Origin of the sequence: Marinomonas pontica (assembly GCF_036322735.1) — a bacterium.
GTDB classification, from domain to species: Bacteria; Pseudomonadota; Gammaproteobacteria; order Pseudomonadales; family Marinomonadaceae; genus Marinomonas; species Marinomonas pontica.
On the sequence record NZ_AP027271.1, the window covers coordinates 702,041 to 759,711 of the forward strand.

Below are 57,671 nucleotides of genomic sequence, written 5' to 3' on the forward strand. Positions count from 1 at the left end.
GTTAGGGTAGTTGATTAAATAGTTGTTGAGTGAAATTCGAGCAAAACGCAACCAAGGTGCGCTTTGATCGCCAACAATGACGTTTTCTAGAGAAGGCGTCAGAGTGAATGGGTCGAGGTGAATGTTTTCGTAGTGCACAAACGGGGCGAGGCCGGACCGTTCCAATTGTTCTTTGATTTTTTGCTCGGCGTAGTCTCCGCCAAACCGTTGCACAAGGTAGATCATTAAAATGGCCAAACAAGATAATAAAATGAAGTAGCTGACGGCTTTACCAAGTAAGGCCTGAAATTTGTTTGTCGTGATCACGGCTTGATTCCAAGACTAATAAAACGGGGAATAAAAAGAAGAAAAGGCCTTTTGCCTCTCTATTTTCAGTGTAAGCTGGGATATTAACGGAAAATGCGTACCATAGACACAATACGGCAGAGGTTACTGCTGATCATCACAAGGAGTGGGTTATTTCATCTTTGATTCCCTCGCAAGAGGATTTATGGTTTTTGCCTCTCGGTGGCACTGGCGAAATTGGCATGAACATGAACTTGTATGGCCACGATGGCCAGTGGTTGATGGTGGATTGCGGCGTTTCTTTTAATGAGCCATTAACGCCTGATGACCTGCGTACGTCCGAGATTGTCTGCGCTGATCCACGTTTTATTAGTGAGCAAAAAGAGCGTTTGGCTGGCATCGTTATTACTCATGCTCATGAAGATCATGTGGGCGCATTGCCATTTTTGTGGCGACGTTTTAAATGCCCTGTCTATACCACGGCGTTTACCGCCGAAGTGCTGCGTCGTAAGTTGGTTCAGGTCGGCTTAACCGATCAAGTGCCTATTATCGAAGTAAAAGAAAACGAAACCAAAAAAATCGGTGTGTTTAATGTCAAATGGTTGGAATTGACGCACTCGGTTCCAGAACCGTATGCGATGACCATCGACACGCCGGCAGGGCGAATTTTTCATACCGGCGATTGGAAAATCGATAAAAAACCCATCTTAGGTGATGGTTTTTCTCCTGCCGCCTTTCAAGCGTTAGCCAAAGAAAACATTCTCGCCATGGTGTGTGATTCCACCAATGCATTAAAAGAGGGTTTTTCGCCGTCTGAAAGCGACTGTTATCAGGGCTTATTAACCACCATTGAAGCCGAAAAAAATCGTGTTGTTGTCGGCTGTTTCAGCAGCAATGTTGCACGCCTAATTGCATTGGGACAGGTGGCAAAAGAAACCGGTCGTTATCTTGCTTTGATCGGACGATCGCTTACCAACATGGTCAGTGCGGCTCGAGTAACTGGGCATTGGCCTGATGATTTGCCGGTTATTGATGCCGCACATCTTGGTTACTTACCAAGAGAAGAAGTGCTGGCGGTGGTGACGGGAAGCCAAGGCGAACCAAGGGCGACCTTGAACCGACTCGCCGCAGACAATTGCTTTGATCTAAGTCTGGAAGCCGATGATTTGGTGATTTTCAGTTCCATGCGAATTCCGGGCAATGAGCAAGCCATCGACAGATTGGTCGAGCAATTTAAAGGTCGAAAAATCCGCACCTTGCAAGCTCATGACACCGATTTAACCATTCATGTGAGTGGTCATCCCTGCCGTGAAGAACTCAAGCAGCTTTATACTTGGGTTCAGCCTCAACTGGCCATTCCCGTTCATGGCGAACCTCAGCATTTAGATGCTCACGCTGAAGTGGCGAAACTCAGTCATGTGCCAGATCAATTAATTGGTCGAAATGGCGACTTATACCAGCTGGCGCCGAACGTGAGCATTCGACGTCAGCAAGTAAAAGTGGGGCGGATTGCACTGCTTAGGTAAAGACAGTGAATAAAGTACATTCTTACTAAAGTTTATTCGTTCTAAAAAGTCGGAGCGAAGACACTTTTCGCAGGCTTGCCAGGGATTTCCTTGGCTAGCCTTGGCACTAAATACCCTGGTAATTCCGCAGCCACTTTTCCCATCAAGCGTTGAGCATCTTCGATAGAAATATCAAAATGCGCCGCGCCGTCTACCGGATCTAAAGTGAACATGTAGTACGGCAAAATGCCGGCATCGAAAACGGCCTCGCTCAAGTTGACTTGGGCTTCTACCGAGTCGTTAACGCCTTTCAATAGTACCCCTTGGTTAAGCAAGGTGACGCCTGCTTTTTTGAGCTTGTAGGCTGCCTGAGCAAGCTCTTCATCCATTTCATTGGCATGATTAATGTGCCACACCATGACGATGTCGAGGCGACTGGCTGTGATCCACGTTAGCATGTCGTCGCAAACACGATCAGGGATAACAACAGGCAAACGTGAATGAATGCGTAGGCGTTTAATTTGCGGCAAGGCCTCCAGTTTATGGAGCTTATCGGCGAGCAAGCTGTCTTTCATCATCAAAGGGTCGCCACCGCTCAAGATCACTTCGTTGACGTCTGGGTGGGCTTTTAGATAGTCGATTACCGATTCCCACTCGGCTTGCGCCAGTTGATTTTCGCCATAAGGAAAATGACGACGGAAGCAATAGCGACAATTTACCGCGCAAGTGCCTGTGGTGATCACCAATAAACGGCGTTTGTATTTATGTACGATGGCTTTTTGCGGATTGTGGTCAGCTTCTTCTAACGGGTCTTTTGTGTAGCCTACGACTTTCTGCATTTCTGAGAGGCTGGGTAAAACTTGCAACAGCAGCGGATCGTTTGGATTGCCATATTCAATGCGAGACAAATAAGGGCGCGGCACCAACAATTTGAAGCTCTGATGCGCTTCTGCGCCTTGTTGAGCGAGACTTTTTGGCAAGCCTAAATGCTCAACCAGTTCGGGTAACGAGGTGATGGCCTGCGACAGGTGTTGCGACCAGCTTACATTGTTCTTAGTTTGAATAGGGATCACGTCAAATATCTGCAAAATTGTGTTCATTTGGGTTATGATTGCGCCAACTTATTTTGGCCTACTTGGCCGATGGCTCTCAGAGATCTTTGCAAACGCTCTTTTCTACTGTGTATCAGGAAGTGAAAAAGAGTTTGCAGAGATCTTGGGACTGACATGATACGCCAGTCAGAGCCTTTTCTCTAAAAATATACTGTGAGGATGTATGGCTAATATTTCTACCAGCGATATGCGCAGCGGCGCGAAAGTAATGGTTGACGGTGATCCATGTTCGATTATCGATAACGAACATGTTAAACCAGGTAAAGGCCAAGCCTTTAACCGCATTAAGCTACGTAACCTACGTTCTGGACGAGTGTGGGAGCGTACTTTTAAATCGGGCGATACGCTTGAATCTGCTGACGTAATGGACACCGACATGGAGTACTTGTACACCGACGGTGAATTCTGGCACTTCATGGCTGTGGATGGTTCTTTTGAACAACACGCAGCGGATGAAACGGCCGTTGGCGACACGATTAAGTGGCTAAAAGAGCAAGAAAAATACGTTGTAACATTATACAACGGCGCGCCATTGGCGGTTGCAGCCCCTAACTTCATTGAACTTGAAGTAAAAGAAACCGATCCAGGTGTAAAAGGCGATACGGCGAACGGCGGCTCTAAGCCTGCTTTCTTGGTAACGGGTGCTATGGTTCGTGTACCACTGTTTATTAATATCGGCGAAGTGCTGCGTGTTGATACTCGTACTGGCGAATACGTTTCTCGCGCAACAGGTAAATAATTCCTGAGGCAACGTACCGAGTAAATTGAAGGGCCCTCGATAGGAGACTATCGAGGGCCTTTTTTGTTGGAGAATTGTCTGTATAAGGCATGATTTATTGCTTATTCTATAATTATTTATAATACGTCATAGCAGGTCTCTTTCATGGTGTTCAAAGGGGTTAATACATTTCGCAGCCGCATTACTTTATTAACCGGTGGCCTGTTGTTGTCTCTTAGTTTGGTACTTGTTACTTATCTCTATCATGTTGCCTCCACTCGACTTTCGGCAGCCAGTGGCGAGTCATTGGTTAGCATCAGTCAATCGGTGTCAAATATGCTGACAGCGAGCCTTATTGAACGTGAACGGGAAATTGTTCTATTGAGCAAACGCCTTTCTCTTTATGAGGGCCAAGATCTCAGCGGGCTGCAAGAAACCATTGATCAAATCAAAAACTCTTACAAACATTATGCTTGGATTGGGTTTGCTGATGAAAATGGCATTGTGTTGGCGTCAGGTGATGGGGTTTTGAAAGGCGCGGATGTTAGTCAGCGCCCTTGGTTTATCCACAGCCATTCTGGTGCTTATATCGGCGATGTTCATAAAGCACTTTTGCTCGAAAAGTTATTGCCGAAACCCAAAGACGGCATGCCTATTCGGTTTGTGGACTTTGCTGCGCCGGTGATTGGGAAAGACGGAGTGCTAAAAGGTGTTGTGGCGACTCATGCTGATTGGGCGTGGGTGAAAGAGGTGCTTGCTTCGTCTTTTAATAATGAGTTTAACGGAGCGTCGGTGGATATTTTTATCATCGATAATAACCAAGAAATCATTTACCCAGACAATTATGTGGGTGAGATGGATGTGCCTAACACTCTGCCTAACAGTGGTCAGTTCGAATCTGTTGTTTGGTCTGACAATGAAAATTACCTTACCAGTCTTGTGACAGTGGTTTCTCCGCAATCTACTCAATTAGGCTGGCGTATTGTGGTGCGACAACCCGCTGATATTGCGATGCAATCTGTGAGGGAAGTGCATCGTCTGTTGTTGATATTAGGGGCAATATCTACGCTGTTTTGTATGTTGCTGGCCTATCGGCTAGCCAGTTCACTAAGTCTTCCTTTAGAGCGATTAGCCAGAACGGCAAAGCGGATTCAGCAAGGAGATCGTCACGTAACTTTCCAAGATGACAGCCACTTAAATGAAGTCACCAGCTTGAGTCGCTCATTACAGGAAATGATGTCATCGTTATTGGACCGCGAGCAAACATTATTGCAATTAAACGTGACTTTAGAGGCCAAGGTTCAGGCACGAACCGCGCAATTAGAAGCCAGTAATCAATCTTTAAAGGCCATCGTCCGCCAAGACCCACTGACACAGGTGTTTAATCGTTTAGCATTAGATGAAGCCTTACAGAAAGAGTATCAATCCGTTCGAGAGTCACATCATGAATTTGCTGTCATCATGGTGGACGCTGATCATTTTAAAAAAATAAATGATCACTACGGACATTCAATAGGCGATAAAGTGCTTAAAAAAATGGCGACAATATTGGTCGACGTTATTGGTGACGCTGGTATGGTTGCTCGTTTTGGTGGCGAAGAGTTTACTGTACTGTTGCCAAATGTTAAGGAAAAAACGGCACACGACATGGCGGAACGGCTTCGTCAGAGAGTGGAATCAACCGACATGCACGAAGCTTTGTTTGTCACGGCGAGCTTTGGTGTAGCTATGTGCAAGGCAAGTGATGAGCATTATGAGCAAGTGCTTAATCGTGCGGATGCGGCCTTATACAAAGCAAAAGAGCAGGGGCGCAATCAGGTAATTTTGAGTACCTAACCAGCTTTGTAAGACCCACAGGTTTGATTTCAACACCTCGCGACATTTGCTGCGAGGTGTTGAAAGAACAGGACAATGCTAGTTCGATTAGTGCTTGCTGGATAGGGCTTTATCAACAGATAGCGCGCCAGCACCGCTGAATACCAACGACATGGCAACGATCAAAAGGGTTAGCGCGTATTCATAGCCATTGTTAGCCATGAATAATCCGTTTGAAATGTGCACAGAGAAAATAGCCATGACCATAGTAAAGGCAATAACTGCAGAGGCCGGGCGCACGAGTAAACCAATCACCAGAGCCAAACCACCGAAAAATTCTGCACTGCCAGCGAGCAGAGCCATCAAGTAACCTGGTTCTAAGCCAAGTGACGCCATAAATTGCCCAGTGCCTTCCAAACCATATCCGCCAAACATGCCGAACAGTTTTTGCGCACCATGCGCCATAAGAATCAAGCCAACCGGAATGCGCAAAATCGTACTTGCCACGCCAGACGTTGTTTTAGTGATTGTTTGAATTAGAGAGTTCATAGTATTTCCTTGCCTAAATAGAGGTTGTTTACGATGAGCGAACTATACCGCTAAAAAAAACAATTAAGTAACGGAGGATTTTGAGGTAAATGATCAAAAAAACTGAACAATAAAAAAGCACAGGCAAGCGTGGTGTTCTGGCGGCGGCCTTTGTTTAAGATCAGTTATGCGCAAAAAAGTAGCAGAATTTTTTCATCATAGAGTGGTAGCGTGTTTCATCTGAAAATTTATCCATCAATAACAATAAGTAGGTAACGCATGTCTAACGCATTAATTGGAAAAGTAGCCGTAGTAACGGGTGGCGCCTCTGGAATTGGGTTGGCCAGCGTGGAAGGCATGTTGGCCGAAGGCGCAACCGTTGTCATTGTTGACCGTGATGAAGCGGCGCTTAATGCATTGCAAAAACAACATGGCGATAACGTCGTGACGCTTGCGGCAGATTTGCTTGATCCTGCGGCTTGCTCCGCTTTGGTTCCGCGTATTTTAGAGAAAACCAAGGTGATCGATATTTTTCACGCGAATGCAGGTTTGTATGTGGGCGGTGATTTAGTCGATGCCGATAACGACGCCATAGATCGCATGTTGAATCTGAATATCAACGTGGTCATTAAAAACGTGCGCGATGTGTTACCGCATATGATTGAACGAGGCGTGGGTGATATTTTAATCACCAGTTCGTTAGCAGGGCATTTTCCAACGCCTTGGGAGCCGGTTTACGCGTCTTCAAAATGGGCGATGAATTGCTTTGTTCAAACTGTCCGCAGACAAGTCAGTCCCCATGGTATTCGCGTTGGCTCTGTGTCCCCAGGCCCAGTAATAACCACCTTGTTATCCGATTGGCCTGCTGAAAAATTGGCAGAAGCGAAGGCAAAAGGCAGCTTGATGGAAGCCAGCGATGTGGCTGACGCTCTCATTTTCATGCTAACGCGTCCTCGCCATGTGACGATTCGAGACGTGGTGATGTTGCCATCGCAGTTCGATTTATAGCGGAGCTGTTTACTTGGCTGTTGATAAGTACTGTGTTTATCAACAGTGTTTTTCGGCTTAGGTTTGTCAAAATGATCTGAAAATCAAGCATGACATTGATTTAGTGTTCACGCCTACGTTTGGCATGGCGGAGATGAAAATAGTGTTCTTCGCAGTAAATTTGTGACCTTGTATTTGTTATGATGCACTTTATTTTTCAGAGTGTTTTTTATGTACGATGCTTCTTTGTGGCAACCCAGTGCAGATCTCTCGATTTTACAAAAGCGTGCGCAGTTACTGAAAGCTATTCGCGCTTTTTTCGATTCGCGTGAGGTGATGGAGGTGGATACTCAGTGTCTGTCTCTGGGCAGTATTACTGATCCACATATTGAAGTATTAACCAGTCAGACGCGTTCCCAAGGTGAAGACCTGACGTATTACCTTCAAACCTCTCCAGAGTTCGCTATGAAGCGTTTGTTATGCGCAGGCTCTGGTTCTATTTATCAGTTGGGAAAAGTGTTCCGAGCCGAGGAAATTGGCCGCCGCCATAGCATCGAATTTACCATGCTGGAGTGGTATCGCGTGGGATTTGATCATTGGCAATTGATGGATGAGATTCAACAGTTGCTGTCGGTGCTGTTAAATGACGAGACGTTGACGTGCGAGCGACTCAGTTATCAAATGGCGTTTTTACGTCATACCGGACTTGATCCTTTCACTGCGACATTGTTCCAGTTACAAGAATGTGCTCATGAACACACAGAATACGGCTTGCAGGAAGATGATCGCGATACCTTGCTTGAGTTACTTTTTTCTAGTGTAGTTGAGCCTGCTATTGGTCAATACACCCCTTGTTTTATTCACAGTTACCCCGCGTCTCAGGCAGCCCTAGCAAAAACAGTTGTCGATGAGCATGGCTTGCTGGTGGCGTCGCGTTTCGAGTTGTATTGGCAAGGCATGGAGCTGGCGAACGGCTATCATGAATTGACGGATGCTAAGGAGCAAGCAAGACGCTTTGCCGAAGATAAGCGAACACGTCAGGAAATGCGTTTGTCGAATCGGCAGTTTGATGAACGACTAATTAGCGCATTACAAAGTGGACTGCCCGATTGCGCTGGGGTGGCATTAGGCGTTGATCGTCTACTCATGCTGTTGTGTCATAAAACACACATTACTGAGGTTCTGCCCTTTGCTCATGCGCGGGCATAAGCAAAGAAAGCGATGTATGTGTTTAATGACGTTCAAGCCACTCGGTTTCACTGAGTGGTTCGGATAAGTGATACCCTTGTAAGTAATCTATTTTCAAGTCTATTAAGTGTTGTTTGACGGCGTCGTTGTGTACAAATTCGGCTTGGGTTTTTATTCCCAGAGAATGGGCAAGGTTGTTGGTATGTTGTACTAACTTTTGCAGTTTTTCGTCTTTATCAATGGTTTTGATAATGCAGCCATCCAGCTTGAGAATGTCTGGGTTCAATGCGATGAGTTTTTCTAAGTTAGAATAGCCTGCCCCAAAATCGTCTATGGCCAATAGCGCACCAGCTTCTCTGAATTCATTAATAATTGGGCTGATCCAATCGTAGTCTTGGATGGATTCGGATTCGGTGATTTCCAGTGTCAAACGCCCATTTACCTTGTTGCGTGCAAAAAACTGGCGCAGGGCTTTTAACGTGGCGTAATGTTTAAAGTCCAATACAGATAAGTTTAAGGCGACGTTTACCTTAGGATAAGTGTTAAGAATACGTTCGCACTTTGCGAGCATGGTTAGAGTAATTTTTGAGTACAATTGCGTTTGTTTTATCAAGTCTAAAAAGAACGCTGGACTGACGATTTGCCCATCGATGCGTGCTCTGAGCAGCGCTTCTGCGCCGATTTCTTCTCCTGTTTTGCTGTCATAGTAAGGTTGGAAGTAGGCGAAAATGTCATCGTTTTCTAGCGCTTTACGAATCTTTAAAATCCAATCCAGATTTTCTTCGGTGGAGGCATTATCAGGCAGGTCGCCATTCCAATAAATGGGTTGATTATTCATTTGCGCATAGCGTCTTGCTTCGCTGGCTTTGATCAGCAAATGCGATTGATCGCAAAGCGCACGACCATTTTGATCAAGCACTGACGCCATACCAACAGACAAGCTTAGTGTGAGCAAATGCTCCACTTTTTTCATGGTGGAGAATTCTTCGTTTTCGATGTCTTCGGCTAAATTGCGAAACAATCGAAGAATTTTATTCGGTGCAATCTGACTGTGAATCGACACGGCGATTTCGTTGGCTGACAGGCGATAACAGGTAAATTCAATGCCCACAGAGTTGGTGCCCAGACGACGTTTTAAATAATGGGCTAATTGGGCAAACAAATCGTCTGCGGCGTTGTAGCCATATTGTTGATTGATTAATCGAAAATTACGAATGCGCATAACCACAAGGTGGGCGATGTCTTGATGATTGGTCAAGCGCCCCAGTAATGAAAAACGATTCAGTAACCCGGTTTGCAGATCGTGTAGCCAATCGTTGTTGGTGTCTGGGTTAGCGCAGGAGTAGCCAAAAGAAGCGTGTTCTTGTTCCAGTTCTTGGAATGCATTACCAATTAGGTTGAACATGGGGGCTAAAGAGTCGCGTTCATCCGGAAGCTGGATCGGCTCCGCTTCTCGTTTTAGGCCGCAGCCAGATTCATGAACTGCCAAATAAGTGAGCGCATGTTGCATGATTCTTGTGCCAAATTGAGTCGAAAAGAACTCTCCAAAACAGTAGGTTCCATGCAATGGCAGCACTTGATTAAGCATGCTGAGTTTATCGGTTGGCTTTTCTTCCAGAAAGTCTTCGCGACTGATGCAATTGAACACAAAAATGCTTTCAGGCAGTTGTTCATTGAGGTGCTGAATCTTAGGAACGATAGAGTAGAGCGACTGAGCGGGGTGAAAATAGAGAAATTTAACGTACGCGCCCTCTGGTATGGCTTCGCTCATTAAGATGCCGCCGTCGCCTTCCCAGCTGAGCGGAACCGCGTTTATTTCTACGTTATTGTGTACGGTTGTCAGTGCGAATCGGTTGGCAAGTGTCAGACTGATTCGTTCGCCATTGGACAAATAGCGTTGATAAATTTGCTGAGCAGGCAAATGGTCGATTTGTTTAATGACTTTGCCTTCGCTGGCGGTGACCAACATTCGACGACCTATGGCGATATTGTCGACGAAGACATCGCGCTGCTGCGTTAAATATTCACCAATGATGCCCACAGCAACAGATTGATTTTGGTATAAGTTTTCTTGGCACAGTACCCAGCTATTGCCTGGTTCGAATAGGCCTGCTCGTCCACCACTAATGGTTAGGTCGTTTTCTTGGGAGACGCGGAAAAAGTCATCTTGAATGGCGTCTTTTGTATCGGCCAACACAATGTAGGCACTGGCTTGGTTTTTTTCATCGCTGGCAAGAAAAGGAGCGAACAATTGCTGGCCTGATCGTTCAATTTTTTGGTCGTCGTAAGGGACCGTGTTATAAGTCAGGTGACTGCGTTTGAAATAGGATAAAATCAGCGTGGCGCCATCATTTTTGACTTGGCCGTTTGAGATGTGTCGCTGGCTTGCCATACCAATACGGCACGCGTCTGGAAAGCACTGTGTTAAATATATTGCCCATGGTTTGGCTTCTTTAATCGAAAAGGTGCCGTATAGTTGGATAAGGTCGGGCGGCTGTATTCCTTCCAGTTTTTGAATGAGATCATCAATCGATTGACAATGTATACTGATGGAATGCATTTTTATCCTATTTAATAAAATTCATAAAACGTGCACAGTTTTGCGTATCCTTCAAAGATGCCTTAAAGCGCACATGAATTCAATCCAAGACACACATTTAGTCTGTCCCTTCTGCAGGATCATTACTTGAGTGAGCGTGGCCGTTTGAACGTCAAATTTTTCGATATAAACCGCATTAAAAAACATGTGTTTTGGCTGTATGTGGTGGTGTTTATCATCACGTCGCTGTCTATTTGGAAGGGCGGAGAAGCGTTACGAAACCAGCAAATTAAAGCGTTACGCATTGATTCCTTTGAGCAGTTAAACCAGCTTGCCAGCGTGTTAGAAAGCGCCATTGCCAAATATCAGCACATGCCGACGTTATTGGCGTCCAACGATCGGGTCAGAAAAGCACTGCGCGATGGCTTTGAATCGGATATTAATCAGTTGAATCGCGAGCTTGAGCAAATCAACCGCATTACTGAAGCCTCAGACAGCTACATTTTAAATATGGAAGGGTTGACCATTGCGGCGTCTAATTACCGTGAAGAGGCCAGTTTTGTCGGCCGTAATTTCGCCTTTCGCCCCTATTTTAAAGACGCCATTCGGGGCAAGCCGGGGCGTTATTATGCGCTGGGCACCACGTCGAATCGGCGCGGGTATTATTTTTCCTATCCTGTTTATGAAGGCGATTCCATTATTGGTGTGGCCGTTGTCAAAGTGGATCTGACACAATTTGAAAAACGCTTTGCGAATCAGCATTACGAATTTTTATTACTTGATCCCGATGGCATTGTGTTCAGCAGTTCTCGCCCGAATTGGCTGTATCGCGTGCTAGGAGAATTGTCTCATTTGGAATTGCAACGCATTGCCGATTCACAACGCTATTTTGGACAATCCATTGAAAAGCTGGCGATCGTCTATCAAAAACCGTTTGATGAAAAATCTCAGGTCATCGACGTGTTAGAAAACACCATGACTAATGGCACCGAAGAGTTACAGCGAATGTCATTTTTGCGCATGAGTCGCCCGATTCGTTTATTGGACTTCAAAATTTCGATATTGGCGCCACTAAAAACCATTAACGAAGAGATTTCCCTATGGCGCGCTATTTTTGCTGGCGGTGTGACCATCACAGCGTTGCTTTTTGGCTTGGCTATGTTACGAAGCCGAATGCTACGAGAGCGTTCTGATGCCAATGAAATGACGCGACACAATCAAGCCTACATTCGCGAAGTGATTCAAAACACACAAGCGGGCTTGGTGACATTGGATGAGCATCACAAAATAGAATCCTTTAATCCGGCGGTTGAAAAGCTAGTGGGACAACCACTGTCACCACTGGTGGGACAGACATTGGATACCTTGTTTCAACCCGATGAACAAAGTTCAGTCATCACAACCTCTCAGGATGATTTTTTGGACGCCGCAAGTGACTTAGGCATTAAGGTTCTCACTCGAGAGGGGCATTTGTGTTATTCAAACCAATCTGTACCGGTAGAAATGACCTTATGTGAGATGCAGCTGCCTAATCGCCGCAGTTATTTGGTGACCTTTCATGACATGACTGAGCGGAAACGTTACGAACAAGACATCACCCAAGCGCGTATTGATCTAGAAGAACGAGTCAAAGAGCGTACATTTGAACTGCAAGGCGCCAACACGCGATTACGCCAAGAGATTGAAGAGCATAAAGGCACGCAGCGCGAGCTCATACAAACCGCCAAATTGGCTGTGTTAGGGCAGCTTAGTGCGGGACTGAATCATGAGTTAAACCAACCTTTAACGGCGATCCGAGCGTTTGCCGGAAATGGATTGAAATTTTTAGACCGTGGGCAATATGAGCAAGCCCATGCGAATCTGCAACACATTAGCCAGCTTGGTCACCACATGGGTGATATTATTGCTCGCTTCAAGGTCTTTGCTCGAAAAGGGGATGTGCAGCAGGGGCCAATTGCAGTGCAGACGGCCATTGTGGGTGCTCTAAAGATTATGAGCCCACGCTATAAAGAGGCCAATATTGAGCTCATAGTCGGGGAGGATTTGGGCTTTATTGTGAATGGTGACATGGTCTTTTTGGAACAGGTGCTGGTGAATTTGTTGGCCAATGCGGCGGATGCGATAGCGGAAGACGCCACGAACGAGCGTCGGGTCTTAATAGAGCAAAAAGCAACGGACGCGCAAATTATTATCAGTGTCCAAGATACGGGTAATGGTTTGAGCGAAGAAGCCACCAAACATTTATTTGAACCTTTTTTTACCTCCAAATCTTCTGGTTTAGGATTGGGATTGGGCTTGTCTATTAGTCAGCGTATCGTTGAAGCGATGGGCGGACAGATCAGTGCGCAAAATCGAGACTCTGGGGGGGCAGAATTTTGTGTTAGGCTACCCCGATTTAGCCCGCAAAGCATTATTGCCAAAGAGGAATCTTAATGCCGGACAGCAAGCAAGTTTTATTGATCGATGATGAACAAGCGGTTCGCATCGCGATTTCTCAGACATTGCAACTTGAAGATTTTGATGTGACTGAGTTTGCAACCGCTCAAGGTGTGATTGAGCAATTGTCACTGGATTGGTCTGGGGTGATTGTGAGCGATATTAACTTACCCGGCAAAAGTGGTTTAGAGCTGTTTGAAGACGTCAAAAAAATTGATGCAGAAATTCCGTTCATTCTGATCACGGGGCACGGTGACATTAGCATGGCGGTGAGTGCGATTCGTGACGGCGCGTATGACTTTATTGAAAAGCCGTTCTCGAATGAAGACTTTATAGAGGTGGTTCGTCGAGCCTCAGAGAAACGCCGCTTAACCCTTGAAAACCGCAATTTACGTCTAGAGTTGGCCGCGCAAAACGCTCCGGGGCCTCGTATCATTGGCAACACACCGGGTATTCATCGTTTACGTCAGGCTTTGTTGCATGTGGCGGACACCGCTGCAGATATTCTGATTCAAGGTGAAACGGGAACCGGTAAAGAGCTGGTGGCCCGTTATATTCACGAACACAGTTCCCGGCGTGGTCATGCTTTTGTGGCGATTAACTGCGGCGCGGTGCCTGATTCGATCATGGAATCTGAGCTGTTTGGTCATGAAAAAGGCGCGTTTACCGATGCTAAAACGCAACGGATCGGTAAGCTTGAACACGCGAACGGTGGCACGCTATTTTTAGATGAAATAGAAAGCATGCCCATGTCGATGCAAATTCGTTTATTGCGAGTGTTAGAAGAGCGACGCTTGGAGCGTTTGGGGTCTAACACGGCTATCGACTTGGATTTACGGATTTTGGCCGCGACCAAAGTTGATCTGAAACAGCTAAGTGAAGGCGGTACTTTCCGCGAAGATTTGTATTATCGGCTTAACGTTGTACGTGTGGACATTCCACCATTGCGAGAGAGAAAAGACGATATCTCATTGCTGTGGCAGCACTTTTGTTTGGTGGCTATTGCTCAGTACAAGCGTGAATCTGAACCATTGTCTGCGGCGCGAATGCACAGTTTATTGAGCTACGACTGGCCGGGCAATGTGCGTGAGCTGCGAAACCTTGCGGAACGTTATGTCCTAATGGGGGAAGCGGGGTCTTTTGAATTTGATCAAATCATTATCAATGAAAATAACCCAGGGGTCATGACATTGCCTGAGCAAATGGAGCGCTTTGAGAAAACGCTGTTAGAGCAGGAGTTGTTGCGTCAAAAAGGGTCTATTAAAGACACCATGGACGCGCTTGGCTTACCGCGTAAGACGCTTTACGACAAAATGCGTAAGTACGATTTGGATAAAGACCTTTATAAGCAGTAATTGCCTAAATAGTCTCTTTTTAACTCCTAATTTTCTGTATCACTGATAAGAATGGGCAGGCTAAGATTTTTACTGCCCATTTTGCTATTCTCCCTTGTTTCCCTCCTTACGAAATCGGTGCCTATGACCTTTTTTTCTGTGCTATTTGAGCAAGTTTCCCCGCACATTGTCGTCTTGTTGGTGGTTGTGTCAGGGCTCACGTCTTTTTTCACCGCGAGCTTTGGTGCTGGCGGTGGTGTGATGCTATTGGGTGTGATGGCGCAAGTGCTACCGCCTCAGTTGATTATTCCGTTGCATGGTGTTGCTCAGTTGGGTTCAAACGCAGGCAGAGCGGCGATGAGCTGGCGACATATCGATTGGAAGCTGATTGCGGCTTTCTTGCCTGGTGCACTGCTGGGAGCCTTTATTGGTAGCTTTGTCTTGGTGGCTTTACCACCGGCGATTATGTATCTCACCATTGCTTTGTTTATTTTGTATTTATGCTGGGGGCCAACATTACCCAAAATGATTTTAGGCACATGGGGAACCGTCATAGCGGGAGCCGTTACGACATTTATCACCTTGTTTGCTGGAGCGACAGGGCCTTTGGTCGCGGCATTTGTAAAACAGATTCATGCGGATCGATTTCGCACCGTTGCCACGTTTGCCACGGCCATGTCATTGCAACATGTTTTAAAAGTAACCGTGTTTGAAGCGGCAGGTTTTCCTTTAGGCGCTTGGCTGCCGTTATTGTTTTGTATGGTGTTGAGTGGTGCGCTAGGAACTTGGGTGGGTCTTAGATTGCTGAAACGTATGCCAGATCGTCATTTTCATCGGATCTTTAACATTGTATTGACCATCATGGCGCTGCGCTTGATTTGGCAAGCGATTGTATTGCTGTAGTTTGAAGGACATCTGCAGAGTCGAGCGCAAAAAAAACGCCCCGAAGGGCGCTAAACTCTATAAATTTTCTGCTTACAGTTTGGGTAAATGAGACCGTTATTGAACGATCTCTGGTCCCATGATGCTGTAAGGCAATGCGGTAGACAATGCAGGGATGTAAGTCACCATCACCAAGAACACCATCAATACGAGTACGAATGGCATGGCGGCTTTTACCACACGCGCCAAGCTCATACCGGTGATGCCGGACGTTACGAACAGGTTCAAACCAATCGGTGGTGTGATCATACCGATTTCCATGTTTACCACCATGATGATACCTAGGTGAATCGGATCAACGCCCAACTCCATTGCGATCGGGAACACCACAGGGGCAACGATAACCAATAGACCAGATGGTTCCATGAACTGACCACCGATCAACAGCAAGATGTTGACAGCGATTAGGAACGTAAACCAGTTAAAGCCGACACCAAGCATCCACTCGGTGATCATTTGTGGAATGCGCTCTGCCGATAATGTATGCGCAAACAACAAAGCGTTGGCGATGATAAACATCAGCATGATGGTGGTTTTTGTGCCTTCCAACATAACTTTGCGAGACTCTTCGCCAAACAAAGATGGGAAGAAACCACGAAGCATCATAGATAAGTTACGACCCCAAATTGGCATGCCCGCCGTCAAACAAGCGCCAATCGATTGTTCTAGTTTGCTAGAACGTTTGTAAACGTAGAAGATCGCCAAGGCAACGGACATGATCGCACCCCAAGTAGCGCGATCGCCGCCTGTCACTGTTTCGCTGTCAGCGAACATGAAGAACGACATGATTTCCCACACTAGGAAGAATGACACGCCATAAACGGTACCGTTAAAGCCAACACGCGCATGAGGTGCGTCGTTGTCGTTTGTCCATGTTTGGCCTTTTAACGGGCCCATGTCACGGTAAACAAACAGTGCGATGAACATAGAGTAAACCGCCGCAACCACCGCCGCTTCTGTTGGCGTGAACACACCACCGTAAATACCACCCATGATGATCACAACTAGGAACAAGCCCCAGCCCGCTTCTTTACCACCACGAATTAGATTGCCAAAGCCTTTCCATTCTTCCGCTGGTAGCTTTTTGATACGCGCTACCACATAGATGGCCAACATCAACATACCGCCAGCCATCAAGCCAGGAATAACCCCAGCCAAGAACATACGACCAACAGACACGTCTACGGACGCCGCATACACTACCATTACGATGGATGGTGGGATCAAAATACCCAATGTACCCGCGTTAGCAATGATGCCTGCGGCGAATTCTTTTGAATAACCTACTTGAGTCATACCCGCAATGGCGATAGTGCCGATGGCAACCACTGTTGCTGGAGACGATCCAGACAAGGCCGCAAACATCATACACGCCAACACAGACGCCATCGCTAAGCCACCACGGAAATGACCAACACTGGCAATCGCGAAATTAATCAAACGTTTCGCTACGCCGCCTGTCGACATATAAGATGAAGCGATAATGAAAAACGGGATAGCCAACAACGTATAGTGCTGACCCGCCCCAAACAGAGAAATAGCAACCGATGACAAAGAGTCATGTGAGAAAAAAGTAATAAACAAGATGGACGATAAGCCCAACGAGATACCCACTGGCAAGCCAATAAATAGCAGGACAATAACCAGTGAAAATAGAATGATTGATTCCATAATTAAGCTCCTACGCCTAGTCTTTCAAGACGTTTTGATTTTCTTTAACAAGATCTTGCGCTTCATGACCACTGATCAACATGTCACGTTTGCCACGTGCGATATCAATAAAGGCTTGCAGAGATCGGTAAGAAAGTAGAGCCAAACTGATTGGCAGAATAACCAACACAATCCAACGATGGACGCGTGGACGTAAACCAAACATTTCTTGAACAAATTCTGGGTAACGCAATTCTTCAGAGCCTATGCCGATTTTGAACATTTTTAACCAATATTCGATTGCGCCACCACTAACGTCGACACCCAACATCGCCAACCAAGTGGAATCGAGCAGGATCAGACCGTATAGCATGGCCGCCGCCGCACCAAATAAAGACAAGGCTTTTGTGATGCGTTTTGGAACGGCGTTAAGCACAATATCGACGCCAAGATGAAGGCCCGTTTTGATACCGTAGCTCATGCCCAAAAGGATCAACCATGAAAAGGCAACGGTATTAAATTCGAGTGCAGCGTCCCAGCCTGTGTTAAAGCCGTAACGTGCGATAACCTGTCCAAACGATACCGCCATGATGGAAGAAATAACGATGATTAACAGGTTTTCTTCCGCTCGTTCCATGACTTTTGGGAAGCGTTTTTCCAGCACCCAAAGAATAATGATGAAAATAAGTAAGTAAAGATGCGGCCAAAGTGCCATGGGGGTCTCCTTAACTAAGTGGACCAGAACAGAGTAAAAAGCAGCTTAGTGGTGTCATCTGTGTCTGAGGTTGGCCAACATCAGGCCGTTATCAAGTGAGCACAGGGGGAAATCACAAGAGCTGACCTGCTAAGGTCAGCTCACTGCTGGGTAGTAGAGTGATTAAGCGCCGGCAGCAGCGTCAATCAAATCTTTACCGATGTAGCTTTCAAATTGCTTCCAAACGGGTTTCATAGTGTCCACCCATTCTTGGCGCTGAGCTGGTGACAGCGTATTGATTTTGCCGCCGGCTTTTAGGATGTTTTCACGGTTAGCCGCTTCTGCTGCTTTTACGTTCAAGTTAGCTGCTTGAGTAACTTCATCCGCAATTTGAGTGAACTGAGCACGGTCTTCTGGAGATAGGCTCTTCAAAAATTCAGACGATGTCATGAACAAGTAAGCCAACAATTGGTGGTTCGTTTCTGTTGTGCTGTCTTGTACTTCGTAGAATTTTTTCGTGTAGATGTTTGACCAAGTATTTTCTTGACCATCTACAACGCCAGTTTGCAAGGCACCGTATACTTCAGAGAATGCCATTGCTTGAGGAGATGCGCCCATCGCTGCGATCATTTGCTTAGCAACGTCGGACGTTTGTACGCGGAATTTCAAACCTTTCGCATCACTAGGAACCAAAAGAGGTTTGTTGGCAGAGAAATATTTCATGCCAGACATCCAGTATCCTAGACCAACAAAACCTGCGTATTCATCCATCTCTGTAAGAAGTTTTTTACCTTCAGGTGTTTTGGTGAAACGGATCGCGTGATCCATGTCTTTAAAGATGAAAGGAAGGTCGAACACGCCGTATTTGTCTGTGTAAGAACCGAATTTAGACAATGACGGAGCAAGCAGCTGAACATCACCTAGTAGTAGGGCTTCAAGTTCTTTTGAATCGCCAAATAGTGTGGAGTTAGGGAAAACTTCAACACACAATTTGCCATTCATTTCTGTGTTTACACGTTCTGCAAAGTTATTTGCCGCAACCACTTTAGGGTGAGTAGTACCGCCTGTTACGTGGCTGAATTTAACAACACGCTCACCTGGGTCACAGTTCGCAATCGCTGTGCCAGCAGAAAGAGTAAGTGCTAGAGATGTAAGAGCTAAGCTGATTTTTTTCATTTTTATAAGACTCCAAAAACTGAATTATTATTGTTTACCTGACTTTTAGTAGGATTTGTTACCAAAACCGACCGAGCAAAACAGGTGGCGCTTGTCATACTGTTTACACAATCTGTGCCAATTCTTTAATTTTTTTTTAACCTATTGATTTTGTTATAAATAGAAAATAAATGGCTGCATTTTTAAAAGACTAAACTGTATGTAATAGGGGGGATTGCACACATGGTGAATTTAAAAATGGGTGGGTATTCACCCATTTTAAATAAGGAGTGTCGATAAGATGGCTTTGAAACTTTGATGCATGGCTTTTTTGCCCGCTAACTTGGCGTCTTGGCGAGAATGTTCGGTGTTTCTGCCTAATGCGGCTTCTAATAACAGTCTATGAGTGGCTTTTTGGGAGTCTAATTGACCTTGTAGGGCAAGCGATAGCGTTGCTTTGAGGAAAACAGCACGGATACTGTCAAAAGGACGGTGATGCTCTACAAACAACGCAATATCCTGTAAGTCTTTTGCTGATAATTGCGCCAGAGTGGGGAGTTTACCTTGCGCTGGCGAGCATTGTCCCAACATAAGCAGAATCAATTCCGTGGGTAAATCAGAATATTGCAGCAGTAGATTGAGGGTAAATTGCTCAATGAAGGTGGCTTGCCATTTGCTGGTTAAGTGGCGTGCTGAGTCTGATATGGGTTTTACCACCATTAGCGAATAGCCGCCGCTGGCGTGATCTTTGGCGGTGCCCATTCTGATGGGAACATAGCCATTTTTTAACCAAAAAGACACCACATCGATGGTCGCCGCAAAACTACTGCACAAGAAGTCGCAATTTTGCTGTGCTGCGCTGTTTATTTGCGCCAGCAATTGAGACGCTAAGCCTTGATTTTGCAGACTTGGGTCGGTGGCAATACGACTGATGCGCCAGTAAGTGAACTGTCCCGCGTTTTCTATTCCTTCATGGGCCAGTAAGGACTGCGGCACCAAGTGCCCCCTTGGTCGGCGTTTTCCCTGCATCACTTCTTGGCTTAGTGTGTTTGGTAAATTGCCTTCTTTTGTCATTATGGCAACACTTTGTACTTGTCCGGCGCGATGCAATACATGTGTTGATACTGAAGGGTCGTCCAAAACCCAACGCAAGTTATCTGGGGAGGTTTGATAATGCGCGCTTACCAGTAATTGGAAGGTATCGGCGAGCAATGGCGAGCGGGTGAGCCATTGCTCGCCTGTCAGTTTTGAATATTCGATGGTCGCTTTATCGACATCCTTGATGGTGTTGGCGTTGTTCTCTGGTGGGGCCAAAAAGAAGCAGTTGTTGATCCAATTCTCAAGTGGGTCATTTCCCCCCCATCGAATCGGTTGGTTCAGTGTGAGTGTTTTTAAGGCGTGTTTATGGGGTGTTTTTTGCGAAGCTAAATGATGGCAAAAACGAATGCCAAAACCCTTCCCGGCGCCTTCGTAGCCGTAGTCCGTGGTGCTAAAAAGAGCATGTTCGGCTTTGTTGTTCAATGTCATGAGCAACGGCAATGGAATCATCGACGCTTCGTCTACAAACAAAAAATCCCAATAAGAGGAATCGCTTATTAATGCGTCAGGCGCAAAAAAAGGCAGGCTTATGTGGTTTTGATTCATCTGCTGATCAAAGCGTGCTTTTAGGCTAACAATCGCTTCTTGATTTGGTGCGCAAACAGCAACGCGCTTTCCTGCTTGAATCAGCTTTGCGATTGAATCGCCAAGCAAGGTGGATTTACCGCGTCCACGTGGAGCGATAAGCACATAGGATTTGGCTTGTTCTGCAAACAAATCGGCTTGGGCGTCAGTTTGCTCTTTGGTCAGTGGCGCATTGGCGTTTACTGGAGACAATGCTGGTAGCGCGGTAACCTGATCGGGTACAGAGCGAAAAGGCGATGCCTCGCTTTGAAGTTGATCTAGCAGATAGCGCTTAAACGCTGAAGTGACTTGTGCAGGTTCGTAAGGCCAAGGCAAATATCTCGCTAAGTCCTGATCGGTCATTGAGAGCCAATCTTCATTGGGCAGTGCAATCGCAAATACTCCATTACCTCGAACGGTACCTGCCAATATGGCAAATGCACTGGCTGAAACACCCTGGGATAAATCCACTAAAATGGCATCGTGGCTGCTGCCAAGCTCCTGTCGAGCGTGTTTAAAAGAACACGTTTTAAGGGGGGGAAGTGAGGAAGGTGAAGCAAGTAACTCATCGTATTGGCCCACATCATGAGCCGAAATCAATACAGAGGAAAAATGTTCGCAGAGCTGACGGAAGTCTGACAGCACCTCATTTGGCGAGCCTTTTAAAAGCAAACAATGGCGGTGTCTGTCAGACTGAGTCATAAAGTTCCTTGCGGTTAGACTATTTTTTCAATGTAAAAATAGCCAAGTCCTTCTGCAGCTTAGAAGCAAGCTCACTGATATGTTGGCTGTGCTCTTGCGATGTATTGGCCTGTGCCAATGTGTCTAATGCCGACTTTTGAAGATCTTCTGAGTTTTGACGAATTTGAGTCGAGGCGACGCTTTGCTCTTCGGTTGCGGCGGCGACATTATTGATGCCAATTTCAACGTTTTGCATGGATTGATAAATCTTTGTCAAAAGGCTGTTGGCATGATTGGCTTGTTGAACGCTGGCGTCAACTTGATTGCGACCTTGCTCCATCTCATTTACGGCAGAACGGCTGTTATTTTGCAGGCGTTCAACGACGTTTCGGATTTCTTCTGTCGATTGCTGTGTACGTTGTGCCAGCACTCGAACTTCGTCGGCTACCACGGCAAAGCCTCGACCTTGCTCGCCTGCGCGTGCGGCCTCAATGGCTGCGTTAAGGGCAAGCAAATTGGTCTGCTCGGCGATGTTACTAATGACGGTAACCACTTCACCAATGTTTTTAGAGCTGCTTTCAACTTCTTGAATGGTGTCTGACGCTTTGCTAAAGGCATGCAACAAGTCACTGACAGTGTGCTCCACTTGTTCAACCGCACTGTTACCTTCTTGGGTTAATTGGCGCACTTCCACCGATTCTTCCGATACCTGATTAGAGCTCTGAGCGACTTCTTGAATCGACATGGCGATTTGTGAAATCGCGGCACCCACTTGTGCGCTTGAATCTTGACTGTTATTAGCGCTGTTACGCAGCGTATTGTTAGCCGAAGAAATGCCGTCTGTAGACTGTAACAACGCTTTGCTTGTGGTCAGAATGTTATTAACCAACGCGATTAAACTGTCACGCATCTGGATGGCATCGTTTTGTAATAAATCCATCTCGTTGTTGCTGTCAGCGTCTTTTTTGGTTTTAAAGCGAAACGCCAAATTGCCTTCACCTAATTGATGAAGTCCAGATGATATCTCTTTCAATGGCGCCAAAGACGACCGAATAAAGAACCATAGAATAGCGCTGAGCAGTAACGCTGCAAGCACGCAGACGATGACAATAGCCCAGACAATATTATTGATCTCTTCTTGGTATTCATCGTTATAGGATTTTAATGTCACTACCCAATCCCAGCCTTTTACATGCTGATAGAGCGCTTTAGAAGAGCGAGCTTCTTTCCCTTTACCAGGGATTTCTACCGCATAGGTCACAATTCCACTGTCTGCTTGGTACATCTGTTGGAAGATGTTTTTTAAATCAGGAAATTCAGAATACAGGCTTTTTCCGGCCAAGCTTGGGTGAATAAGAATCGTGCCCTCGTTTGCCCCTGTGTCGGTGACGTAGGCATAACCTGTTTTACCAAATTGCATGCTGTTAATCGACTGAGCTGACGATTCTAAAATAGCGGAATAGGGAATAAGCAGCTCAATGACCACATTGGGTTGGTTGCTTAGGCTGGCATAATGGCTGATGTACTTTTTATTCCAAAGCGTGGTCTGAGCCGTTTGCGCTGTATGTGCTTGCAATGCCTTGATGGCGCTAGGAACGGTTACTATGCTATCTGTTGCCGTTTGGCCATTTTGATTTTTTAACGTGGTGCTGATTCGCACCAAGCCACTTGCGGTCTTGGTTAAAATGCTGGCTTCTAATTGTGCTGAGCGTGCGAATTCGTTTAATAGGGTGGCATCGCTGTTAAGTGAAACACCTTTCAAGGTGAGTGTCGGACGAGTTTGGCTCGTATCCACCGACAGTGTATTGAGCTGTGTGGCCAGCATATCGCTGAATCGATCGGCCGTTTTGGTTAGTAGCTGGTACTTTGTTTCAAGTTGCTGTGCAATCAGTGCGACTTCTTTTTCTTGGTGACTTGTTACTATATTGTTGATTTCGTAACTAAACAGTCGATCAATGATCAAGACAACCACGGTGAATATAACAAGAATAGCAATGAACGTGCCGAGACCAAGTTGTTTAGGCAACGAGGCTTTCTTAACGAAAGACAACATGAGGTTTATTTCCTTATGGGTAATTAGTTACTGTTACTGGGGGGTGTTTATAAGAATCATTCTTATTTAAGGTGAACATACACCCAAGTATACAGATTGACAATACAATGAATCAATTTGCTTAATAATTAAGAATTGTTTTTAACGACGGGGAATAAAAGGCAGGGCGGTTTAGAGGTAACAATGCCCCCAGTTTTATGGGGGCATTATAGGGTTTTCGATTTGTTTTACCCGATAACAAACAAGTCCATGAAGCGATTCACAGGAGTGGCTTCTAATTCAGTCTGGTCTTTACAAAGTGTAAAAATAGTTTGGCATTGACCATGTGGAAAACGCGTTGCCAAGTTGTTTTTAAACTTCTGCTCTAACAAAGGAATGCCTTCCTCGCGACGACGACGGTGTCCGACAGGGTACTCCACCACGACCTCTTCGGTACTGCTGCCATCTTTAAAGAACACTTGAATTGCGTTGGCGATAGAGCGCTTGTCGGCTTCTAAATATTCCGCGGTGAAGCGTTTGTCTTCGACAATTTCCATTTTGTCACGCAGTTCATCGATGATGGGGTTGGCGGCATGAAAGTCGTCTTCATAATGCTCAGCGATTAAGTTACCAAAGGCCAACGGCACGGCGGCCATGTATTGCAAGCAATGGTCGCGGTCGGCGGCATTTGCCAATGGGCCAGATTTGGAAATAATACGAATCGCGGATTCATGAGTACGAATCACTATCTTGTCGATCTCTGCTAAGCGATCTTTTACTTGAGGGTGCAAGGTAACGGCCGCTTCGGCGGCGGTTTGAGCGTGGAACTCGGCTGGGAAAGAGATCTTGAACAAGACGTTTTCCATCACGTAGGTGCCGTAAGCCTGCGAGAAAGAAAACTCACGTTTGTCATCAGGTTTGATGGCTTGGTCTTTATTTGTTTTTGAGAAAGATACATCATAAAAGCCCCACTGATCGGCTGTTAACACACCGGGAATGCCCATTTCTCCTCGCATTGACATATCGGCCAAACGCACCGCACGAGACGTTGCATCGCCCGCCGCCCAAGATTTACGCGAGCCAGCATTTGGCGCATGGCGATAAGTCCGCAGGGCTGAACCATCGACCCACGCTTGCGAAATCGCCGCCATTATTTGCTCTCTGTCACCGCCCATCATCTTGGTCACCACAGCAACTGAGGCCACACGAACTAATAAAACGTGACACAAACCCACGCGATTGAACGAGTTTTCTAGGGCGATAACGCCTTGAATTTCGTGTGCCATCACCATGGCTTCTAACACTTCACGCATGGTCATTGGGCTTTCGCCATGGGATAGTCGAACTTGTGAAAGGTGATCGGCGACGGCCAGAATACCGCCTAAGTTATCAGATGGATGTCCCCATTCTGCCGCCAACCAGGTGTCGTTGTAATCCAACCAGCGAATGATACAGCCAATGTCCCACGCGGCTTTCACGGGGTCGAGGGACAAAGACGTACCCGGAACGCGAGCACCATTTGGCACCACTGTGCCTTGTACAATGGGGCCAAGGTGTTTAGTACATTCTGGAAAGCGTAGGGCAAGCAAACCACAGCCGAGGGTATCCATTAAACAATTGCGTGCTGTGTCGAGCGCTTCTTGGCTTTCGACTTTAAAATTCAGTACATAATCCGCGATATCTTGGATGACTTGGTCGTAATCTGGGCGGTTGTTTAGGTCTACGTTATTGCTCATTTGTGATCCTTAATCGTTAAATTTTTATGCTTATGTTGGATTAATGGCGGTCGTCGATGTCGATCCACTCAGAATGCTCCGGCCCAATATAATCGGCGCTTGGTCTAATAATGCGATTGTTCGCTCTTTGCTCCATGACATGAGCGGCCCAGCCAGTAACACGGGAGCAAACGAAAATCGGCGTAAATAACTTGGTGGGAATACCCATAAAGCGATATGCGCTGGCGTGGAAAAAGTCGGCGTTGCAGAAGAGTTTTTTCTCGCGCCACATGACAGCTTCGCAGCGCTCTGACACGGCGTACAAGTGATCGTCGCCGACGTCTTCGCTGAGCTTTTTGGCCCACTTTTTAATGATGTCGTTGCGTGGGTCTCGCTCACTGTAAATAGCGTGACCAAAGCCCATGACTTTTTCTTTATTGGCGAGTTTTTGCATCAAGGCCGCTTCGGCTTCGTCTGGGGTTTTCCACGGTTCTATCATGTCCATTGCGGCTTCATTGGCGCCACCATGAAGTGGGCCACGTAAACTGCCAATGCCACCAGTGACGCAGGAGAACATGTCAGACAGGGTGGAAGCGCAGACACGAGCGGTAAAAGTAGAGGCGTTGAACTCGTGTTCAGCGTATAAGATCAAAGACGCGTTCATCACTTGGGTATGAAGGGCGCTTGGTTCTTTGTCATGCAGCATGGTGAGGAAATGACCCGCCAATGAAGGTACGTTGGCATTGTGTGTATTAACGCGTACGCCATCGTGGGTGAAACGATACCAATAAACCACCATAGCCGGCAGCGTCGCGACCAATCGATCGGCGCTATGTAAAGCCATCGAGGGTTGCTTTTCAAACGGCAGTTCAGGTTCAAGGTTGCCTAAAAAAGAACAGCCTGTGCGCATCACGTCCATTGGATGAGCACTGGCGGGAATCAGTTCTAAAACCGCTTTTAGCTCGTCAGGCAAGCTGCGTAAACTCATTAATCTTTGCTCGTAATCGTGCAGTTGTGTGCGATTAGGTAATTTGCCGTATAGCAGGAGATACGCGACCTCTTCAAAGTTCGCTTTGTCCGCTAAGACATCAATGTCGTAGCCACGATAGGTTAATCCGGAAGCGGCTTTGCCAACGGTACAGAGTGCGGTTTCGCCTGCGCTTTGGCCTCTTAGACCTGCGCCAGAAAGTACTTTAGCCATTTTTCTACTCCATTTTCTTATTGTTAGAGAAGAGATTGTTATTTCTAAAAAACGGGGACTCTTACTTTTTGGAGAAGAGCGCGTCTAATGTGTTTTCGTATTCATGGTAGTTGAGAAACTCGTAAAGCTCGTTACGGGTTTGCATTGTGTCGACTACCTTGCGCTGGTGACCATCGTTTAATAAGTGCTGATAGACGTTTAAGGCGGCTTTGTTCATGGCGCGAAATGCGCTGAGTGGGTAAAGCACAATATCCACACCAGCGCTGGCCAATTCTTCTTTGCTGAACAATGGTGTCGCGCCAAACTCAGTGATGTTTGCCAGTACTGGCACTTTCACCGCAGCGACAAATTCTTTGTATTGGTCCAAGGTGATCATGGCTTCGGGGAAAATCATATCGGCACCGGCTTCAACACACGCAATCGCGCGTTCGATAGCCGACTCCATACCCTCAACTGCCAAGGCATCGGTGCGCGCCATGATGACAAAGTCGTCGTCAACTCGCGCATCTACGCAGGCTTTTACACGGTCGACCATTTCGTCTTGGCTGACAATGGCTTTATTGGGGCGATGACCACAGCGCTTTTGTTGGACTTGGTCTTCAATATGCACAGCCGCCGCGCCGGCTTTTTCCATTTGTTGAATGGTTCTGGCGATGTTAAAGGCACCACCAAAACCTGTGTCAATGTCGACTAAGAGTGGCAGGTTTGAAGCGGCCGTAATGCGCCTAACGTCTTCTAACACATCGTGTAAATCTGTCATGCCTAAGTCTGGCAAACCATAAGAGGCGTTAGCAACGCCGCCGCCAGACAAATAAAGGGCATGGTGGCCCGTTTGTTCCGCCATCATGGCGCAATATGCGTTTACCGCGCCCACCACTTGCAGTGGTGACTGGGTGGCGACGGCGTGTCTAAAACGGGCGCCTGCTGACAATTTGCTCATTGATTTCCTCTCTTATTTTTATTCGATGTGTGGTGAATGGATGGCGGCTGTGAGCTGGCTGCTGCTTGTTGCATCGCTTGTCCCAGTAGTTTTCTGGCACGGCTGATATGGCGTCGCATCAACAGTTCAGCAAGGTCGCCTTCATGGTTCGCTATCGCATCCAAAATGGCTTTGTGCTCGCGTAACGCTTGACGCGGGTCGCTGCGTTGGTCTGCGGTATGACGACGATACATGCGAATTACTGCATACAGTTCTTCGGTCAATAAACGAATCAGCTTGGCGTTATCGCTGGCGTGAATGATGCGCAAATGAAAATCGTCGTTGCCGCCTTGTTGCACGTAATGTTCGTCTTGATTGGCATCTAGGTGCGCTTGGTGCTTGTCGAGCAATGCGTACAAGCTGTCTATTTCATCTGATGGCATATTGCTGGCGGCTAACCGAGCGGCCATGCCTTCTAATGCTTCGCGCATAGTAAAGGTGTCTAGCATGTCTTGCGTGTTGAGCTGAATAACACGAGCGCCCACATTGGCGGTGCGGGTGACTAGGCCAAGGCCTTCTAGTTTGACGATGGCTTCTCTTAAAGGCCCGCGAGAAACGCCGTATTGTTTGGCGAGCTCTGGCTCAGATATCTTACTGCCTTGGGGAATATCTCCCTGCACAATGGCATTAGTCAGTTGCTGTGCGATGTCTTCGGACAGGGTCGCGGATTTGATCGAAATAAGGTTGTTCATAAAAGGACGAGGTGCTTTATTGTTGACAATATTGAGAGTTATAGTCGGGTTTTGAGTGTTTATCAATATAGATTGTCAACAGTTTCTGTTTTTTCATCTTATTCTTTAGTCGTAGACATATCCGTGTTGAGAGAGCGTTCAGTCACTAACATTGTGTTTATTAAGTGGTTTTTTCTTTTTATTGGTGAGGAATGCTTGGTTGAGTGGCAAAAACTGATAGAGTCGTGAAAAGGCTGTCAATATCCTCATGATCTAATCTGTCGACAATAACCTTGTGTGAATGGTGGATTAGACAATATCAAAGAGAAGGGAAACGATGAAAAAAATTAAAAATGAAGCGGCACTGAGTAAAAAAGCCATTCAAGTTGGCGAAAATTATGCGCTTAAACGTGGCTATGCGGGTTTTTCTTCCACCATGTCGGCGAATGAAAAAACCGAAGCCATTTATCGTTTATTGGTATTGGATAAGTTGGTGGTGGCGTTGCCTGCGGACAAAGAAGACTTACCCAGCATGAAGCACAAGCTTGCGTTGTGGATTCAAAAACTGCTTCCAAAAGACGATCCACTGCTTAAGTAAATTGTTGTCGTGTTCGTTATTACATGTCCAGCGGCAGTGTGGTGATGTTTTTCACTTCGCGCATGGTGAAATGACTTTGTGCTTCTTGAATGTGTGGCAGTTGCAATAACTGGCTGCGTAGGAAGTGTTCGTAGCTTTCGATGCTGTTGGACACCACTCTTAAGCTGTAATCCATCGCGCCAGAAATCGTCCAGCATTCGACCACTTCAGGGTAGTCGACAATGGCTTGCTCGAATTCATCCAACATCTTTCTGCCATGGGAAGAGAGTTTGATGTTCACCAAGACGACGATACCCAATCCCAGCTTGTTTCTGTCTAAAATTGCTTGTGTCGAACGAATGTAGCCTTCTTGTTGCAAACGATGAATGCGCCGCCAGCAAGGCGATTGGGACAAGCCTATTTTATCTGCGATGTCTGTCGCGCTGAGGCTGCCATCGTGTTGTAAAAAATTAAGAATTTTACGATCGGTCGAGTCTAGGTTTTCCATAGGGTGCATCTCATTAAAGTAGTAATAACGATAAGAGATTCTCGGTGTTTAATTCAACACTTTGTTGGGTAATGCTCGATTTGAGGCTGATCACCACTCAATCGGTTGGTTATTCCAATCAAGATAAGCCGCTTTGTTGTCCATGGCGATATTTTCCATTATGGATAAAAGCTGTGTGGCAACAAAGTCTGCAGTGAAAAGTTTGTCCTTTGGCACCGAACGTTGAAATGGTTTCGAAAGTGGCGTGTCTGTAGTGCCGGGATGAAAAGCAATAAGCTTGACGTTTTTTGCTCTTCTGGCGTATTCCACTGCGCTGGTTTGAATCAGCATATTGAGAGCGGCTTTTGAGGCTCGGTAACTGTACCAGCCGCCAGTTTTATTATCTGAAATACTACCAATTCGAGCACTAAATAATGCAACTTGTGTAGCTTGCTCGCCTTGTAAAACGGGTAATAACTGGCTGAGCCACAGCATGGGAATGATGGTATTGGTATGAAATATTGTTTCTAGCTGAGAAGCTCTGATTTCTTCTAGCTTTCTTTCTGGCATCATACTCTCGTCATGCAAAACACCATTGCAGATTAAGACTTTATTTATCTTTCCAGAATAAGGCGTCAGTTTTCTACAGACTTGCTGAATACTGGCTTCCGTATAATCAGACTCTAGCCATTGAGTTTTTTCATCAACTGGATTGTTTGGTAAAGACCGGCTGACTGCCAATATTCCAAGGCAGTCTTGATCGCCTTCAAATTGTTGAATTGCGGCTTGAGCTATCGTGCTGCTCGCGCCTATTACGAGAGCGTAGAAAGTGGGCATGTTAAAACTCCAAAAAAACGAAAGTGGCGAAATCCGCTAAAGGTCACAGCGATCTTTAAGGCATGATGCGCAGCGTGGTTTGCCAGTCACAAAAGCAGATATTGGATGACGGTAACGAGCAAAAACCTTGTAGCCCATATCGGCAAAAAACCGAATGACTGGCCATCGGAGTGCCTGCATCCATTTGTGTTTGCCCACGAGTTTCCACGCAAGACAGGTGACGTCTAATCCTTTGAGTATTTTTCCACTCGACAGTTGGCCATGAAGAAGCTTATCCGCTTCGATTGGGTCGATATGTGGAAATTTATTCGTGAAACCGTCAGCGTGAATGTCTTCTAATTGGAGCTGATGGTGATGGTCTAATGACCGAAGTGTTTGCATTTCAGCGGCACAAAGCGGGCAGTGGCCATCGTAGAAGATCGTCAGCATGCATCATTACTCTTAATCTGATTGATGAGTATTGATACGAGGCTAAGAAAAGATTAGATCAGTTTGGCTCGATCTTTTAATAGTGAGGGTACAAAACCAGTAAGTGCATGACGCACACAATGGAAGTCAGTCCGAAATTCATCGACAAATACGGTTTGATTGTTTTGGTTGGCTTTAACCAGCGGGCTTCAATCCAGTAAAGACTAATGAATCCAAGTAACAGCAGCACCACGGAAAGTTCGGGTGTATTCATCAATAACGAGCACCAAGCAGACAACAAAATAATATTGCTTGAGATTAGCAACGTTTTGCCTGTGTTATGTTCAGGTTGCTCAATGACTCGCCCCCACAATACACCACTAATGAAGCTTAAAATAATGGCGCCATAGGTCGCAAAAAATGTCACCCCAGTTTTGCCAAATAAGGTGTCGTTGGCAAGGTTTAAATAGGTTGCCAAAAGAAAAGGAAGAATGCTCAACGTAGCAAGTGTTATGACTACGGGCTTATAAGAACGCATGTTGTTACCTATAAAAAGTACGGTTAAAAATACAAATATGAAAACAATGCGAATTATCTAATAATTTGGGCCGTAAAACAGTACTTAATGACCTTGTTTTGTCCTATTTTTGTGCATAAAAGTGTAAAGTTTTTTGTCTTTACTCATGATGAATCGCCATTGAGCGAGATACGGTCAAAGAGTACAATGGTCGGCTATATTTGAATTGAACGTGATGCCGCAACGGTCTTTACGTCTTTATTAACGAATTTTGCTTAAGGTGTGTTTAGAAATGCCAGCTAAAACAATGGATGAACTCGTCTCCCTATGTAAACGTCGCGGATTTATTTTCCAAGGCAGTGAAATCTACGGTGGTATGCAAGGTGCTTACGATTACGGTCCGCTAGGTATTGAATTGAAAAACAACCTAAAAGCCGCTTGGTGGCGCTCAATGGTTTACGAGCGTGATGATGTTGAAGGCTTAGACGCTGCCATCATTCAAAACAAACACGTTTACAAATACTCAGGTCACGAAGACACGTTCACCGATCCAATGGTCGATTGCCACGAATGTAAGTCTCGTATGCGCGCCGACCACATGAAAGACATTAAAGTGTGTGATAACTGTGGTTCAACGAATGTTACTGCGCCACGTGATTTTAACCTGATGTTTAAAACGAACGTTGGGCCAATGGTGAACGAAGAGTCTTACACTTACCTTCGACCAGAAACTGCACAAGGTATCTTCACCAACTTCAAAAACGTGGTCGATTCTACTTCTCGTACCTTGCCATTTGGTATTGCACAGATTGGTAAATCTTTCCGAAATGAAATTACGCCACGTAACTTCATCTTCCGTGTTCGCGAGTTCGAACAAATGGAATTGGAATTCTTCTGTAAGCCAGGCGAAGATGAAAAATGGCATGACTTCTGGGTCAACACTCGTAAACAGTGGTGGTTGGATCAAGGTCTAGCGGAAGAGAATATCCAGTTTGAATACGTGACTGGTGATGACTTGGCACATTATTCTAAATCGACTGTGGATATCTTGTACAAGTTTCCACATGGTTTTGAAGAATTAGAAGGCGTGGCGAACCGTACCGATTACGATCTAGGTTCTCATACTAAAGCTCAAGAAGAATTCGGTCTTTCTGCAAAAGTGAAGAAGAACGAACATTCAACGGCTAAACTGGCAATTCGTGATCTGGAAGAAAATAAGTGGGAAGTGCCTTTCTGTATTGAACCTTCTGCGGGCTTAGATCGTGGTCTATTGGCTGTGATGACAGAAGCTTATACAGAAGAAGAGCTACCAAACGGTACGACTCGTACGGTTCTTAAGTTCAAACCGCATCTAGCACCGATCAAAGTCGCTATTATGCCGCTTAAGAAGAATAAGCCAGAAATCGTTGCGCTTGCTAAAGAATTGAAGAACAAGCTGCAGAAGCTTGGTCTTGGCCGTATTCTTTATGAAAACACGGGTAACGTAGGTAAAGGCTACCGTCGTCACGACGAAGTGGGTACGCCAATCTGTGTCACTGTCGATTTTGACTCTATTGAACAAGAAGGCGCGCCAGTAACGGTTCGTGATCGTGACACAATGGAGCAAATTGTTGTGCCAGCGGCAGAATTGCCAGCTTACGTGATTAATTACTTCATCAACCAAAACTAATTTTTGTTGATGGCAAAAAAACCACGCTTTTGGAGGGCGTGGTTTTTTTGTGTTTGCCTTATTGCAAATGTAGGTTTAAAAAAACCTTAGAATACGTAGTTTACAGCGGCGCTATATCGACGGCCATCTGCAACATATCCATATTCATCATAAAGAATTTCTTCGTCAAGTAGGTTGTAGATCCCTGCTTTAAGCGTGAATTCTTGTGTTAATTTATAAACTATGCCTGCGTCAAGAATGGTGCTAGATGGTGCAACAATGGCGCTGGATGAAGGGCCGGTATTTGGCTGACTTTCTTCCCCACGGTAGGTTAATCGTCCCCATGAATTAAGCTTTTTTGTATTCTGCCAATTTAATCCTGCGCTAAATAGATGTTTTGGGAGTTGAGTAAGAGGTTCTCCTTTATACTCACCTGTTTTTTGTTCTGAATGGGTGAAAGTATAGCTAGCATTAATATCCAAGCTTGCAGTTAGGCCTTTAGTAATACTTGCTTCAATTCCTTGCGTTACGGCTTCATCAACGTTTATCCGATATGTTGGATCGGCCCCATTGGTGTTAGCACCATCGGTACAAATAGTTGTAGGGCATGTTACTCGTGTAATTTTGTCTTTGAAGTCATTATGGAAAATAGTAAAAGATGCGTTTAGTTGATTGGCGCCATTATAATTTAGACTGATTTCTTTGCTAATGGACGTTTCAGGTTTTAAGTCTGGGTTGCCATATATGTTGCCACCACGGCTAGTCTGTCCCCAGTCAGAGGTGATTTCCCTTAAAGTTGGAGAGCGAAATCCCCCAGATACCCCACCTTTTAATATCCAGTCAGATGACATTTGCCATACACCATATAAGCGAGGGCTAATGTGGTCACCAAAGTTTTCATCATGATCTAAACGAGCGCCACCTGTGATGCTTAATTCATCCGTTGCGTACCATTCATCTTCTACAAAAATAGCCGTTTGAGTTGATTTGATTTGTGTGCGATCAGAGATAGTATTGGAGTCTTGGTCGTTCAATTCAGCATGTTCAAAGTTGGCGCCAACTGTGAATGTTTGCGAATCGAATGGCATCACAAAACTGGTTTTTGCCGAGGTATTAGTAATACTGATATCGCGTCCTTGGTTATCTGTTTTTTCACGTTGAATAAAGGTTTCTGTTGTACCTATATCCCAACGCCCTGTATGAGATATAGCGAAATGGTCTTCAACTGTTTTTGTATTTGAGTCAGTACAACCACCACGACAACCTTCAGTTGCCGCCGTTTTTCCCATTAAGGAAATACGTCGTTGATTTGTTTGACCTGCTTCTAATGTAAAATCGTGATTGCTGTTGGGTGTAAAGGTTAATTTTGTGGATAGGCTGTTCAAATCTTTATCTTCATAGCCGTTTAAAATATTGTCTTCATCACGGCTATAGTTGCGACCATATATTTGTATACCTAAATAGTTTTCAATCAGAGGGCCTGCTATGTTGAAACTGGTTTGTTTGTAATCTCCCGAATCGTCGTTTTCTTGAAAGGTCACGTCTTGTTGAATACTACCGGACCATTCCGATCTTACTTTTCGTGTAATGATGTTAATAACACCGCCAATCGCGTCGGAACCATACAGTGTCGACATGGGGCCTCTTACAACTTCGATTTGCTCTATAGCATCTAGAGGGGGTAGCCAATCTGTTTCATAACCAGCATTTCCATTAGGGCGACTCTCACGGCTGGATATGCGTTTACCATCAACGAGTAGCAAAGTATAATTTGCAGGCATTCCACGTAAGCTGATATCCACACCACCATCACCTGCTCCGCCACCAGTAACAACAACCCCAGGAACGTTTCGTAATGCATCAGTAAGATCTGTGTAAGATTGCGATTCAATTTCTTCTCGACTAATGACACTCACTGATGCTGGAGCGCTTGCGACTTCTTGCTCATAGCCTGCAGCCGTTACAACCAATTTATCTAGGTCGACACTATTTTCTTCGGCTAGTAGCGTTGCGGAATGCGTTGTAGCACTAATGATGGTAGCAAGAACGGTAAGTTTATAGTGACGGTGTGAAGGGGTCATTATGAACATTTTCTCCATAGTTGAAAGGGAACTAATTTTGTATAATTGAATCTTAAAAGATATTAAGAATGCTTATCATTTGTATTATCTAGTAATGTGATCGATTTGTGGTGGTACGTTTTGTTCCTCTTTGCGCAACATCAGCAAGGTTAAGGACCAAAGCTGTTTCTTGCTGCTAGCAGGAGAGATCAGCACTTCGTATTGGCGTTCTGGAATATCTTAAAAGTTGGATCTGAGGAAAATGAATGTACGATCTAAATGAAGTAAGAACGTTTGTGTCTGTTATGGAGACAGGCAATTTAAAAGAAAGCGCTCAACAATTAGGGGTATCAAAATCTACTTTGAGCCGCCGTATTAGCCATTTAGAAGACGCTTTAAAGCAGCCTTTACTTCGTCGACAAGCCAATCGTTTAATTGCCAATGAAGCTGGCATCAAATTTTTGCCCTTTGCTAAGAAAATGCTGAATGTCGCAGACGAAGGTCATAAGGCGGTTGAAGAATTAAAAGAAGAGGTCAGTGGATCCATTGTGGCGTATGTTCACACAACTCTGGTGAGAGGCTGGTTTACAGGGTTGATGTTTGATTTTCTGGATGAGTTTCCTCAGGTCAATATTGAAATTCGGACAGGCAATCAGCTTTTTCAAGAGATAAAAAGCAACGATATTTGTGTGTGGGTGGGGGAACCAACTAACGACCAGTTGCGATCCGAAAAAATTGGCGAATTAAGTCAAGGTTTGTATGCCAGTACGGCCTACTTGGAACGTATCGGTATGTTAAATCATCCAGCGGAACTGAATCATTTTGCGTGGGTTGATACCTTAAAAAATGATCAAAACAACATTACATTGGATCACGAAACACAGGGTAATGTGTCATTTGAGTTACCGCCATCTCGTCTTACGGTGGATCAGTATGCGTTGCATGCGGATGCCATAGCTCGTGGAAAAGGCGTCGGATTATTGCCGCATTATTTTGCGAAAAAACATCTACACCGTCATCCAGACGTGTTTGTTTCCTGCTTACCTGAATGGAAAGGGAAAACCTTACCTGTGTACCTGCAATACCCTTTTGGGCATTTGCCGAAAAAAATGCAAACTTTAATTCAGCATTTGCGTGAAGAGGCGAAAGCGTTTTATTAAGCCGCTTTGCCTCTGTGTTGTATTACTGCGTCGCTTTCCACCAAGGTGTCAGTGGTGGGAGCGTATCTAAAGAAAATACATGGCCAAACTTCGGTGTGCTTAGGGCCACGTTTCGATTTTCTGCCTCATTGACCACCCGATCAAATGGGTCGTGCCAAGTATGAAAGGCCAAATCGAAAGTACCATTATGGATTGGCATCATCACCTTACCTTGTAAGTCGATATGAGCTTGCACACTTTGTTCTGGCGTCATGTGAATATCCGCCCAGTCTTTATCATAAGCGCCTGTTTCTACTAGGGTTAGGTCAAATGGCCCATATCGGTCACCAATCGCTTTAAAGCCTGCAAAATAACCAGAGTCTCCACTAAAAAAGAGACTTTCCTGCGGCGTTTTAATCACCCAAGATCCCCACAGTGTTGAATTGCCATCGCCCATGCCACGGCCAGAAAAATGCTGCGTAGGCGTAAAAGCAATCAAACCTTGGTGAGTTTGAAGCTCTTGCCACCAATCGAACGTGATGATCTTATTGGCCTCAATCCCCCAATTAATTAAGTCGCCATCTATGCCTTTTGGAACCAAAAATTGCTGTGTTTTGGCCATTAAAGCTTTGATGCTTGCTTTGTCCAAATGATCATAATGATTGTGAGAAATCAGTACTTTATCGATAGGGGGTAAATCTTTTAGGTCAATCGGCGGTTGATGGAATCGTTTTGGCCCAACGAACGAAAAAGGCGACGCACGTTCTGAAAAAACGGGATCAATTAGCCAATACTCACCATACACTTTCAACAAAACGGAAGAGTGACCAAGTTTCACCAAATGCAGCGCGTCGTTGCTCAGAGCGTCCAAATCGGCTCGTTGCATAGGCACGACAGGGATCGTAATGTCAGGTGTTGTATCGACTTTTTTCTCAGTAAAAAATCGCACCCACAAAGCGGCTGTGTCTTTAAAAGACAAGGGAGTTCTTGGTTGTTCATTATGGAATTTATTGCCATAGAAATGCTCAGATTCTGCATTCGCAGTAGGAGCTGGTTTGGCGACTAAATTGACATTAATAAAATAAATGGCAAGACCAAGCATGGCTAATACAGACAAAATGACTTTAATGGCTAACATTAATAACTGCACCCTTTAACGAGAAAGTAAGTAGTAAGCTGTCTATAATTTGGGCTAATAGTGGAATTGCAACGCCAGAAAAAGTAAGAACAGTCATGATCGTTAGAAATGATCCGTTATGATGATAGTTTTTACAGGCTCATAGCCATTTTAAACACCATGACGTTTGATTAGCTTTAACCTGAGGTGACGTTACCTAATATAAGCAGCACTTTTATTAGGTAACGCGGGTGAGGGGTTATTCCTTACCTATTGAGCCAATCTTATGAATGGATAAGTCGGCACCGTTAAATTCCTCTTCTTCGCTGAGGCGTAATCCATTCACTGTTTTCACTATGCCATACACAGCAAATCCGCTTGCTGTTGCAATGACGATTCCTGCTAGGCTTCCTATTAATTGGGAGGTAAAGCTAACACCACCAAGTCCGCCTAGCGTTTCGGAACCAAAAATGCCAGCGGCGATGCCACCCCATGCACCACAAACGCCATGCAAAGGCCAAACACCTAGCACGTCGTCAGTGTGTTTGAATTTTTGTTGGATGTGTGTGAATAAAATAGTGAAGATTGCTCCAGCTATCGCGCCGGTTACGAGGGCGCCAATTGGGTGCATAATGTCTGAACCCGCGCAAATTGCCACCAATCCAGCCAGTGGTCCATTATGAATAAAGCCAGGGTCGTTTTTGCCACACAACATGGCTGCGATAATACCGCCCACCATAGCCATTAATGAGTTAACAGCAACCAATCCACTGATGCCGTCTAATGTTTGTGCCGACATGACGTTGAAGCCAAACCAACCGATACATAAAATCCAAGCCCCTAAAGCAAGAAAAGGAATGTTAGAAGGGGCGAATGCCACCAGTTTTCCATGTCTAAAGCGACCACGTCGAGTGCCTAATAATATGATGGCTGCCAATGCGACCCAACCGCCAAAAGCGTGTACGACGACCGAACCAGCAAAATCATGAAATGGCGCACCGAAGTGCGTTTCTAAAAGATCTTGGAAGCCATAATTGCCATTCCAGACAATCCCTTCAAAAAACGGATAAGCCACACCAACAATGATCGCGGCTGAAACCAGCATCGGGTAAAACTTGGCGCGTTCAGCAACACCACCGGAGATAATCGCAGGGATGGCAGCGGCAAACGTCATTAAGAAGAAGAATTTCACCAGGCTATAGCCATTTTCTTGAGCCAACACGGCGGCGCTGTCAAAAAAAGTCACGCCGTAAGCAATGTGGTAGCCAATAAAGAAGTACACAAGCGCAGACACGGCGAAGTCAGTCATAATTTTAACCAATGCGTTGACTTGGTTTTTATGACGGACGGTTCCGACTTCGAGAAAGGCAAACCCTGCATGCATGGCAAAGACCATGATAGCGCCAAGAAGTATGAAAAGCGTATTTGAGCTGGAAACCAGCATTTCGACTGCACTGTTTGTGGGTGACACGGGGCGACTCCTAATGTTCTTTTTGCACTGTTATGGTTATAACGCCTGATCTGACGCTCTTTTTTGGGGCTTTTTGGGTGCCTTATCATAGAGCGACAAATGTATTTCATAACAACTAGCAATAATTGTTCCATGATGCTTTTTTTTGGTGCTTTCGGTGTTTTTTTCTTAATGCTTGTTCTAAATTGGTGCTTTTTGTTTTTCTTGGTTTGTTCTGGGAATATGAACCGAAGCCAGTTAATGAATGTATCCGCAATCAAGTTACCTTTTTTAACAATACTCTTATGCAGATACTTTCTATTTTATTTCTAACGACTTATTATCGAGAAGTAAGTATATTTTGGAATGCTAATGTTTCATTCTTAATACACTTAATATTGAATCGTTGCTTGAGGTCAAATTCATTTTGGCTAAGTTAAAAGATTGCTCATTTAAGAGCAGCATAAAATGAGGTTATTATGTCAGGTCAGTTAGTATCAGGTATTGTTAAGTGGTTTAACGACGAAAAAGGATTTGGTTTTATTGAGCGTGAAGGCGGAGCAGATGTTTTTGTTCACTTCCGTGCAATTAATGGTAATGGTCGCCGCACTTTGCAAGAAGGCCAGAGCGTTACATTTGAAGTGACTCAAGGCCAAAAAGGTCCTCAAGCCGAAAATGTTACCATCGTATAATTGAATCTTTGATATTCTCAAAGACCATGCTTTTTCTTGGCCTTATTGGCGATAGATAAGCATGGTTTTTTTATGCCTTAAATAAATGATATGTAGAAGTTAGGAGGGTGCTTGTTACCTGTTTTGTATTCCTTTAGGCGCTGTCCTTATGCGATTCGTGCGAGATACACGATTGCGTATTTGAATGTTCCAGTGAATCTCAGGGAAGTCGTGCTTAAAGCGAAACCTGAAGCGCTGCTGTCATTAGGGGGGAGGTCGAGTGTGCCGCAGCTGGTTGATATGGATGGTGCGCGTTATCCTGAAAGTATGGATATAATCTTATGGGCTTTATCCAAAAGTAATAATCGAATCAAGGTGAATAGCGTATGGCCTTCTGATGCGTGTCAGCGTAATAAGATGAGCGCTTGGATCAGATATAATGATGTGTTTTTTAAAAAATGGTTGGATCGTTATAAGTACGCCGATCGCTATACCGAATTCAGCGAATCCTATTACTTTGCTCAATGCGAGGTATTTTTAAGGCGACTGAATCGTCGTTTGGGTTTGCGTTCGTATTTAATGGGGGAGAAGTTGAGTGTTGCGGATATCTCGGTATTCCCATTTGTGCGTCAGTTTGCGGCGGTGAATCAGAAAAGATTTGATGAAAGTGAATACGATAATGTCAAAAAATGGTTGTCACTATTTTTAGACTCTGCACTCTTTAACAATGTGGTTATGAAGAAATATCCGATGTGGACAAGCGAGCAAGAAAACGTGGTGTTTCCTGCCCGCTGAATACAAACGTACCTTTAAATTAATTAAACCGAAGGTCAGTCAATTAAGCCAAAGGTCACCCAATATAAGAAACTTGGGTCCGCATCACTGGGAAGCGTTAGCGGAATAAAGTTTCCTTGCTGGTCTAGGTGTGTAGATTTTGGGAAGTTTTGTTTTAATACCGCGAGGTTTGTCTGCGCTAAATCGGCCTGTTGCAAATCCTTGTAGGATTGCACGCTGATCGCTAACGCTTCTTCTACTGATTGGGTGCTAGGGAAGTGCAAAATCACTTCTTGGCTGCGACGCAATGCAGAAAGTGGGGCTTTTCTTTTTAAGTAATAACGAGCCACTTGCAGTTCGTGTCGCGACACCATTTCGCGAAGGTGATACATACGAGCTTTCGCGTCAGGGGCATACTTGCTTTTTGGGTAGCGAGAAGTGAAGTCTGCCAGTTCGTTGAAGGCTTTTGACAGCTCCTTTGAGTCCCTTTCACTTGGGTCTAAGTCGAGGTAACGAGACATCAGGCTTTCGGCGCCTTTATAGGTAGACAGGGCCCGCATGTAGTAAGCGTAATCAATAGAGTCGTGCTCGGGGTGGTTCTTGATGAACCGCTCTGCTGTGGCGTGCGCAGCGATAAAGTCGCTTGCTTCCATTTGAGCATAGATGAGGTCGAGTTCGGCGCGAGTGCTAAACTCACCAAACGGATAGCGAGAATCTAAGTCTTTTAGATGTTTGATCGCCGTTGAAGGAAGATTTTCCTCTAACGCTTGTTGAGCTTTGTCGTAATAAACTCGTTCAGGGAGGTCGGGTTCTTGTACTGGCTGGCTAGAGCAGGCCACAATGAACAAAGAAAAACTTACTATTCCAGAGAATCGGAGCAACGAGTGATGAAATCCCATGTATAATCAAAACCTTGATATGGTAGTAGATTAGCCTCAATCGGCATTTTGTAGCGTTAAATTGCGAAAGATGATGAAGTGCAAGGCGCTACACGTTTTTTCACTTTCAGCCAATGATAAAATTATTGCGCTGAAAACAACAGATTAAAGTACATTGTATGGCAGAGCGAATAGTAAAAGAAGCCCAAGTTCCCTTCGATTTAGGAGGGAGCCGATTTGATCAAATCGCAACAGAATTGTTCAGCGACTATTCCCGTTCTCGTATCCAGACTTGGATCAAAGAAGGGGTTTTGAAAGTTGATGGCAAAGTCACTAAGCCAAAAGAGAAGTTATTTGGTGGTGAGGTTGTGACTCTTGATATCGTGATTGAGGCGCAAGCGGATCATGAAGCGCAAGAAATGGCGCTCGATATTGTCTATGAAGACGACGATATCATCATTATTAATAAACCTGCTGGTTTGGTTGTTCATCCTGCTGTAGGCAACCGAGACGGCACCTTGATGAATGCGATTCTTCATCACGCACCAGAAACCGCTCATATTCCAAGAGCGGGGATTGTCCATCGTCTGGACAAAGAAACCACAGGTTTGATGGTGGTTGCTAAAACATTGGCTGCGCAAACAGATTTGGTTTTTCAGTTACAAGAACGCAGTATGGGGCGCGAATATGAAGCCATTTCCATTGGTGTCATGACCGGCGGCGGTGTCGTTGACGAGCCAATCGGCCGCCATCCCCATAATCGTCAAAAGCAAGCAGTTGAGCCGGTAAACGGTAAGGACGCTGTGACTCACTACCGTTTAGTAGAGCGCTTTAAAAATCACACGCACATTCGTTTGAAGCTTGAAACAGGGCGAACGCACCAAATTCGCGTGCATATGGCGTTCATCCAATACCCATTGGTGGGCGACCCGCAATATGGCGGTCGCCTGAAAATGCCAAAAGCGTGTTCTCCTGAGTTGCAGGACGAATTGCGTCACTTCCGTCGTCAGGCGTTGCATGCTAAGAAGCTAGAGCTTTCTCACCCTATTACAGGTGAGTGGATGCAATGGGAAATTGATTTACCAGATGATATGAAGCAGCTTTTGGACGCGCTTAAAAGGGATATGGTGGAGTCGGGCAGTAACGATTCAGAATATTTCTAAGCATAGGGTATTAACAGAGGCAGCTTCGAGCTGCCTTTTTCATTTTTGGTTCCGAGGATATCGATGTCTGCAAATAGTGCTTCTTTTATTTTGCCTACTTGGCCTGCGCCAAGTTCTGTTCGTGCTTATGTGTCTACGCGTATTGGTGGAGTAAGCGGTGCGCCATATGATGCGCTGAACTTAGGTCTTCACGTTCAAGACGACCCTGTTGCTGTTGATCAAAATCGACGATTGTTTGCGTCCTATATTGATATGCCGGACTCTGCGATTTGGTTAAATCAGGTTCATGGTACAGAAGTTGTGACCCTGCCTTGCGAATATTTGCCAGCGGCAGCGGACGCCGCCATGACGAGAGACGTTAATCAGGTGTGTGTGGTGCTGACAGCTGACTGCTTGCCGGTTTTCTTTTGCGATCAGGCAGGAACGCAAGTGGCAGTAGCGCATGCTGGCTGGCGTGGTTTGTGTGCCGGTGTGTTGGAATCCACATTGGCCAAGTTTGACGATAAGAGCAAGGTGATGGTGTGGCTGGGGCCAGCAATTGGTCCAGATGCTTTTGAAGTGGGAGACGAAGTAAAAGAGGCCTTTGTTTCTGTTTTGTCTGAGGCGAAGGAGGCGTTTAAGCCTTCTGGCGAAAGTGGTAAGTGGCTGGGCAACCTGTATATGTTGGCTGCGCAGCGATTGAAAAAAGCTGGTGTGGAGCACATTTATGGCGGTGATTACTGTACTTTTCGCGATGTTGAGCGTTTTTATTCTTATCGACGAGAAACTGTAACAGGGAGAATGGCGTCTGTTATTTGGTTGGATAGGTAAAATTTGATGGGTTTTACTGATCAGTGTCAAAAAAATGACACTGCCAATCTTGAAAAGCTGAAATTGGGGATTATTAAGCTATTAATTGACCAGTTCATCTTATGTTTATTAAAGGATGTCAGATTATGCGTATAGACCGCTTAACCAGTAAATTACAGCTTGCCCTTTCCGATGCTCAGTCCGTTGCGCTTGGGCAAGATCATTCTTACATTGAGCCGCTTCACTTAATGATGGCGTTGTTGGATCAGCAGGGTGGAAGTACTCGCCCTATTTTGCAGCAGGCAGGGATACCTGTGGCCAAATTTCGAGATGGCCTTAATGAATTATTGACGCGCCTGCCAAAAGTGAATGACCACGATGGCAATGTGCAGATGTCTCCTGAGTTGGGTCGATTACTGAACCTTGCAGACAAAGAGGCGCAGAAGCGAAAAGATCAGTACATTTCCTCTGAGCTGGTATTAATGGCGATGTTTGATGGCAAAGATGATCTTGCTAAAAGCCTTAAAGCCAGTGGCGTGACCAAGGCTGACATTGCGGTGGTGATAGATAATATTCGCGGTGGTGACTCTGTGAATGACCCTGATGCGGAAGAAAGTCGTCAAGCATTGGATAAATACACGGTGGATTTAACGGCGAGAGCGGCTGAAGGTCGGCTTGACCCGGTCATTGGGCGTGATGATGAAATTCGTCGAACGATTCAAGTTCTGCAGCGTCGACGTAAGAATAACCCGGTTTTAATCGGCGAGCCTGGTGTGGGTAAGACGGCTATTGTAGAAGGGTTGGCACAGCGAATCATTAACGGTGAAGTGCCAGAAGGGTTAAAAAACAAGCGTGTACTTTCACTTGATATGGCGGCGTTAATCGCGGGGGCTAAGTATCGCGGTGAGTTTGAAGAGCGTCTAAAAGCCTTGTTGAATGAATTGGCTAAGCAAGAAGGCCAGGTGATTTTGTTTATTGATGAGATTCACACCATGGTGGGGGCGGGTAAATCAGAAGGCTCTATGGATGCCGGAAATATGCTGAAGCCTGCGCTTGCCCGTGGCGAACTGCATTGTGTTGGGGCCACCACGTTGGATGAATACCGACAGTTCATTGAAAAAGACGCGGCTCTGGAGCGACGCTTTCAGAAAGTGTTGGTGGAAGAGCCAAGTGTTTTGGATTCCATCGCTATTTTACGCGGTCTAAAAGAGCGTTATGAAGTACATCATGGTGTGGATATTACCGATTCGGCCATCATAGCGGCAGCGAAACTGTCGCAACGTTACATCACAGATCGTCAATTGCCGGACAAAGCCATTGATTTGATCGATGAGGCAGGCAGTCGTATTCGCATGGAAATGGACTCTAAGCCAGAAGACATGGACCGTTTAGAGCGTCGTTTGATTCAATTGAAGATTGAAAAAGAAGCGCTGAAAAAAGAGAAGGACAAAGCGTCTAAAGTGCGTCTGGCTGAGCTTGATCTTGAAATAGATGGCTTGCAGAAGCAATTCTCAGATTTAGAAGAAATTTGGAACGCTGAAAAAGCCGCCGTACAAGGTGCACAAAAGCTCAAGGAAGAATTGGAGTCTGTCCGTCAGGAAATGGAGGAGGCTCGTCGTAGTGGTAATTTGGCGAAAATGTCTGAGTTACAGTATGGTGTGATTCCCATGCTGGAGGCTGAGATTGAAAAAGCCAGCAAGGCAGAAGAAAGTACGGAAACGCTCTTGTTAAAACGACGAGTAACAGAAGAAGAGATTGCTACTGTGGTGTCTCGTTGGACGGGAATTCCCATAGATAAAATGCTGGAAGGTGAGCGTGATAAGTTGTTGCGCATGGAAGAGGCATTGCATGAATCCGTAATGGGACAGGATGAAGCCGTTTTGGCGGTCTCTAATGCGGTGCGTCGTTCTCGTTCTGGCTTGGCTGACCCAAACCGACCTAATGGCTCATTTTTATTCCTAGGGCCTACAGGCGTAGGGAAAACGGAACTGTGTAAGTCTTTGGCGAAGTTTCTTTTTGATACCGAGCAGGCGATGGTACGGATTGATATGTCTGAGTTTATGGAAAAACACTCAGTGGCCCGTTTGATTGGTGCGCCTCCAGGGTACGTGGGGTATGAAGAAGGTGGGTATTTGACGGAGGCAGTAAGACGTCGCCCCTATTCCGTGTTGCTGCTTGATGAGGTCGAGAAAGCGCACCCAGATGTGTTCAATATTCTTTTGCAAGTCTTGGACGATGGTCGCCTAACCGATGGACAAGGTCGCACGGTGGATTTTAGAAATACAGTGATCGTGATGACGTCTAACTTGGGGTCGGACTTTATCCAAGAATATCGGTCTGCGGATCAATATGAAGAGATCAAAGCGAAAGTGATGGGTGTGGTAGGGACGCATTTTCGCCCTGAATTCATTAACCGTATTGACGAAACGGTCGTGTTTCATCCGCTAATGAAAACGCAAATTAAAGGTATAGCAGCGGTTCAGTTATCTCATTTAAATGAGCGTTTGGCTGAAATGGGAATGACACTGACGTTAACGGACACGGCTTCAGATCAATTGGTCGAAGTGGGTTATGACCCCGTGTATGGTGCAAGACCGTTGAAGCGAGCTATTCAGAAATGGATAGAAAACCCATTGGCCAATGAGTTATTGTCCGGTCATTTTGTTACGGGTGATGAGATTGTTGCCGATGTTATTGATGGGCAAATTGGCTTTTCAAAAACCAATTAGTCTTCGATTGTAGTCATAAAAAAATCCCGCTGAATGATGATTCAGCGGGATTTTTCGTTTCTATATGAGGTGCTTAGAAATCAACAAACACGCCGATGAAAGCGCCTTTTGGCTCATACTTGCCAGCCGAAGAGAAGTCTTCTGTTACTGTGCGGTAGCCTGCTTCAATGCCTGCAAATATTAGAGGTTGGAATTTGACTTTAAAGGTCGTGTCAGTAATGTCTGCATCGCTTCCGCCGCCAGTCTTAACTTCACCGCCAACAGACAGTGCTGTTCCTGGAATACTCACGTAAGCGGACACATAGCCTAGAGGATAAGTGCCATCAATGTCAGAATTGCCTGCGTCATCAATCTTGCGGAAAGTAACACCTGCATCAAGATCCAACCACAATAAACCATCAAGAAACTCATAATAAAGAGTGTAGTCATTGTAGGAAAGGTCAAGGTTGGAGTCGCCAAATTTCTTTAGACTTTGATTTTGTAGACGAATATTTGGAATGACTGGGATTGGGTGTTCAATCGCAACACCAAAGTATGAGTTAAAATCTTCTCCATCGTTAGTGATGAAAGATCCAGTCTCAGCGGTTAAACCAAGAACATCGGCATGCGCAGCGCTTGCCAATAAAGCGGTTGAGAGTAAAAGGGCTGATTTCATGAGTATTGTCCATTAACAAGTTGAGAAGAGTTTGTGTAATTATAGGACGTAGAAAAACAAAATCCAGTGAAATAAAGGAAGAGTGTCAGTTACTTGAAAGGATCGAGAAGAATTGGCTGGGGTAGAAGGATTCGAACCTACGCATGACGGGATCAAAACCCGTTGCCTTACCGCTTGGCTATACCCCAATAAAGGATTTCTTTTATAAGTTGGTGGCTATGACTAGATTCGAACTAGTGACCCCATCATTATGAGTGATGTGCTCTAACCAACTGAGCTACATAGCCTTAACTGTATATATAATAAACGCGTCGATGGCTGGGGTAGAAGGATTCGAACCTACGCATGACGGGATCAAAACCCGTTGCCTTACCGCTTGGCTATACCCCAACATATCGAATTGTTGGTGGCTATGACTAGATTCGAACTAGTGACCCCATCATTATGAGTGATGTGCTCTAACCAACTGAGCTACATAGCCGTTCGTCTGTTGGCTGGGGTAGAAGGATTCGAACCTACGCATGACGGGATCAAAACCCGTTGCCTTACCGCTTGGCTATACCCCAACAGACTGACACAAAAACAGTTTATACAAATCGATCTACTGCCTCTGTGGCGCGATATTATTCATATAACTTGTTAATGGGTCAAGTGTTTTCTTAAAATGTTTTTTTAAAGGTTAAACATTAAAGCGGAAATGCATGACATCACCGTCTTTTACAATGTAGTCTTTGCCTTCAAGGCGCCATTTTCCGGCTTCTTTTGCGCCACTTTCGCCTTTATATTGGATAAAGTCGTTGTAGCTAATTACCTCGGCGCGGATAAAGCCTTTCTCGAAGTCTGTGTGGATCACACCAGCGGCTTGTGGGCCGGTTGCGCCTTGTTTTACTGTCCAAGCTCGAACTTCTTTGACGCCTGCTGTGAAGTAGGTCTGTAGGCCTAATAGTTCATAGCCTGCACGTATTACACGGTCTAGACCTGGTTCTTCCATGCCCATCTCATCAAGAAACTCTTGCATCTCTTCGGCGTCCAGTTCAGAAATTTCAGCCTCTAACTGGTTGCAGATTGGAACCACCATGGCGCCTTCTGCTTCTGCAATTTCACGCACTTGGTCAAGATACGGATTGTTTTCAAAACCGTCTTCCGCCACGTTGGCAATATACATGGTTGGTTTGGTTGTCAATAAGTGCAATGAGCGGACTTCTTTCTTCTGGTCGTCTGACAAAGACATAGAACGTACTGGCAAACCGTCTTCTAGGTGAGCTTTGATGCTTTCTAGGAAGGCTTTATGGGCAATGGCGTCTTTGTTGCCGCTTTTTGCGTTTTTCGCGGTACGGAACAGTTGCTTATCAATGGATTCGATGTCAGCAAATATCAGCTCAAGGTTAATGACTTCAATGTCTAATTTTGGGTTTACGTGATTTGAAACGTGAATGACGTTTTCATCTTCAAAACAGCGAACTACGTGAGCAATTGCATCTGTTTCACGAATGTTAGCAAGGAATTTGTTGCCAAGGCCTTCACCTTTTGATGCGCCCTCTACTAGGCCTGCAATGTCAACAAATTCCATTGTAGTAGCCAGTACACGCTCTGGTTTAACAATCTCTGCTAGTGCATCCAGACGTGGATCAGGCATAGCGACAACACCAGCATTTGGTTCAATGGTGCAGAATGGGAAGTTTTCAGCGCCAATGCCTGCTTTGGTTAATGCATTAAATAGAGTCGATTTACCAACGTTAGGTAGCCCAACGATGCCGCAATTAAAACCCATAGTGAGATTCCTAATTAAATGATTATGCTTTGAAGCTATGAAGTTGATTCATCACGGCGTTTAGGTTGCCGCGAACGATGTCATCAATATAGCGTAATGATTCGTCGATTGTCTGTTCGATCTTTGCGTAGTCGTCAGGCGCTGCTTTTTTTAGTACATAGTTAGCGACTTGGCTTGCATGTCCTGGATGGCCAATGCCAATTCTCAGGCGGCCGAACTCTCGGTTATTGGCAAGCTTTGCAATGATGTCTTTTAATCCGTTGTGTCCACCATGGCCGCCACCCTGTTTCAGTTTTGCGGTGCCCGGAGCGATGTCTAATTCATCGTGGATTACTAGAATTTCTTCTGGAGGGATTTTGTAAAACTGGCTGACAGCCTGAACCGCTTTGCCACTTAAATTCATATAGGTGGTGGGAATAAGGAGATAGCACTCTTCACCAGCTATATAAACTTTGCCAAATTGGCCGAAAAACTTCTTTTCAGAACGAAGAGAGCATTGGCTCTGACGAGCCAATGCCTCAATCCACTGAGCGCCTGCATTATGGCGAGTGTTCTCGTATTCGCTGCCTGGGTTTCCCAAGCCTACTAATAATCTGAAACCTGCCACAATGCTGCCTTCAATGAGATCTTAACGTTTAGACTTACCGATACGAGCGATAGGTTGGTCGTGATCTTCGCCTTTCAACAAAGAAACCAACTCTACGCCTTCAGGAAGGATAACATCAGATAGGTGGAAGATTTGATCAAGTTGGCCTTTGATCACGTCTACTGTCAATACAGCAGGTAGGTTCGCTGGCAAACAACGAACTTCAGCCAATTTAGATTCAACAGTCAAACGACCACCTTGCTTGCTAACACCTTCACTTTGAGCGGCGTTGATGAAGCTTAAAGGAACACGAGTTGTGATCACTTTGTCAGCTTGAGCGCGCTGAAGGTCCATGTGCATTACAGCGCCAGTAGATGGGTGACGTTGTAGGGCTTTAACAAGAACTTGCTCAGTTTTACCTTCAACGGTTACTTCAACAAGGCCAGTCAAGAAGCCTGGAGTGCCAACAGCTTTAAGTAGTTCGTTGTCTTTCAAAGAGATAGATACTGGAGCAGTCTCACCGCCATAAATAACAGCTGGCACTAGGCCTTCGTTACGAAGGCGGCGGCTCGCACCTTTACCTTCTTGAGTACGTGCTACGGCATTAATAGATAATGACATGGTAATTTCCTAATAATAAATAAAGTTTGTGCCCAGAGATGCGACCCGCTCCGAGCGTTAATGTTTGGCTTAGGCCCCAAACATGGCACTGATAGACTCTTCGTTGCAAACGCGACGAACAGCCTCCGCCATAATGTCAGACATCGACAATTGGCGTATTTGAGGGCAGTTAAGCGCCTCTTGTGTCAATGGGATGGTATCAGTCACGACCAACTCATCAAGCACGGAATTCTTAATGTTTTCAATGGCTTTACCAGACAGTACTGGGTGAGTACAGTAAGCAAGCACTTTGGCAGCGCCGTGTTCTTTTAGCGCTTTTGCTGCGGCACATAAAGTACCACCGGTATCACACATGTCGTCGACAAGAACGCATGTTTTGCCTGCAACGTCACCGATCAAATGCATGATCTGTGCTTCGTTGGCTCGCGGACGACGCTTATCAATGATAGCTAAGTCCGCATCATCAAGTAGTTTTGCAAAAGCACGAGCACGAACAACACCACCTACATCAGGTGAAACAACCGTGATGTTTTCATGGCCTTGGCGCTGCAAATCGTCAAGTAGCAAAGGGGTTGCATAAACGTTATCAACAGGGATATCGAAGAATCCCTGGATTTGGTCTGCATGCAAATCAACCGTTAATACGCGATTGATGCCAACGGCAGAGATCATGTCTGCAACCACTTTTGCGGTAATGGGCACACGAGCAGAACGTACGCGACGATCCTGGCGAGCGTATCCAAAATAAGGAATAACAGCAGTGACACGAGTGGCGGACGCACGGCGTAACGCATCTGCCATGACGATAAGTTCCATCAAGTTGTCATTGCTAGGTGCACAGGTAGATTGGATAATGAAGACGTCTTTACCTCGAACATTTTCATTGATCTCAACGGTAATTTCTCCGTCGCTAAACTTGCCGACTGTTGCGTTACCAATAGGTAATCCTAGACGGCGAACTACTCTGCGAGCGAGTTCAGGGTTTGCATTACCGGTAAAAACCATCAACTTGGACACTGTGTATACCCTTTGTATTTTGTAGCGATGAAACAGACTGGCTGAGAAATAGTGGCTTCGAAAAGCGACAGACTACCCTCGATTTTGCTCAATCCACTGGCTAAGCGCATCATGTGTAGGAGAAGTGTTACAACCGCGGCAAACCCAACTCTGCCATTTATTTGGTGTAAGCGATCTTACTCGTTCTGCGTCGCGCACATTATCAAATGCTAAAAAGAGGCAAGCGCCAGTTCCTGTCAGCTTCGCATCTCCATGATTTTGCAACCATAAATACGCTTCTTCGACTTCAGAATTGTGCTTTTTTACCACGTCTAAGCAATCATTATGCCCACCCAGCTTCAAGGCGTGCGATATTCTGATGGGAGGGGTGTCTCTTGTCAAATATTTATCGGTAAAAATTTGACCAGTTGAGACGTGACAATTGGGTTTGAGCAGTAAAAAATAGGGGGTCTTCAGTTCCACTTTTTGCAGCTTTTCGCCAACTCCTTCAGCAAAGGCCGCAAACCCCATAACAAAAACAGGGATATCAGCACCTAATTGCACGCCCAGCTCAGCGAGCTTTTCCAATGGGAGATGGCATTCCCATAGGACGTTTAAGGCCAGTAGGGCGGTGGCTGCGTTTGAGCTGCCGCCGCCAATTCCTCCACCCATAGGTAATTGTTTTGTCAGGATAATATCGATGCCAAAATGGGCGTCTTTTTTATAGGGCGTGAGCAATTTTGCGGCCTTATAAATTAGGTTGTCCTCGGTTGGTAGGTTCTCGATTATCGGCGAAATAGTGATCTGATTGTTACGTGTCAATGTGAAGTCAATGGTGTCGCACAGATCAATAAATTGGAACAGCGTTTGCAGTTCATGATAGCCGTCTTCTCGTCGGCCAGTGATGTGTAAAAATAAATTTAATTTTGCGGGAGAAGGTAGTCGCATCTTAGTTACTGAATAGTCCATTGATTGATGATTAGGTTTACTTTAAATGGAGGGTTAGAAACCTGCATTTTTTGTGGCAAGGACAAGCCATCTACTTTTGTGAAATTGCTGTAAGTGATGAGCCAACCGTCTTGTTCTATTTGATTGGGTAATTGGCTGTCGGCGTTTTTGGTAATGGTGGCGGATGAGTTTGGTGACGCTAAGCCTCTGATCCAGTAGGTGACTTGCTGAACTGGAAACTCCCAGCCGAGCTCTTGTTGTAGCAGTGTGGCTGGGTCGTTGCCTTTTACCACGGTATCTTCATATGACAAGGTGACAGCCCCATCGACAGATTGATCAAGCTTGGTGGCACCCTGTCCAAAAGGTCCCACGATGTTTAATTCAAATGTATCTGGGGCTTTTTGCCAAGAAAAGTTGCCAGACACCGCGTCATTTTGGGTGCGAATGCCGACGCGGCCAGAGGTTTCCCATTTCGAAATGGCTTGAACATTCTCTGGTGGTGGGGTGATCGGTCCTGTGGGGCGTGTGCTACAGGCACTAATCAGTGCGGTGAAGGCGATAACGCCAAGTGTGCGATAATTCATTATGGCTTGTCCTGTGTTAAGTCTTCAAGTAACGACGGTGACAGTCGTTTTATGGTGTCGAGTAATAGCGGTGTATCTGGCGCTGTTTCTAGTGCTGTTTTCCATATGGATAAGGCTTCTTTGTAGTGTCGCTGTTTCCATAGAGATTCGCCGTAATGCGCTGCTATTTCTGCGTCTGGTAATATCGACCAGGCCTTTTTTAAGTAATAAGAAGACTGCTCTAACTCTCCTTTAAGGAAGAATCCCCACCCTAAGCTGTCGATAATAGCAGGGTCTTCATTGTTTTTATCGTACGCTGATTCGATGTAGCGCATGGCTTCATCGAGTCGATCTGTTCTGGTGAGCAACGTATAGCCAAGAGCGTTTAAATATTGAGGGTTATCCGAGTCTTTTTGCAATAATGTTTTTAGTTCTGACTCGGTAATATCCCAGTAGCCAAGGGTGTCGGCAAGCAAGGCTTTTCTGTATCGTAATGGCGCGGATTCAGGAAGGTTTACAAGGGCGTTGTTTACCAGTTCGTAGGATAAATCCGTTTGACCCTTTTCTTCATGAAGGTGGCTGATGGCAGCGACTTGTTCTGGCATGTTTTCACGCGGTGTTCTGCGCAGAACCATAGTGTTGATGTCCTGCTCTTTGCCTTCTTCATAGAACCATATGGCCAATTGATTGGTGGCGTTGGCTCGTAATGTGCTGTCCACTTTTTCCATGGTGTCGATGGCTTGTGGCTTTTGCCCTAATTGTGCAAGCGCAATAGCCGTTAAATAATTAATTTGATCCGAAAGGCCAAGCTGCTTTTGGGGTAAGCTGCTGGCGATTTGCAATGCCAGTTCAGCGTGTTGGTGTTCCAATAGTGTTCGCATTAAGTTTATGCCAACTTGTAGCTTTTCAGGCGTGTCTAGCGCTGCGGTTTGATAAATGTCCACTGCACTTGTGGGTTGGTTGTCATCTACGAAAAAGTCGATCAAGGGCGTTAAGAGCCTAGTGCTCTTTGGTTGTTGTATGAGTGCTGTTTTGAGCGTCTTGATTGCGTCTTCAAGCAGGTCCAGATTTTTTTGGCTGAAGGCGAGAATAAGGTACAGAGCTTCGTTTTTAGTCATCCCATCTTTGGATAATAACTGTTCAGAGGTGGTAATGGCCTGCTGGTATTTTCCTGAAAGCAGCAATAGATGAGCGTGGCTTAACTGAATATTGGGATTGTTCTGATTCTCCATAGGAAGCAATGAAATGGCTTCTTCTATTGTAGAAACCTGATCGTTTTCACGAATGTTTTCTTCTAGGTATAGGGGGAGGAATCGCAATGATACTTTGTGTCTCATGGCGTTTATTAGCAAGGTTGCCACTTCTTCTGCACGGTTGTCTTTTATGAGAATTTGCAGCTTCAATGAATAAGCTGTTTCTGACGAGGGAGCCGCGGCCAGCCAGAGATTTGCGCTTCTTTCTATGTATAGGTGATTTTGAGACAACAATGCAATGTGCGTTAGCCGTTCGATTAAGTCGATGTTGTTAGATTGGCTGGCGAGTGCATAAAAAGACTCGAAGGCTTTGTTTGGCCCCTCTCTTTGTAATATGAACTCTGCGTTTAGCAAGGCTTCGATGTCGGTATTGCTTGCAGAAGAAACGGGGAGAGGTGCTTGAGTTGCCAATGACGCAGCATGGGGCGTGGTCGTATCATGACTGCAGGCCGTCAACAACGGCACGCTCAGGATAATAAAAAGAGACAGCCGTTTTTTCGCTGATGCACTTGCGTGAACTTTTTGTGTGAGCCTAAAAACAAAAGGCATGCGTTTTCTCAATACTAAATTCATACAACCCTTATGGTATCGCTAGCGGCACGTTATGTCAGGCATAACTATAAACTAATCCTATTACTTTTATTGCTCATATGGGGTGCGAAAAAAAGCGAATTTCTCGTATAATGTGTCTTCTTTATGTAAAAAGTCATGTTGGAGCCGTGCTTGCTCCTGTCATTACCTTAAGATCTCGATCTTTGAGAAGAGCCCTGAATGCCGCTAATTACTGTAGGTGTGAATCATAAAACTGCGCCAGTCTCGATACGTGAGCGCGTGGCCTTTGCGCCTGAAAAAATGATAGACGCCTTGTCTTCGCTTATTGCGGAGAAAAGAGCCAATGAGGCCGTCATCGTTTCGACTTGTAACCGTACGGAATTGTATTGCTCGGTTGAAGACGCCACTAAAATAGAAGAAGTAATTGCTTGGTTGGGGGAATATCACGGTATTGCCTTGTTGGAATTACAGCAATACTGCTATACGCACAGTGATGATGACAGTGTGCGACATGTGATGCGCGTGGCATCAGGTTTGGATTCCTTGATATTGGGTGAGCCGCAAATTCTCGGGCAAGTGAAGTCCGCGTACGCTGTTTCACAAGAAGGATCCTGTATTGGTCCTGAGCTGGAATCCCTGTTTCAACGCACTTTTTCGGTCGCTAAACGTGTTCGTACTGATACGGCAATTGGTGAAAACCCGGTGTCGATTGCGTTCGCGGCGGTGAGTCTTGCGCAACGTATTTTTGCAGACATTCGAAACAGTACCGCATTGCTGATTGGTGCTGGGCAGACGATTGAGCTGGTCGCAAGGCATTTGAAAGAAAATGGTATTAAACGAATTATTGTTGCGAACCGAACCTTGGCCAGAGCGGAAACGTTAGCAAATGAATTGAATGCTGAAGCCATTATGTTGGGTGAGATCGGCGACTATTTATCTCAGGCCGATATCGTCATTTCTTCGACGGCGAGTCAATTGCCCATCATAGGTAAAGGCATGGTAGAGCGTGCAACGTCGAAACGTCGCCATTCTCCCATGCTATTGATCGACATTGCTGTTCCTCGCGACATTGAACCGGAAGTGGATGAAGTCAACGACGCTTATCTTTATACGGTGGATGATCTTCATTCAGTGATTGAAGAAAATGTCAGAGCAAGGCAAGATGCGGCAAAAGCCGCGGAGCAAATGATCGAAGAAGGCGTCGACGCTTATCGTCGCGTGGTGGAGTCGAGAAAAGTATCGGATTTGATTGTCTCGTTTAGACAGTCTGCCGAAGCGGTAAAGAATACAGAATTAGAAAAAGCATTGAAAAGTCTTGAAATGGGACAGTCTCCTGAGCAAGTGGTTAGTAAGCTTGCGCATGGTTTAATGAATAAACTTATTCATGCCCCAACACGTTATTTACGTGATGCTGGGGCGGACGCAGACCAAGACGCATTAACCATTGCCTCAAATGTATTGGGCATCTACGAAGAAAAAGACAATTAAAAAATGAAAGAATCGATAAAATTAAAATTAGAAAGTTTATCTGATCGTTATGATGAGTTAGCGGCGTTACTGGGTGTGGCCGAAGTCATTATGGATCAAGAATTGTTCCGTGCTTATTCAAAAGAGTACGCTGAGCTTGAGCCTGTGGTGAAATGTTTTAATGAGTTTCAGCAAATAGACGAAAACATCGCCGAAGCTGAGTTGATGATGACCGACGCTGATCCAGATATTAAAGAGATGGGCGTTGAAGAATACAAAGCTGGGCAAGCGCAAAAAGAAGAGCTGCAGCTGGTTCTACAAAAATTATTGTTGCCTAAAGACCCTAACGATTCTCGCAACGTCTTCCTAGAAGTGCGTGCCGGAACGGGCGGTGATGAAGCGTCGATATTCTCCGGTGACTTATTCCGCATGTACTCTCGTTATGCCGAGACACAGCGCTGGAAGGTGGAAATTGTTAGTGCCAGTGATGGCGAGCACGGTGGCTATAAAGAAGTCATCGCTCGTATTGTGGGCGAAGGTGCGTATTCTAAACTGAAGTTTGAATCTGGCGCGCATCGAGTACAGCGTGTTCCAGCGACCGAGTCTCAGGGGCGTATTCACACTTCGGCCTGTACCGTTGCTGTCATGCCTGAGATGGATGAAGTGGATGACATTATCATCAACAAATCCGATTTACGTATTGATACTTTTCGAGCCTCGGGTGCGGGCGGTCAGCACGTCAACAAAACCGATTCCGCTATTCGTCTGACGCATATCCCAACGGGTGTTGTGGTCGAGTGTCAGGAAGAGCGTTCACAGCATAAAAACCGCGCCAAGGCCATGTCTTTGCTAGCGTCTCGTTTGCAAGCGGCCGAATTGGAAAAAGCGGCGAGTGAGCAATCTGAAACACGTAAATCCCTCGTCGGCAGTGGTGATCGCTCTGAGCGTATTCGTACCTACAATTATCCACAAGGCCGAGTGACGGATCACCGTATTAACTTAACCTTGTATAAGTTGGATGAGATCGTAGCAGGGGATTTGGATGTGTTAATCAATCCATTGGTCAATGAATTCCAAGCAGAGCAATTAGCGGCACTGAGTGGTGATAATTAATTTCGTTTTTTTTTGCTGCTTACACTATCAAGGTAATCATCGCGTATGCGAATAGATGAACTGCTTAAAGGCGCTTTCGAGCGCCTTACTTTTGCGTCTGAAACGGCGCAGTTAGACGCTCAGCTATTACTGGCACATGTTTTGTCGGTTTCAACATCGTATTTTTATACGTGGCCAGAAAAACAAGTCGATGCGGCTGATATCGAACGATTTAACACGTTATTGACTCGACGGGCGCAAGGCGAACCCGTAGCGTATTTGCTAGGACATCAGGCGTTTTGGAGTCTGGAGCTGGAAGTCGCGCCTTGTACCTTGATCCCTCGTGCGGACACTGAACGCTTAGTGGAAGTGGCATTGTCTGTGCTGGATGTGAGCAAGACAAGCCGGATTCTTGATCTTGGTACCGGAACGGGTGCGATTGCGTTATCACTTGCAGCAGAGCAACCTAAAGCTGCCGTTGTTGGCGTAGATCTAATTGAAGAAGCCGTTGAGTTGGCAAAACGTAACGCCTTACGAAACAAGATAGACAATGTGGCCTTCATGCAAAGCCGTTGGTTTGATGCGCTGGAAGGCTGTGAGCCATTTGATTTGATCGTTTCAAATCCACCCTATATTGACCCAAATGACGTGCATTTGTCGCAAGGTGATGTGCGCTTCGAGCCGAAAAGTGCATTAGTCGCTGACAATCATGGCATGGCGGATATTGAGCATATTATTCAGTCTGCACAGCGTTTTATGAAGCACAATGCCTATTTGATGTTTGAGCATGGATATGATCAAGCGGCGGCAGTGCGCGAGGCTTTAAAGGCCGCGGGATTTGTTGGTGTAGAGAGTTTTCAGGATTTAGGTCAGAACGACAGAGTGACTATTGGGCAATATCCATAGAAGCAGCAAACGCAGGCGTTAGTGTTTACTGCTTCTATGGGCGTTATTTTTTAGGTTGGGCGCTTTCTGGGCGAATAAAGACTGGACTGTCTTTGGTTGATTGTTGAGGGTCGTAACGATAACCCGCTAAATCAAATGCTTGAAGTTCCTCTAAGGTGTCGCAGCGATTTTCAATCAGGTAGCGAGCCATCAAACCACGGGCTTTTTTTGCATAAAAACTGATGACTTTGAACTTGCCATTTTTTTCGTCAAGAAAGTTCGGTGTGATTAATGGTGCCGCTAGCTTTTTCTTATTCACTGCTTTGAAGTATTCATTGGACGCCAGGTTGACCAATAGTTCGCCTTCATCAAGGGTCTCGTTAATCTTGTTAACGATAATATCTCCCCAAAATTGATAAAGGTTAGTGCCTCTCTCGTTTTTGAGACTGGTGCCCATTTCTAGACGGTAGGCTTGCATTAAATCTAACGGCTTTAGCACTCCATATAAACCGCTTAAAATACGCAAAGACTGTTGGGCATATTGCATGTCGTTTTCTTTTAATGAATAAGCGTCGAGACCAGTATAGACGTCGCCCATGAAGGTATAAATGGCTGGACGGCTGTTGTCTTGGGTATGTTCTTTTTCCCATTCTTGGTAGCGAGACACGTTGAGTGTGGCAAGTTTATCGCTGAGTTTCATTAAGGAAGCGATGTCGGCTGGTGTGTATGGTTTTATGGTGGTGATGAGTTGTTGTGCCTCATCTAATAGCTCTGGGGAGCTGAATTGACTGACCGTAGGTGCTGATGTTAAATCCAGCGTTTTGGCTGGTGAGATTAAAAACTTCATAGTTATTCCATTGGCTTGATCATTGCGTTTCCTAAAGATTATCCATAGAGTGTCGATAGATATCCAGACAATGCTTTAATAGAGATAATTTATGAAGAATAATCTGATACCATTTCCTGTCGCTCGTCAGCCTAACAACGAACAAGAAAGCTCACTTACGCCAAGTGACGAACTTCTTGCTCTGCGTGAAGCATTTGACCAAGCAAGAGCGGATTGGGTGGTTGAGATTGCTGAGTTGCCTGAAAATAATAAAGTATATAGTGGCTCAAAAAAATAATTAGAATAGTTCTGTTGTTTTTCTAATGGGCTGCCTGTTTAAGGTGTAATCCCCATGCTGTTGTTCCTTGTTCGTCACTCTCTTC

At 45.4% G+C, this 57,671-nt stretch carries 51 protein-coding genes and 5 tRNA genes (2 of these 56 running past the window's edge); 21 read left to right on the forward strand and 35 right to left on the reverse strand.

Going from position 1 to position 57,671, the window contains the following annotated elements:
- Positions 1-306: the beginning of a hypothetical protein gene (locus tag AABA11_RS03290; RefSeq protein WP_338265342.1), read on the reverse strand. The gene continues 624 nt to the left of window position 1, outside the view; 306 of the gene's 930 nt are visible here — the first part of the coding sequence; its start codon is at positions 304-306; its stop codon lies beyond the left edge, outside the window.
- A 191-nt stretch (positions 307-497) separates the two neighbouring features.
- Here AABA11_RS03290 and AABA11_RS03295 point away from each other — a divergent pair, with 191 nt between their 5' ends.
- The gene (locus AABA11_RS03295; RefSeq protein WP_338265344.1) at positions 498-1,811 is read left to right on the forward strand and encodes a ribonuclease J; all 1,314 of its coding nucleotides are present in this window, start codon (positions 498-500) and stop codon (positions 1,809-1,811) included.
- A 41-nt stretch (positions 1,812-1,852) separates the two neighbouring features.
- Here the strand turns inward: AABA11_RS03295 and epmB are convergent, their stop codons facing one another.
- Positions 1,853-2,863: an EF-P beta-lysylation protein EpmB gene (epmB, locus tag AABA11_RS03300; protein ID WP_420915710.1), complete on the reverse strand. Its 1,011-nt coding sequence runs from the start codon at positions 2,861-2,863 to the stop codon at positions 1,853-1,855.
- Positions 2,864-3,065: 202 nt separating this feature from the next.
- Here epmB and efp point away from each other — a divergent pair, with 202 nt between their 5' ends.
- Together efp and AABA11_RS03310 are read left to right on the forward strand one after the other, a co-directional pair.
- Positions 3,066-3,641, forward strand: coding sequence for an elongation factor P (efp, locus tag AABA11_RS03305; protein WP_265729045.1), 576 nt, complete (start codon positions 3,066-3,068; stop codon positions 3,639-3,641).
- A gap of 144 nt (positions 3,642-3,785) precedes the next feature.
- Positions 3,786-5,456 carry a sensor domain-containing diguanylate cyclase gene (locus AABA11_RS03310; RefSeq protein WP_338265350.1) on the forward strand — a complete coding sequence of 557 codons (1,671 nt, stop codon included), beginning with the start codon at positions 3,786-3,788 and terminating at the stop codon, positions 5,454-5,456.
- Between the two features lie 87 nt (positions 5,457-5,543).
- Here the strand turns inward: AABA11_RS03310 and AABA11_RS03315 are convergent, their stop codons facing one another.
- Positions 5,544-5,984, reverse strand: coding sequence for a DoxX family protein (locus tag AABA11_RS03315; RefSeq protein ID WP_265729043.1), 441 nt, complete (start codon positions 5,982-5,984; stop codon positions 5,544-5,546).
- A gap of 258 nt (positions 5,985-6,242) precedes the next feature.
- Between AABA11_RS03315 and AABA11_RS03320 the strand changes: the two genes are divergently transcribed.
- On the forward strand, positions 6,243-6,971 hold the full coding sequence (locus AABA11_RS03320; protein ID WP_338265354.1) for an SDR family oxidoreductase: 729 nt from the start codon (positions 6,243-6,245) through the stop codon (positions 6,969-6,971).
- Between the two features lie 210 nt (positions 6,972-7,181).
- Positions 7,182-8,159 carry an EF-P lysine aminoacylase EpmA gene (gene epmA, locus AABA11_RS03325; protein WP_265729041.1) on the forward strand — a complete coding sequence of 326 codons (978 nt, stop codon included), beginning with the start codon at positions 7,182-7,184 and terminating at the stop codon, positions 8,157-8,159.
- 22 nt (positions 8,160-8,181) lie between these two features.
- On the opposite strand, the gene AABA11_RS03330 is transcribed toward epmA, so the two are convergent.
- Positions 8,182-10,698 carry a bifunctional diguanylate cyclase/phosphodiesterase gene (locus AABA11_RS03330; RefSeq protein ID WP_338265358.1) on the reverse strand — a complete coding sequence of 839 codons (2,517 nt, stop codon included), beginning with the start codon at positions 10,696-10,698 and terminating at the stop codon, positions 8,182-8,184.
- 126 nt (positions 10,699-10,824) lie between these two features.
- Between AABA11_RS03330 and AABA11_RS03335 the strand changes: the two genes are divergently transcribed.
- The 3 genes from AABA11_RS03335 (at position 10,825) to AABA11_RS03345 (ending at position 15,350) form a co-directional block, all read left to right on the forward strand.
- On the forward strand, positions 10,825-13,110 hold the full coding sequence (locus tag AABA11_RS03335) for an ATP-binding protein (RefSeq protein ID WP_338265359.1): 2,286 nt from the start codon (positions 10,825-10,827) through the stop codon (positions 13,108-13,110).
- Complete coding sequence (locus tag AABA11_RS03340; RefSeq protein ID WP_265729036.1) at positions 13,110-14,468, forward strand: sigma-54-dependent transcriptional regulator; 1,359 nt, start codon at positions 13,110-13,112, stop codon at positions 14,466-14,468. Before AABA11_RS03335 ends, AABA11_RS03340 begins: the two co-directional genes overlap by 1 nt.
- A gap of 123 nt (positions 14,469-14,591) precedes the next feature.
- The gene (locus tag AABA11_RS03345; protein WP_338265362.1) at positions 14,592-15,350 is read left to right on the forward strand and encodes a sulfite exporter TauE/SafE family protein; all 759 of its coding nucleotides are present in this window, start codon (positions 14,592-14,594) and stop codon (positions 15,348-15,350) included.
- Positions 15,351-15,446: 96 nt separating this feature from the next.
- On the opposite strand, the gene AABA11_RS03350 is transcribed toward AABA11_RS03345, so the two are convergent.
- From AABA11_RS03350 to AABA11_RS03390, 9 genes are all read right to left on the reverse strand, one after another.
- Positions 15,447-17,060: a TRAP transporter large permease gene (locus AABA11_RS03350; protein ID WP_265729034.1), complete on the reverse strand. Its 1,614-nt coding sequence runs from the start codon at positions 17,058-17,060 to the stop codon at positions 15,447-15,449.
- Positions 17,061-17,076: 16 nt separating this feature from the next.
- Complete coding sequence (locus AABA11_RS03355) at positions 17,077-17,754, reverse strand: TRAP transporter small permease (RefSeq protein ID WP_265729033.1); 678 nt, start codon at positions 17,752-17,754, stop codon at positions 17,077-17,079.
- Positions 17,755-17,916: 162 nt separating this feature from the next.
- On the reverse strand, positions 17,917-18,909 hold the full coding sequence (locus tag AABA11_RS03360) for a TRAP transporter substrate-binding protein (RefSeq protein ID WP_265729032.1): 993 nt from the start codon (positions 18,907-18,909) through the stop codon (positions 17,917-17,919).
- Between the two features lie 258 nt (positions 18,910-19,167).
- Positions 19,168-21,252, reverse strand: coding sequence for a tRNA(Met) cytidine acetyltransferase TmcA (locus AABA11_RS03365; RefSeq protein WP_338265366.1), 2,085 nt, complete (start codon positions 21,250-21,252; stop codon positions 19,168-19,170).
- 19 nt (positions 21,253-21,271) lie between these two features.
- Positions 21,272-23,284 (reverse strand): methyl-accepting chemotaxis protein, encoded by a 2,013-nt coding sequence (locus AABA11_RS03370; RefSeq protein ID WP_338265368.1) that lies wholly within the window; start codon positions 23,282-23,284, stop codon positions 21,272-21,274.
- A 227-nt stretch (positions 23,285-23,511) separates the two neighbouring features.
- On the reverse strand, positions 23,512-24,999 hold the full coding sequence (gene prpD, locus AABA11_RS03375; protein ID WP_338265370.1) for a 2-methylcitrate dehydratase: 1,488 nt from the start codon (positions 24,997-24,999) through the stop codon (positions 23,512-23,514).
- Positions 25,000-25,039: 40 nt separating this feature from the next.
- Positions 25,040-26,179 (reverse strand): bifunctional 2-methylcitrate synthase/citrate synthase, encoded by a 1,140-nt coding sequence (gene prpC, locus AABA11_RS03380; RefSeq protein WP_338265372.1) that lies wholly within the window; start codon positions 26,177-26,179, stop codon positions 25,040-25,042.
- A 61-nt stretch (positions 26,180-26,240) separates the two neighbouring features.
- The gene (gene prpB / locus AABA11_RS03385; RefSeq protein WP_338265374.1) at positions 26,241-27,119 is read right to left on the reverse strand and encodes a methylisocitrate lyase; all 879 of its coding nucleotides are present in this window, start codon (positions 27,117-27,119) and stop codon (positions 26,241-26,243) included.
- A complete protein-coding gene (locus AABA11_RS03390; RefSeq protein ID WP_338265377.1) occupies positions 27,116-27,850 on the reverse strand; it encodes a GntR family transcriptional regulator in 735 nt (244 codons plus the stop codon). The genes prpB and AABA11_RS03390 overlap by 4 nt, the downstream gene beginning before the upstream one ends.
- Positions 27,851-28,166: 316 nt before the next feature.
- On the opposite strand from AABA11_RS03390, the gene AABA11_RS03395 reads away from it, so the two are divergent.
- Positions 28,167-28,427 carry a DUF5062 family protein gene (locus tag AABA11_RS03395; RefSeq protein WP_168822450.1) on the forward strand — a complete coding sequence of 87 codons (261 nt, stop codon included), beginning with the start codon at positions 28,167-28,169 and terminating at the stop codon, positions 28,425-28,427.
- A gap of 19 nt (positions 28,428-28,446) precedes the next feature.
- Here the strand turns inward: AABA11_RS03395 and AABA11_RS03400 are convergent, their stop codons facing one another.
- From AABA11_RS03400 to AABA11_RS03415, 4 genes are all read right to left on the reverse strand, one after another.
- Positions 28,447-28,914 (reverse strand): Lrp/AsnC family transcriptional regulator, encoded by a 468-nt coding sequence (locus AABA11_RS03400; protein WP_338265384.1) that lies wholly within the window; start codon positions 28,912-28,914, stop codon positions 28,447-28,449.
- Positions 28,915-29,004: 90 nt separating this feature from the next.
- Positions 29,005-29,730 carry an SDR family NAD(P)-dependent oxidoreductase gene (locus AABA11_RS03405; protein WP_338265387.1) on the reverse strand — a complete coding sequence of 242 codons (726 nt, stop codon included), beginning with the start codon at positions 29,728-29,730 and terminating at the stop codon, positions 29,005-29,007.
- A gap of 36 nt (positions 29,731-29,766) precedes the next feature.
- The gene (locus AABA11_RS03410; RefSeq protein WP_338265389.1) at positions 29,767-30,159 is read right to left on the reverse strand and encodes a thiol-disulfide oxidoreductase DCC family protein; all 393 of its coding nucleotides are present in this window, start codon (positions 30,157-30,159) and stop codon (positions 29,767-29,769) included.
- A 76-nt stretch (positions 30,160-30,235) separates the two neighbouring features.
- Complete coding sequence (locus AABA11_RS03415) at positions 30,236-30,676, reverse strand: DUF3429 domain-containing protein (protein ID WP_338265391.1); 441 nt, start codon at positions 30,674-30,676, stop codon at positions 30,236-30,238.
- 271 nt (positions 30,677-30,947) lie between these two features.
- Between AABA11_RS03415 and AABA11_RS03420 the strand changes: the two genes are divergently transcribed.
- Positions 30,948-32,324: a glycine--tRNA ligase gene (locus tag AABA11_RS03420; RefSeq protein WP_265729019.1), complete on the forward strand. Its 1,377-nt coding sequence runs from the start codon at positions 30,948-30,950 to the stop codon at positions 32,322-32,324.
- Positions 32,325-32,410: 86 nt separating this feature from the next.
- Here AABA11_RS03420 and AABA11_RS03425 read toward each other — a convergent pair whose 3' ends face one another.
- Positions 32,411-34,384, reverse strand: coding sequence for a ligand-gated channel protein (locus tag AABA11_RS03425; protein ID WP_338265394.1), 1,974 nt, complete (start codon positions 34,382-34,384; stop codon positions 32,411-32,413).
- 245 nt (positions 34,385-34,629) lie between these two features.
- On the opposite strand from AABA11_RS03425, the gene AABA11_RS03430 reads away from it, so the two are divergent.
- A complete protein-coding gene (locus AABA11_RS03430) occupies positions 34,630-35,523 on the forward strand; it encodes a LysR family transcriptional regulator (RefSeq protein ID WP_265729018.1) in 894 nt (297 codons plus the stop codon).
- A 22-nt stretch (positions 35,524-35,545) separates the two neighbouring features.
- Here AABA11_RS03430 and AABA11_RS03435 read toward each other — a convergent pair whose 3' ends face one another.
- A complete protein-coding gene (locus AABA11_RS03435; RefSeq protein WP_338265397.1) occupies positions 35,546-36,640 on the reverse strand; it encodes an MBL fold metallo-hydrolase in 1,095 nt (364 codons plus the stop codon).
- A 238-nt stretch (positions 36,641-36,878) separates the two neighbouring features.
- Positions 36,879-38,090, reverse strand: coding sequence for an ammonium transporter (locus tag AABA11_RS03440; protein WP_265729005.1), 1,212 nt, complete (start codon positions 38,088-38,090; stop codon positions 36,879-36,881).
- 458 nt (positions 38,091-38,548) lie between these two features.
- Between AABA11_RS03440 and AABA11_RS03445 the strand changes: the two genes are divergently transcribed.
- The gene (locus AABA11_RS03445) at positions 38,549-38,761 is read left to right on the forward strand and encodes a cold-shock protein (RefSeq protein WP_265729004.1); all 213 of its coding nucleotides are present in this window, start codon (positions 38,549-38,551) and stop codon (positions 38,759-38,761) included.
- Between the two features lie 111 nt (positions 38,762-38,872).
- A complete protein-coding gene (locus AABA11_RS03450) occupies positions 38,873-39,535 on the forward strand; it encodes a glutathione S-transferase (protein WP_338265402.1) in 663 nt (220 codons plus the stop codon).
- A 35-nt stretch (positions 39,536-39,570) separates the two neighbouring features.
- On the opposite strand, the gene AABA11_RS03455 is transcribed toward AABA11_RS03450, so the two are convergent.
- Positions 39,571-40,413, reverse strand: a complete 843-nt coding sequence (locus tag AABA11_RS03455; RefSeq protein WP_338265404.1) for an outer membrane protein assembly factor BamD — start codon at positions 40,411-40,413, stop codon at positions 39,571-39,573.
- A gap of 158 nt (positions 40,414-40,571) precedes the next feature.
- Here AABA11_RS03455 and rluD point away from each other — a divergent pair, with 158 nt between their 5' ends.
- The 3 genes from rluD (at position 40,572) to clpB (ending at position 45,073) form a co-directional block, all read left to right on the forward strand.
- Positions 40,572-41,555 (forward strand): 23S rRNA pseudouridine(1911/1915/1917) synthase RluD, encoded by a 984-nt coding sequence (gene rluD / locus AABA11_RS03460; protein ID WP_338265407.1) that lies wholly within the window; start codon positions 40,572-40,574, stop codon positions 41,553-41,555.
- A 63-nt stretch (positions 41,556-41,618) separates the two neighbouring features.
- Positions 41,619-42,365 (forward strand): peptidoglycan editing factor PgeF, encoded by a 747-nt coding sequence (gene pgeF, locus AABA11_RS03465; RefSeq protein WP_338265409.1) that lies wholly within the window; start codon positions 41,619-41,621, stop codon positions 42,363-42,365.
- Between the two features lie 125 nt (positions 42,366-42,490).
- Positions 42,491-45,073 carry an ATP-dependent chaperone ClpB gene (clpB, locus tag AABA11_RS03470; RefSeq protein ID WP_265729000.1) on the forward strand — a complete coding sequence of 861 codons (2,583 nt, stop codon included), beginning with the start codon at positions 42,491-42,493 and terminating at the stop codon, positions 45,071-45,073.
- A 73-nt stretch (positions 45,074-45,146) separates the two neighbouring features.
- On the opposite strand, the gene AABA11_RS03475 is transcribed toward clpB, so the two are convergent.
- The 13 genes from AABA11_RS03475 to AABA11_RS03535 all read right to left on the reverse strand — a co-directional run bounded on the left by AABA11_RS03475 (position 45,147) and on the right by AABA11_RS03535 (position 53,039).
- Positions 45,147-45,728: a TIGR04219 family outer membrane beta-barrel protein gene (locus tag AABA11_RS03475; RefSeq protein WP_265728999.1), complete on the reverse strand. Its 582-nt coding sequence runs from the start codon at positions 45,726-45,728 to the stop codon at positions 45,147-45,149.
- Between the two features lie 113 nt (positions 45,729-45,841).
- A tRNA-Gln gene (locus AABA11_RS03480) sits at positions 45,842-45,916 on the reverse strand.
- A gap of 22 nt (positions 45,917-45,938) precedes the next feature.
- A tRNA-Met gene (locus AABA11_RS03485) sits at positions 45,939-46,015 on the reverse strand.
- 28 nt (positions 46,016-46,043) lie between these two features.
- A tRNA-Gln gene (locus tag AABA11_RS03490) sits at positions 46,044-46,118 on the reverse strand.
- Between the two features lie 14 nt (positions 46,119-46,132).
- Positions 46,133-46,209 (reverse strand) — tRNA-Met (locus AABA11_RS03495).
- 10 nt (positions 46,210-46,219) lie between these two features.
- A tRNA-Gln gene (locus AABA11_RS03500) sits at positions 46,220-46,294 on the reverse strand.
- A 113-nt stretch (positions 46,295-46,407) separates the two neighbouring features.
- Entirely contained in the window at positions 46,408-47,499 is a 1,092-nt protein-coding gene (gene ychF / locus AABA11_RS03505) for a redox-regulated ATPase YchF (protein WP_338265415.1), read from the reverse strand.
- A 22-nt stretch (positions 47,500-47,521) separates the two neighbouring features.
- A complete protein-coding gene (gene pth, locus AABA11_RS03510; protein WP_265728997.1) occupies positions 47,522-48,106 on the reverse strand; it encodes an aminoacyl-tRNA hydrolase in 585 nt (194 codons plus the stop codon).
- A 21-nt stretch (positions 48,107-48,127) separates the two neighbouring features.
- Positions 48,128-48,706 carry a 50S ribosomal protein L25/general stress protein Ctc gene (locus AABA11_RS03515; RefSeq protein ID WP_265728996.1) on the reverse strand — a complete coding sequence of 193 codons (579 nt, stop codon included), beginning with the start codon at positions 48,704-48,706 and terminating at the stop codon, positions 48,128-48,130.
- A 69-nt stretch (positions 48,707-48,775) separates the two neighbouring features.
- Complete coding sequence (locus tag AABA11_RS03520) at positions 48,776-49,723, reverse strand: ribose-phosphate diphosphokinase (RefSeq protein WP_072842118.1); 948 nt, start codon at positions 49,721-49,723, stop codon at positions 48,776-48,778.
- A 72-nt stretch (positions 49,724-49,795) separates the two neighbouring features.
- Positions 49,796-50,671 carry a 4-(cytidine 5'-diphospho)-2-C-methyl-D-erythritol kinase gene (ispE, locus tag AABA11_RS03525; protein ID WP_338265420.1) on the reverse strand — a complete coding sequence of 292 codons (876 nt, stop codon included), beginning with the start codon at positions 50,669-50,671 and terminating at the stop codon, positions 49,796-49,798.
- Positions 50,656-51,234: a lipoprotein insertase outer membrane protein LolB gene (gene lolB, locus AABA11_RS03530; RefSeq protein WP_265728995.1), complete on the reverse strand. Its 579-nt coding sequence runs from the start codon at positions 51,232-51,234 to the stop codon at positions 50,656-50,658. Before lolB ends, ispE begins: the two co-directional genes overlap by 16 nt.
- Positions 51,234-53,039, reverse strand: a complete 1,806-nt coding sequence (locus AABA11_RS03535; protein WP_338265423.1) for a tetratricopeptide repeat protein — start codon at positions 53,037-53,039, stop codon at positions 51,234-51,236. Before AABA11_RS03535 ends, lolB begins: the two co-directional genes overlap by 1 nt.
- Positions 53,040-53,237: 198 nt before the next feature.
- On the opposite strand from AABA11_RS03535, the gene hemA reads away from it, so the two are divergent.
- From hemA to prmC, 3 genes are read left to right on the forward strand one after another with little or no spacing between them, the layout of a single operon-like run.
- Positions 53,238-54,506 carry a glutamyl-tRNA reductase gene (gene hemA, locus AABA11_RS03540; RefSeq protein WP_265728993.1) on the forward strand — a complete coding sequence of 423 codons (1,269 nt, stop codon included), beginning with the start codon at positions 53,238-53,240 and terminating at the stop codon, positions 54,504-54,506.
- A 3-nt stretch (positions 54,507-54,509) separates the two neighbouring features.
- Entirely contained in the window at positions 54,510-55,598 is a 1,089-nt protein-coding gene (gene prfA, locus AABA11_RS03545; RefSeq protein WP_265728992.1) for a peptide chain release factor 1, read from the forward strand.
- A 45-nt stretch (positions 55,599-55,643) separates the two neighbouring features.
- Positions 55,644-56,483 carry a peptide chain release factor N(5)-glutamine methyltransferase gene (gene prmC / locus AABA11_RS03550; RefSeq protein ID WP_338265428.1) on the forward strand — a complete coding sequence of 280 codons (840 nt, stop codon included), beginning with the start codon at positions 55,644-55,646 and terminating at the stop codon, positions 56,481-56,483.
- 43 nt (positions 56,484-56,526) lie between these two features.
- On the opposite strand, the gene yaaA is transcribed toward prmC, so the two are convergent.
- Positions 56,527-57,309: a peroxide stress protein YaaA gene (yaaA, locus tag AABA11_RS03555; RefSeq protein ID WP_338265432.1), complete on the reverse strand. Its 783-nt coding sequence runs from the start codon at positions 57,307-57,309 to the stop codon at positions 56,527-56,529.
- A 91-nt stretch (positions 57,310-57,400) separates the two neighbouring features.
- On the opposite strand from yaaA, the gene AABA11_RS03560 reads away from it, so the two are divergent.
- Positions 57,401-57,586 carry a hypothetical protein gene (locus AABA11_RS03560; RefSeq protein ID WP_338265434.1) on the forward strand — a complete coding sequence of 62 codons (186 nt, stop codon included), beginning with the start codon at positions 57,401-57,403 and terminating at the stop codon, positions 57,584-57,586.
- A 54-nt stretch (positions 57,587-57,640) separates the two neighbouring features.
- A protein-coding gene (locus AABA11_RS03565; protein ID WP_338265436.1) for a hypothetical protein crosses the window boundary here: on the forward strand, positions 57,641-57,671 show its beginning. It continues 899 nt past the right edge of the window; only the first 31 of its 930 coding nucleotides appear in the window; it begins with the start codon at positions 57,641-57,643; its stop codon lies off the right edge, out of view.

What these genes read in the sequence shown, in the direction of transcription:
- yaaA (WP_338265432.1), bottom strand. Translation starts at nt 57,309, where the DNA reads ATGAAGTTTTTAATCTCACCAGCCAAAACGCTGGATTTAACATCAGCA.
- AABA11_RS03355 (WP_265729033.1), bottom strand. Translation starts at nt 17,754, where the DNA reads ATGGCACTTTGGCCGCATCTTTACTTACTTATTTTCATCATTATTCTT.
- AABA11_RS03425 (WP_338265394.1), bottom strand. Translation starts at nt 34,384, where the DNA reads ATGACCCCTTCACACCGTCACTATAAACTTACCGTTCTTGCTACCATC.
- AABA11_RS03340 (WP_265729036.1), top strand. Translation starts at nt 13,110, where the DNA reads ATGCCGGACAGCAAGCAAGTTTTATTGATCGATGATGAACAAGCGGTT.
- AABA11_RS03365 (WP_338265366.1), bottom strand. Translation starts at nt 21,252, where the DNA reads ATGACTCAGTCTGACAGACACCGCCATTGTTTGCTTTTAAAAGGCTCG.
- AABA11_RS03535 (WP_338265423.1), bottom strand. Translation starts at nt 53,039, where the DNA reads ATGAATTTAGTATTGAGAAAACGCATGCCTTTTGTTTTTAGGCTCACA.
- AABA11_RS03410 (WP_338265389.1), bottom strand. Translation starts at nt 30,159, where the DNA reads ATGCTGACGATCTTCTACGATGGCCACTGCCCGCTTTGTGCCGCTGAA.
- AABA11_RS03420 (WP_265729019.1), top strand. Translation starts at nt 30,948, where the DNA reads ATGCCAGCTAAAACAATGGATGAACTCGTCTCCCTATGTAAACGTCGC.
- AABA11_RS03310 (WP_338265350.1), top strand. Translation starts at nt 3,786, where the DNA reads ATGGTGTTCAAAGGGGTTAATACATTTCGCAGCCGCATTACTTTATTA.
- lolB (WP_265728995.1), bottom strand. Translation starts at nt 51,234, where the DNA reads ATGAATTATCGCACACTTGGCGTTATCGCCTTCACCGCACTGATTAGT.
- prmC (WP_338265428.1), top strand. Translation starts at nt 55,644, where the DNA reads ATGCGAATAGATGAACTGCTTAAAGGCGCTTTCGAGCGCCTTACTTTT.
- AABA11_RS03360 (WP_265729032.1), bottom strand. Translation starts at nt 18,909, where the DNA reads ATGAAAAAAATCAGCTTAGCTCTTACATCTCTAGCACTTACTCTTTCT.
- rluD (WP_338265407.1), top strand. Translation starts at nt 40,572, where the DNA reads ATGGCAGAGCGAATAGTAAAAGAAGCCCAAGTTCCCTTCGATTTAGGA.
- AABA11_RS03475 (WP_265728999.1), bottom strand. Translation starts at nt 45,728, where the DNA reads ATGAAATCAGCCCTTTTACTCTCAACCGCTTTATTGGCAAGCGCTGCG.
- AABA11_RS03315 (WP_265729043.1), bottom strand. Translation starts at nt 5,984, where the DNA reads ATGAACTCTCTAATTCAAACAATCACTAAAACAACGTCTGGCGTGGCA.
- prpC (WP_338265372.1), bottom strand. Translation starts at nt 26,179, where the DNA reads ATGGCTAAAGTACTTTCTGGCGCAGGTCTAAGAGGCCAAAGCGCAGGC.
- AABA11_RS03430 (WP_265729018.1), top strand. Translation starts at nt 34,630, where the DNA reads ATGTACGATCTAAATGAAGTAAGAACGTTTGTGTCTGTTATGGAGACA.
- AABA11_RS03350 (WP_265729034.1), bottom strand. Translation starts at nt 17,060, where the DNA reads ATGGAATCAATCATTCTATTTTCACTGGTTATTGTCCTGCTATTTATT.
- efp (WP_265729045.1), top strand. Translation starts at nt 3,066, where the DNA reads ATGGCTAATATTTCTACCAGCGATATGCGCAGCGGCGCGAAAGTAATG.
- AABA11_RS03405 (WP_338265387.1), bottom strand. Translation starts at nt 29,730, where the DNA reads ATGCCCACTTTCTACGCTCTCGTAATAGGCGCGAGCAGCACGATAGCT.
- AABA11_RS03400 (WP_338265384.1), bottom strand. Translation starts at nt 28,914, where the DNA reads ATGGAAAACCTAGACTCGACCGATCGTAAAATTCTTAATTTTTTACAA.
- AABA11_RS03390 (WP_338265377.1), bottom strand. Translation starts at nt 27,850, where the DNA reads ATGAACAACCTTATTTCGATCAAATCCGCGACCCTGTCCGAAGACATC.
- AABA11_RS03370 (WP_338265368.1), bottom strand. Translation starts at nt 23,284, where the DNA reads ATGTTGTCTTTCGTTAAGAAAGCCTCGTTGCCTAAACAACTTGGTCTC.
- AABA11_RS03395 (WP_168822450.1), top strand. Translation starts at nt 28,167, where the DNA reads ATGAAAAAAATTAAAAATGAAGCGGCACTGAGTAAAAAAGCCATTCAA.
- AABA11_RS03415 (WP_338265391.1), bottom strand. Translation starts at nt 30,676, where the DNA reads ATGCGTTCTTATAAGCCCGTAGTCATAACACTTGCTACGTTGAGCATT.
- AABA11_RS03560 (WP_338265434.1), top strand. Translation starts at nt 57,401, where the DNA reads ATGAAGAATAATCTGATACCATTTCCTGTCGCTCGTCAGCCTAACAAC.
- AABA11_RS03445 (WP_265729004.1), top strand. Translation starts at nt 38,549, where the DNA reads ATGTCAGGTCAGTTAGTATCAGGTATTGTTAAGTGGTTTAACGACGAA.
- prfA (WP_265728992.1), top strand. Translation starts at nt 54,510, where the DNA reads ATGAAAGAATCGATAAAATTAAAATTAGAAAGTTTATCTGATCGTTAT.
- hemA (WP_265728993.1), top strand. Translation starts at nt 53,238, where the DNA reads ATGCCGCTAATTACTGTAGGTGTGAATCATAAAACTGCGCCAGTCTCG.
- AABA11_RS03345 (WP_338265362.1), top strand. Translation starts at nt 14,592, where the DNA reads ATGACCTTTTTTTCTGTGCTATTTGAGCAAGTTTCCCCGCACATTGTC.
- AABA11_RS03330 (WP_338265358.1), bottom strand. Translation starts at nt 10,698, where the DNA reads ATGCATTCCATCAGTATACATTGTCAATCGATTGATGATCTCATTCAA.
- pgeF (WP_338265409.1), top strand. Translation starts at nt 41,619, where the DNA reads ATGTCTGCAAATAGTGCTTCTTTTATTTTGCCTACTTGGCCTGCGCCA.
- clpB (WP_265729000.1), top strand. Translation starts at nt 42,491, where the DNA reads ATGCGTATAGACCGCTTAACCAGTAAATTACAGCTTGCCCTTTCCGAT.
- ispE (WP_338265420.1), bottom strand. Translation starts at nt 50,671, where the DNA reads ATGGACTATTCAGTAACTAAGATGCGACTACCTTCTCCCGCAAAATTA.
- AABA11_RS03435 (WP_338265397.1), bottom strand. Translation starts at nt 36,640, where the DNA reads ATGTTAGCCATTAAAGTCATTTTGTCTGTATTAGCCATGCTTGGTCTT.
- AABA11_RS03320 (WP_338265354.1), top strand. Translation starts at nt 6,243, where the DNA reads ATGTCTAACGCATTAATTGGAAAAGTAGCCGTAGTAACGGGTGGCGCC.
- epmA (WP_265729041.1), top strand. Translation starts at nt 7,182, where the DNA reads ATGTACGATGCTTCTTTGTGGCAACCCAGTGCAGATCTCTCGATTTTA.
- prpD (WP_338265370.1), bottom strand. Translation starts at nt 24,999, where the DNA reads ATGAGCAATAACGTAGACCTAAACAACCGCCCAGATTACGACCAAGTC.
- ychF (WP_338265415.1), bottom strand. Translation starts at nt 47,499, where the DNA reads ATGGGTTTTAATTGCGGCATCGTTGGGCTACCTAACGTTGGTAAATCG.
- prpB (WP_338265374.1), bottom strand. Translation starts at nt 27,119, where the DNA reads ATGAGCAAATTGTCAGCAGGCGCCCGTTTTAGACACGCCGTCGCCACC.
- AABA11_RS03515 (WP_265728996.1), bottom strand. Translation starts at nt 48,706, where the DNA reads ATGTCATTATCTATTAATGCCGTAGCACGTACTCAAGAAGGTAAAGGT.
- AABA11_RS03455 (WP_338265404.1), bottom strand. Translation starts at nt 40,413, where the DNA reads ATGGGATTTCATCACTCGTTGCTCCGATTCTCTGGAATAGTAAGTTTT.